The following is a 57,671-nucleotide window of genomic DNA, read 5'->3' as shown; positions in this document are numbered from 1 at the left end:
CTGATCAGCTGCGTAAAGTCAAGTTGAGTGACGTCGTCGACTCCCTCGAACCGGATGTCCATACTGCTGTCGGGGATGCCGCGTTCGACAAACCGGTGCGCGTAGCCGGCCTGCTCGAACAGCTCGAGAGTCCTGGCGTGCAACGTGAATGAGCGCGATGTCGTAGACGGACCGCTTCGTCGGTCGACCAATCGGAAGGGCACATCTCGTCTCGCGAGTTCGATCGCGAGGGTCAACCCTGTGGGACCGCCCCCAACGATGAGGATAGGACTGGGTGAATGAACTGACCGAGACATAGGAATCCTTTGCGTCGCACGGTTCCAGATTTCATTGAGAAGTCCCGACATACGCGTCCCGATGGGAGCCCTGTCGAGTCGCAGTCCCCGAAGAATCACCACCGAGATCGGCAACGATTCCCCCACGGGGACCGCCCCGCTGGCACTTCAAGCATCACGCTCGGCCCATAGGAAGCGCATCGGTGAATACCGAAATAACTACCTACCGATGACGCACGATTGTTCTACATGGCACGCATTCGCCAGATGCCAGGCGACGCAAAGCAAGCAAAAGTTCACAGGAAAAAAAGCTAGACGACTGCGATTCAACGATCAGTCAGAACATCCCGGACACCGACGCCAGACCCGCGCCGAGTCGACAGCCGAGGCCGAACGGACCGCTCCCGGCAGCGCTCCATCTCACGCCGGGACGACACGGCAGACAGCGCAAGGCGGGACCAGAAGGCGCGCACTACACAGGATTAGCGGTACTCGCGCGCAGTTCCGGCACCCTCGGATGCCGTCTTTTTGGCCTTCTCGACGGCATCTAAGAAACGGTTCGGGATGTGGTCGATGATGCCGTCACGGCCATCCACGTTCAGCTTCTTCAGGATTGAAATAATCTGGCTGTCGATCGTCCTCACCGACTTGCGTCGCATTCCGGCAATCCGCGCGTTATTCCATCCTGCAGCTGCATAGATCGCTACCTCGCGCTCGACCTCGGTGAGGGTGAAAAATGGTTCGCCGACGATAGTTCCCGGAGTGCCTGGCATCACCAGGGTTCCCACAGCTACTCGGTGCACATCAAAGGTTTCCGGCCGCAGGTCTTCACCAAGGGATCGCGCGTCCCAAAACTTCTTGCCCAAGACCTTCTTCGCTACCTCTTCCGCCTTGCGAGACTCGTCCGCGAAGGTGCCCATCGCCTCGATATCTATGCCGAGCCTGGCCCTGACCCTCTCCACCCCGCCGGCGAGGTAGGCGATATCGGTCGCCAGCGAATAATCGGAGGGATTGCGGCCGTTGATTGCCGCAGCGAGTGCCCACGTCAGCAGTTCGACAGACCATGCCGCACCCCATTGGTCGCCGACCTCACATTGACATGCCAGCGCCCGCCGCAGAACCGTCGCTGCCTCAGCGGGATCGCCGTTCTTCGTCAGCGCTACTGCCCAGCTGAGTTCTGCCCAGGAGACTGCCCATCGCGCACCGGATGCCTGCGCGTGATGAAGACATCGTGCTGCAATGGTCAGGGCTTCCGCAGGTGATCCGAGCGTCGCTGCCGCCATTCCCGCGAACATCTCCGCCATCATCTGGGATCCGCCGTTGCCGGCCTGCTCGAATTTGTCGCTGGCTCGGAGCAGGACAGCGACAGCACGGGGGTCACGGTCCGCCATGAATAGCGCTGTGCCCCAAGCCAAGTCGGCGAGGGCTGGGAATCCCGGATCATCGTCGGACTCGCGCCAGCCCAGCCTGTCGGGTTCCGCTATGCATGCTTCGACGCATTCGAGCAGGAGCCGATCGGTCTCGGCCGACTGGCCCTGTCGCACCGCGAGCCACGCCATAGCAGCTTGAGCTGAGATCGCCAGGCTGGAGTCGGAGGCGGAGGCGCTGGCATCGAGGCATTGCTGGGTCCAACGGCGAATGTCTCGCATCGAAGATTTGACGAACGGCACCCGGAGTTCGATCAGTCCGAGGCAGATTTCCACTCCGGCGGCCGCATGGCTCGGGGTGGCAATGGCTGTCTCGATGGCCGTAATGATGTTGTCCCACGCGGCTTTCGACCAGACCAGAACATCATGCTCGCTGGCGCTGAACCAGTGTCTTCTTGCGTCGGAGACCTTGTCACGGTAGTAAAGCAGATGACGCAGTGTTACGCGCTCCGCCTCCTCGGCCGACCTCTCCCGCAAGCATTTCCATGCGTAGAGCCGCAAACTCTCCAGAAGGGAGTAGCGCACCACCGACGTGGTGAAGTGGCGACTGACCAAGGACTGGTCACACAGCCGGTTGAGGAGTCCCTCGATCTCCTCTTCGGCCAGAAAAAGAGCCGAATCTTCCCGGTCGGAAGGGGCATCGCTGCAAACCGACACGATAGCGTCCAAGTCGGCGCCGACTTCCGCGGCAAGGTCCGCCTGTGAGTTGTCGTGCCCCGGCGCGAACACCGCGAGTCGATCGAAAAGCAGTCGCTCTTTGTCACTGCACAAGTCGCGCGACCACGCAATTACGTCGGTGACGGCTCGGTGCCGCTCTTCAGCTCCCGCCCTGACGTCGTTGCCCCAGTCCAAGCGTCTGTCATCAGCGCGCCCCGACAGGTCGTCTAGGATTCCTTGCAGGGCCTGCCGTACCAGGCGCGAAGCGGTCAGCTGTATGAAGAGCGGATTGTTGTGCACATGCCTGCAAATTGCGCCCGCGATCTCCACCTGTTCATCGTCGAGAAGCGGCCGCCCGACTGATTCGGCCAGTTGGCCGAACAAGGCCACCGCTTGGTCTTTCGACAATGACGAGACACCGATGATGTACTCGTCCACGCACCCGACCGCTTCCCGGCTCGTGGCGATGATCGTCAAGCCCGGCACACGGTCCAACAAGTATGTGACCATCTCACCAACGCGCCCAGAAAGGTGTTCGCAGTTGTCGAGAACGAGTAGCGTCCGACCGTTGGTTTCAGTGTGATTACTCTGATTCAGGGCGTCTACTAACGCAGTGCGAGTGGACTTGTCGGAAAAGTCAGCTTGGATCACCGCTGATGCCGTCTCACGTTCCAGCTGTACGAGATCAGCGCTTGCAGGGAGGCGCGCGAGTCGAACCCAGTAGACCCGCATTTCCGCGTCATCGGTGGTGAACTGGCGCACAGCTTCTGCGGCCAGACGGGTCTTCCCGATCCCTCCGGTCCCGACCAGTGTCAGCAGCCTGACTGCCTTGCGCTGCAGCAAGCCGCGGATCTGCTCCACCTCACCGTCGCGACCGACGAACAGGTATGTCAGCCCTGGTACCGATAGCACGTCTCCCCTCCCTCTCTGGCTGTTCACCGGGCTCGGAACCGGCGCTGGCGTCCGGCAGTCGAATACTCATGCCGCCCATGACGATCCCCAGTGCGTGCCTGCTGCCGGTGTCAACGTTACTGCAGGTTTTGCGCTGGCTCAGCGGGAACTCGACGCTCGCCCCCGCACTCAGGGTCATAGCAACGTCACCCATGGTCCTCAGAGTTTGACCGGCAGAGCCACCAGTGCCCGGTGGAAAGGTCCAGGCCTCCACTGCAGTTCGCTCGGCGCTACGCGCAGAGCTATCTGTGGGACGACATCCAGCAGTTGGTCGACCGCATCTTGCGCTACGAGGTAAGCGATGCGATTCGCAGGACATGCGTGAGGGCCTACGCTCCAAGCCAGGTGGGACCGATTGCCGGTACGGTCGCCGCCGACGACTTGAGGATCGTTGTTGCACGCCGCAAGGCTGATCACCACAGGCTGATTCGCCGGCAGCCATGTGTTGTCGATCAGAATGGGCTGCCGCGGATAGGTCACGCAGAAGTTCGCCATCGGTGGGTCGTTGAAAAGTACCCGGTCGAGTGCGTCTCGTGTCGTCATACTGCCGCTGAGCAAGCCCGCCCCAAGGTCTTGGTCGGTCATCATCAGCAGGAGAGTGTTGATGATCAGGTTGCGTTGAGCTTCGACGCCCGCGGCGTAGAGGCTCATGACCTGTGCCTTCGTTTCGCGGTCGTCGAGTTTTGCCTGATGAGCGATCAGACGTGTAGTGATGTCGTCGCCAGGGAATTCATGTTTGAGTTCGACCAGCTCCGACAACGCCGCGTCCAGCACATCCATGGCCTTACCCGCATCGGCCTCACTGTCGAACCGCGCCCGCATACCCTGTGCGATCCGAATCGCCACGTCGTCGGGGCAGCCGATCATCCGGTTGAGGACCGCGAACACGAGTGGGAACGCGTACTGCTTCACGAGTTCGGCGGTTGCGTCTCCCTCGAAAGCACTGATCAGCGGCGCAGCGATGTCTTCCACGATGCCATGCAGCGCGTGCAAATCAACCCCGTTGATGCTGTCTACAGATGCTCGGCGGTAGCGCTCGTGCTCAGAGCCAGTGCTGTTGCGGGCACAGGGCTGCCATTCCATCATCGGCAGGATCGGGCAATCGGGGGCGATCGTCTTCTGCCATGCGCGGGGATCGGCAGGGAAATGGTTTGGGTCGTGCAGGATCCGCACGGCGGTGTGGTAGCCGATCACGAGTGTCGCCGGCACGCCCCGTTCCAGCTCGATCGGGACGAGCGATCCACCCCGCCGGCGCATCTTTTCGTACATGCGATGTGGATCCGTCGAGAATTCGTGGTCGTAGATCCGGAATGGCCTGTCATCCGTGTTCGACGGAAACTGCTGAGGGACAGGACATCCCGACACCGCCGCATCGGAAGTATTCGGCATTGACAAGGTCATGGCTCCAGTCAGATTGTGGCTTCTAGGCGCCGGTCCTTCCAGAACGCGACAATGCGCCCGCGACACCCGTACGGCCGCGCAGTCCGACGAAGATCTCGTCAACGGCGGCTTCGCTGCCACCTTGGCACCGCACCTGACCTTGGTAAATAGGCACATACCGAAACGAGTACCTACCGATGACGATGCTCTCGCCCGAGCGGAACGGCCGGCGCGCGCCCGCAGGCTTTAGGTGCGCTCAAAGTCGTCGCCGAACTGCCCGCTGGTGCACATCGCCGAGCGGTGGCGCGTCGATCGGTATACCTAAATCATTACCTACCTAAGTTCTCGTTCACGTTCCGGTCCGGGTCCGGCGAGGGCTATAGTTCTGGATCGACTGACGAGAGGCGCGCGTATGAATCATTGTGTCGCTGAGGCGATTTCGGCGAAGCAATCGGGGTTGCCGCGGTCTACTTCCGACGTGGCAACCTCGCATCCGCCTCTTGTCTCAGCCGATCGACCTCGCGCCTGACTACAGGGAAAGGGCTCGCCACGGCTCTCCGCGAACGAGATTGCTGTGCCGCCTCGGCGAATGTTGCTGTATTTGTTTCTGAAATTGCGATCCACGCCCGAAAACAACTGCTGGGAGCCATGTCTTGACCTCGCAGTCGCCACCCCAGACCTCGTCTGAGGTATCCGACGTCCGGTTTTCAATGTATGAGCCTGAATTCGCCGCAGATCCGGGCAGTGCCTACGCCGAAATGCGGAGCAGATACCGCTCGCTAGTTCCGGTCGATCTGGCGCCGAACGTGCCGGCCACCCTGGTGATCAGCCACAAGACCGCAGTGCAGATTCTCAACGATCCTGAACATTTCTCGTCGGACCCGCGTCCATGGCAATCCACCGTCCCGCCGGATGAGCCTGTCCTCGCCATGATGGCGTGGTTCCCCGCGGCACGATACAACTCGGACGAGGCTCACAAACGCTACCGCTCCGCTTCTGCAGCCAGCATCAACGGGATCGACCTCTACAACGTGGGTCCTCTGGTGGAGGAAATTGCGATCCCGCTTATCAATCGATTCTGCGGCCGCGGTGCCGCCGATCTGATGGCCGATTACACGTTCCATCTTGTCTTGGGTGTCCTCAACCAGCTGTGCGGGTGCCCGGCCGAGATCGGGCAGCGAGTAGCGACCGGCATGGCAGCGCGATTCGATCAGCACGGGACGCTCACGGCACAAGATGGCATGACCCTTATCAAAGAAGCGCTCATGGAACTGATCCAGCTCAAGCGCCATACGCCGGAACCTGATAAGGACGCCACCTCGCGGCTGGTCACTCATCCCGCCGCCCTCGACGACTTCGAAATATTCGCTCAGCTGATGAGCTTCTACGGTGCGGGTTTCGAACTCGAACGAAATCTGATCACCAATACGCTCCGGCTGATGCTCACCGACGCCCGGTATGGAGCCATCGACGGAGACTACGGCCGTAGTTTGTCGAGCGCGACAGCCCTCGACGAGGTCCTGTTCAACGACCCGCCGATGGCGAACTTCTGCTTCCGGTACCCACGCCAGCCCGTGATGATCGACAACACATGGCTGCTGGCGGATCAGCCTGTCGTGATCAGCCTCGCAGCCTGCAACAACGACCCGACGATCCGTGTAACCACCGACCCCGGTGGCAGCCACATCGGAAACCGTTCGCACCTGGCGTTTGGCGGGGGTCCGCACGAGTGCCCAGCCAAACCCCTGTCCTACCACCTAGCGCAAGAGGCCATCGACCAACTCTTCGCCGCAGTGCCAGACATGAAGCTGGCCGTGCCCGCAGACCAACTCGAATGGCGCCCTGGACCATTCCATAGGGCGTTGAAAGCACTGCCTGTGTTCTTCGAAAGACTGCCAGAAATGCCGCTGCCGTAGCCACACGAAAGTGGGGGGATCGATGAATACCTAATCGCAGCATCCATCCGAATGCCAACACGCTGGACGAACACCGATCATCGAACACATTCGAAAGGAGGACGGGAATTGGCCGCCAGGCCGAACCCGGACTGCCGATGCTGAACTCCATTGTCGGGAAAACTCTACGCCTCCACTTGGCCAACGGCTGGGAATTCGAGCCTTGGTTCACCGGCCCCGATTTCATCGAATACACTTTGACTAAAGGCCCTCACACAGGACGCCATGCCATCCAGAAACCGACGTACCGTCGGGACGCACCGAATATCGAGTTTCTAGGATGGTACGAAGAAACCGGGACCCTCGTTACCCTCACCTTCGATCTCGCAAGCCAGACAGTCAGCCGGTTCGCTGGCGTCCCGCGCTGGCTTGCCAACAGCGACATGGCTGTCAGCGCTGGTGACAATCAAGACCCCGAATTCCGCGAGAGAATGGCGCAACTCGCCAAGGAAGGGCCCGACATGCCGCGGCACATTTATGCAGATCAGGGCTACTTCGAGCTTAGCGAGCTCTAGTCTCACGACGTGAGCACAAGCTGATGACAGACGGCGACGACGCTGGCATATGACCTGCATCCCCGCGTCAGCGACACTTCAAGTTCAAGGTGCCACCGGGGCCTCTTTCCCCGGTGGCATCGGGCGATCCGACAGTCCAAATGGATCTTGCTTACACTCCGAGCTGCTTGCGGCCCTTCCGCTCTCGCGTCGACGGTGATGTGTCAAAAGGGCAGCCTGCGACAGGACAGCGCCCGCTGCGGAAAGATCGGCACAATCACACCGCGTCCGTCGCGCGGAATCGACCCTGACCAGACCGGCACTCCTGAGCCCGATCGGTCAGCGCAGAAATCGAGCTGGCGCCCACGCACGAGAGCTCCAGCCTCGAACGGGATCCATACGCCCTGCCCCGGGTAATCCGTAGGCGAAGCGACGATCATCGCGAAAGTCCGCCGCGCTTGCGCGCCGTCTCTGACAGGACAAGACCGTTGCTGCAGTGTGCTGGTGCCCAAGGCTGCATTCCACGAGCAAGAAAGGACCAGCATGGATCGGGCCGTCCAAACAGACGGCGAGTAAAATTGTTTATGTACGTTTATGTAGACGCATAAACATTCGCTCACTACGATCGGACGTAGTGGCCGACTTCCGTCATCACCGCCGTCCAACAGCTACTGAACCTCACCGTCGGCTACGCAGGACCATGACAGCAATGTCAACAAGACGGCCGAAGGGGAGAGTGAACAATGGCAGGGACCACCAAGGCGAAACCACGGTTCGAGCTGATTTCCGGCTATACCAAGATAACCCTAACGCCAGACCTCACTCGAGTCAGCGTGGCTCACAGAGATAGACAGCATCGCGAACTGCTTGCCGCCGCCGCCCTGGCCATCCGCGAAGAGCTGGAAGAGCGAGGCAATATGACTCGGCGCTTAGCCGGCGAGCCCCACGTGTCGCGCGACCGAACCGTCAGCGTCGTCATGACCGACCGCTCCAATCAACGTTCGTACGAGATAACCGTGCCCCTCCACAGAATTGCGGACAACCTATGCAACTTTGCGATCAAAAAGCATATCCCCGGTCAGCCCGCTAAGCGAATTTCACGCTCGTCCTCGGTGAAACGGCGCAGCCAATGCTTCCGGAGCGATGAGCGATGAGCGGTATTCCTTCGGGCACCCCGCTACCACAACTCTACGAACCAAACGAGGTCGCAACAGCGCTGCGAATCTCTAAAAACTGGCTTGAGGAGGCGGCTCGGCATAGGCGTATTCCACACTTGAGGTGTGGCCGGAAACTGAGGTTCTCAGCCGAAAATGTTAACGAGATTATCCGGCAGATAACCGTGCCGCCAATTACGGCGACGCCGGAACGCAGCACGCTTCCGCAGGCTAGCAATGGTAGGAGTCAACGAACACCAGGCCGAGCACTACGTACCAGGCGGGAGCTCCAACCGCCACGTCCGACGGGAAGGCGTAGCCGACTGACAGACGTTGCCGAATCGCCGTCCGCAACATGCAATCCACGCTCGGATCGTTCTTCCATCTGATAGGCCTGCCCAACACTTCAACGATTGACCTGTTCCGCGCCGACATTGGGCCTCATCGAGGAACCATCTGGGGCAGACTGGTGGTCCCCGGCCAAGCACACCGGAATCTGTGGTCGAGCGGGTCGCGACATGCATGCGAGTTGCGCCCATTCCCAGACAACGAGAAGCCTTTTTTGAACGGGAGGCCTCCATCGTGAACGACGCGAAACCGGCCGGGCGAATTCAAGCCGGACTTGCCGCACCGAACTCCGGACGGAGCGCCTCGTCGACATCAATAGAGCCGAAGCTGGCCGTTGATGGCGCCATGGAGACGTGAGCCCAGTCCCTACTCGGCGCCACAACTGCCGTCCGAGCCTTCTCCCAGAGCAAAAGAGTTAGGTGAACAGAAAACAACAGCACGAGTGGCATGCCACCATGAATTACACAAGCCACTGAGCCACCGCCATTCTCGCGTGCGAACTCTACATTCCCAGCTACTGAGGTAAGCGACATGAGCAGGATGAGAGTCGACGCGTACCACCATGCGAGTGACTTCATTCTGAACTGGGTAGTCGCAATTACCGCACCAATGGTCAACCCTTCTAGGGCCAACGGTACATTCGACGCCAAGTCGGGCTCGACGTGATTTCTGACAGCCAGCCCAACGAGCGCAGAGAAGGACAGCTGAAACGACTTCCACGAGACGAACAAGGTAACTGCTACGGAGGCCTGCAACGGCGTGGGCCGGTAGCCGGCGATCCTATCGCGCAGCGAGTGTGTCGTTCTGGGCACTACGGGAGTATCATCACTCATTCCGGGAAGGTCCCTTCTTCCTGGTAATTCGCCCCTCATCGGTTGTCCAAGTCCGATGAGGGGCTTCTTATTTGCTTGTCACTCGCAAACAGACGGGCGCCTGCGGGGAACTGCACGGCAGTCAACACGCAATACACCGACACGGCAACAAGGCTATTCGCCACCATCTGGCGTTTCGCCTGGTCAGGCGAGTTGCTAGATATTCGCTAGCCGATTCGGCACAGGCTTCCCGGTGACGATCCGCAGAGTGTGATCTTTTTTTCAACGCTCCACCGCCCACTCCAAGACGTCCCACGTCGAGGGCTGAAACCCGCTAGCAGTGGGGAGATTTCGGGGAACTCGAACCGATCAAGAGCGACCCAACGCCGCCGAACGCCGCCGAACACGACCGACGCAGTGAGCGTGGCACAACTCGCCGCTGGGATTTCCGACGACCGGTCCACACTGGTCAGGCTCGTTCTAGGTGGGAAGTTGCGCCCTCGGGGACGGCCTCTGCTATCTTCTCTGCAGTGCCTCACGCACCGGCCGGTGTAGTTTAGTGGTAGAACATCAGCTTCCCAAGCTGAGAGTGCGGGTTCGATTCCCGTCACCGGCTCTCTTTCTCCCCCGCGAAATTCCCTGTCCCGCAGAAGCATTCGCCGTTGAGCAATCGGCGGCCGAAGTCCGGGTCTTGGTCGACGGGCGCATCGGTCGATGCCGAACATCACTCGATCCACCGCACCGCGGCGGTGGACGCACAGGTTGCCACCTACCGCGTGGACCGGAGACGACCGAACCCGCGTACCGGGTCGATTCCGGCGGAAAGGTTAGGCGAGCCGGATCGTGGCTACCCCTCCGTAGGTGCCGGGTGCCGTGGACGTCCGAGGGCCGGGTCGAAGGGCCGGTCCACGGCATGTGATCGCACCGACCGTGACTTTGTGACGACGGCGGAAGGAAACCGGACAGATGCTCATGCTCACGCCCACTGCCATCGAGGCCGTTCGCACCATCACCTCCGCGGACGGGATGCCCGACGATGCGGGATTGCGCATCTCCTCGAACGACGGCGCCGAGACCCTGCAGCTCGCTGTAGCCGCGGGGCCGTCGGAGCAGGATCAGGTGCTCAACGCGGAAGGCCCGCGCGTCTTCCTCGACGAGCAGGTCGTCGACTTCCTGGACGACAAGATTCTCGACACCGGGCTGGGCCCGGACGGGCAGGGCACCTTCGTGCTCGCCCAGCAGGACCCGAATACCGCGGGTCGTTAGACCGACGCCGATTCGGCCTCGTCGGAGCCGAATCGGCGCCCCCGCCGACTGCCCGGCCTAGTCCGGCCAGATCGGCGTGCGCTTGGCCAGAAAGGCATCCATACCCTCGCGTGCGCCCGGCAGCTGGGACGCGGCGGCCATCACTTCGAGCGCGATCGTGTAGGCGTCGTCCTCCGGACGGTCCAGCTGCGCGTACAGCGTGCGCTTGCCCAGCGCCTTACTCGCCCGGCTGCCCCGGGTCGCCCTGGTGAGCAGCTCGGCGACCGCCTGGTCGAGATCGGCGTCGGGGACGACCCGGTTGACCAGTCCCCAGTCGGCGGCGGTGCGGGCATCGATCGGATCGCCGGTGAGGGCGAGTTCCATCAGGCGTTTGCGGCCGATGGCCCGAGCCACGGGAACGGCCGGAGTGTGGCAGAACCAACCGCCCTTGCCACCCGGGAGAGCGAAACCGGCCGATTCGGCGGCGACCGCGAGGTCGCAGGAGGCGACCAGCTGGCATCCGGCGGCCGTGGCCAGGCCGTGAACGCGCGCGACAACGACCTGGGGCACGGATTCGATGGTCGACATGACCTCGGTGCACAGGGTCAGCAGGTCGCGCACACCGAGCAGGTCGCGGGCGGCGACATCGGCGAAATCGTGCCCGGCGGAGAAGACGGGGCCGTTCGCGGCCAGCACGATCCCGCTCGCATCGCTGCCGCCCGCCCAGCGAAATGCGGACAGTAGCTCCCGCAGATGATCGGCCGAGAGCGCATTGCGCCGGTCCGGCCGATCCATGGTGATGCGAACGGTTTCACCGTTGCGCTCGACGAGCAGGTGCTGGTACTCCGCTGTAGCCATACCCCCACGGTAGAACGGTCCGGGCGCGGTAGCCGCGGCGAACTCGTCGAGCGCTCGGTGATCGTGCCGAGGACCTACTGCGGCGACGCGACGCAGGTGGTGGCGATCTTCTGGGTCGCCGCACGCGCCTTGTCGGAGTCCTCCTTGCTCAGGCCGCCCATCGAACCGTCGGCCACCTGGGCATTGCTGCCGGGCTTGGTCATCTTACGCAGGCCGTCCTGCGAAATGCCTTCGTCCACATAGAGTTTGGCGGCGCAATCGGCGAGTTTCGCATCCTTGAGGCCGCTGGACTGCAGGGATTTCGACAGGTCGGCCTGGGTGATGGTCGGCTCCGAACCCTTGTCGGAACCGCACGCACCCAGAAGCGGCAGGGCGATGCAGACGGCGGCGATCAGCGAAATCCTCAACTGTTCCTCAATTCTCAGGCGTATCAGCTATGGCGCGTTCCGGCGCAACCGGACACGAACCGCGGAGGTGATACTGCCGCATCACGCGGCCGGACAACAGTCCGAGTGGTGCGAACACGGAGCGTTCACAAAGGCGCCGCTCGCAGATCCCTCGGCCGCGATTGCGGCGACATCTGTTGGCGTAACGCCAATGATTGCTAGGGTGTCTGCGTTCCTGGTCGCGTCCGAGTCTCGGTGCGGGAGTTTCGTCATGATGTTGAACCATCACCGGGTCGGCACCGGTGAACCGCTGGTCCTGATCCACGGCGTCGGCAGTCGCTGGCAGGTGTGGGAACCGGTCATCGACACGCTGGCGGCCCACTTCGACGTGATCGCGGTCGACCTTCCCGGATTCGGCGGGTCGGACCCGCTCCCGCACACCACGGTGGACACCCTCACCGACGCGCTGCACGCGTTCCTCACCGAACAGGGCCTGGACCGACCGCACCTCGCCGGCAACTCCATGGGCGGTCTGATCGCGCTGAACCTCGGCGCACGCGGAGCGGCGAGTTCGGTGACCGCGTATTCACCGATCGGCTTCTGGTCCGATGCCGGGCGCATCTGGTGTCAGCAGGCGCTGGGCCGTGCGGCCACCCTGGGCCGGCGACTGCGCGCGCAGCTGCCCGCCATCCTCGGCACACCGGCCGGGCGGACCGCCTTCCTGAGCATCGTGTTCGGCCGGCCGTGGGCGCTGGACGGCCGAACCGCGGTCGAGACCGTGGACGGCGTCCTCCATGCCCCTGGATTCCGTTCGGCTCTGGCCTCTTTCGATCAGGCGCGGCTGCGCGACGGTGGCCGCCTGGCCCGCATCCCGGTCACGATCGCCTGGGGCAACCGCGACATTCTGCTCACCTATCGGACCCAGAGCCGGCGGGCCCGGCAATGGCTCCCCCAGGCCCGGCACATCACCCTGCCGGGCAGCGGCCACACCCCGTTCTACGACGACCCGGCCGGATGCGCGAAGATAATCCTCGAGCAAGTGCCTACCGGCGGGTAACCGGGCGGGCCGACCCGATCAGCACGGAGTGAGCGATGAGCGACGTATCCCTGACCTTCGACGGTGATCGTGCCTACGTCGAACTCGACCGGCCCGACAAACACAACGGGCTCACCATCGAGATGTTGAACGATCTCGTCCGTGTGGCGCGGGTGATCGGAAAGCGCGACGAGATTCGCGCCGTGATCCTCGCCGGCAACGGGCCCAGTTTCTCCAGCGGTCTCGATATCGCGAAGGCAACCGGCGACCCGCTGAGTATCGTGCGCAATTTCCTGCCCTTACCGTGGCTGGGCACCAACGCTTTTCAGGAAGCCTGCTGGGCGTGGCGGCGGCTGCCGCAACCGGTGATCGCGGCGGTGCACGGCCATTGTTTCGGCGGCGGATTGCAATTGGCTCTGGCCGCCGATTTCCGTTTCGCCACACCGGATTCCGATTTCGCCGTGATGGAAGTCGCGCACGGCCTCGTTCCGGATATGTCGGGCGCGGTCACGCTGTCGCGCCTGATCGGCGCGGACAAGGCCCTCCTGCTGACCCTGACCGCCGATCCCGTCGACGCCGCCTATGCCGCCCGAATCGGACTGATCACCGAGGTGAGCGAGGATCCGCGCGCCGATGCCGAGAAATTGGCCGATCGCATCGCGGCCCGCCCGGCACCCGCCGTCGCCGCCGCCAAACAATTGTTCGAGCGCACCTGGCACGCGGGGACTCGCCGCACCCTCGGAATCGAACGGGCGACGCAGATACCACTTCTGGTACGGCAAGCGCTCGGCCGTCGGTAGATTCGACAAAGCAGACACGGCCGACCCGGGACTTACCCGAAAGCGCGAGCGGGAAACCCATTCACCGGTGATTCGCTGTTAGCATTTTCACACTTTGCCAGCGAAGCCGGTGAATGGGGGCGCATCGGCGAGAACGGGAAGGGCTGCATTTGTCCAAGACCGTATCCGTCCTGCTGTCCGCGATAGCGGGCGCCTCGGCCGTGCTTCTGGCCATGACCGCGCCGGCGGCCGCCAACCCGAATGCCATCAATCCGATTCCGGTTCTCAACGGCACCACCGGATTACCGAATCTGGCCGGGCGTTCCCGAGCGATATTCCAGGTCACCGGAATGGCCAGCCCGAACGCCACCGAGAACTACAACGTCCTCGGCACCGACCTGGGAATCATGTGGGACAACGGCCGCGGCGAGATGCTCACCGCCTTCGGCGATACCGCCGGGCTGGGGCTGCCGAATCTGCTGGCCGGCAGCTTCTGGGCGTGGCGCAGCAATATCCTGGTGCGCAGTCACACCCAGGATCCCTCGGGCGGCATCTATTTCGACAGCGCCGTGCGCGACGTGTTCGGCCAGGCGCGGGACCTGATTCCGAGCCCCAAGATTCCGTTCATCGAGATCAGCCGCATCCCGACCGCGGGAATCTCGGTGAACGGCGTGCAGTACATGAGCCTGATGTCGGTGAAGAGCTGGGACGACGTCGGCCAGTGGACCACCAACTACTCCGGTCTGGCCGCCTCGGCCGACAACGGGGAAACCTGGGCCGACCTCGATTTCACCCGCCGGCCCAACGAGGGCGGCAATGCCAACTTCCAGATGAACGCCTTCGTGAAGAGCGGCGGCTGGGTATACGAATACGGCACGCCGTCGGGCCGCAATCACTTCGCCTACGTCGCGCGCGTGCGGGAGAACGACATCCAGAATCTCGGTGAATACGAGTACTGGGACGGCGGGGCCTGGCGCAAGAACGATGTGAACGCCGCACGCCCGATCACCGGCGGCGTCGGCGAGATGTCGGTGATGTGGAACGACTACCTCGGGCAGTTCGTCATGCTGACCACCGATCCGTGGAATTCGGTTGTGATGCGCCGGGCGTCCTCCCCGGAGGGGCCGTGGAGTGAGCCGGAGGTGCTGATCGATACGCGTGAGTTGCCCACCGCGTACGCCCCGTCGATCTTCCCGTACCAGACCGGCCGCGAGTTGTATTTCCTCACCACGGTGCACAGCCAGTACAACGTCATTCTCATGCGAACGACGCTGTAATTCGTAGTCGACGACGGCACCGGGAGCCGGAGCGGCAGCGCCCCGCCTGTCAGCGGGGCACTCCGGCCCTTACGCTACAGTCCCGCGCTGCCGGTGGACGGCGCCGGCGCGTTTCCCGTTCCGGCCTGGTCGTCGTCGAAACGGTCGTGCCCGAATCGATCCTTTCCGAAACGGTCGTAACCGAACAGATCGTAGCCGTCGCGATCGTATCCGAAACGGTCCTCTCCGAAACGATTGAAACCGTCACTGTCGTATCCGTCGGAACCGAAATCGCCGACGCTACAGGGCGTCAGGGCGACATTCGGCCCGGCCGCACCTGCCGTGCCCGCGGCCGCGAGGCCGATCCCGGCCGTCGCGGCCAGCGCGGCGACGACGACCACTGCACGCCTGCGCTCGACGAGCCGTGGGCGAAACACTGTAACCACGGAAATGTTCTCCTCTCGAAAGCCCGACCGGTCCACACGGTAGGTACGTGCCCGGCGTCGCACATCAGGGTCCTCCCGGAAAGACACCCCGAAAATTGTTGGTGCCGTGGCCTTTTGGACACCTGAGCGCAGCACCGGTGCGGCGGTGCCGCGGGCGGCGACCCGCTACCCGATAAACTCGCCCCATGGACGCCGCCGAGTGGGACGAGCGCTATGCGCAGAGCGAACTGGTCTGGGGCGCGCCGCCGAATGCGACGGTGGTGGAACACATCTTCGGATTGGAGCGCCGCGTCCGGCTGGCGCCCGATGCGCCCGGTGAAGCTCCCCCCGAATTGCCGCGTGCCCTGGATCTGGCGTGTGGCGAGGGGCGGCACGCGCTGTGGCTGGCCACGCACGGCTGGCAGGTGCGAGCGGTCGACTTCTCCCAGGTCGGCATCGACAAGGGACGCACGGTCGCCTCGCGACTGTCGCGTTCGGTGCGCAGCAGGATCGACTGGGAATGCGCGGACGTCACCGATCTGGCCGGTGCGGGAATCGACGGCCCGTTCGAATTGATTCTCGCCGTCTACATTCATCTGCCGGCCGGACAGCGGCGCAGCATGCTGCTCGCGGCGGCCGAGCGGCTGAGCCCGGGTGGCACCCTCCTCGTCCTCGGCCACGACACCACCAACATCGCCGACGGTTACGGTGGACCGCAGGATCCGGCGATCCTGTTCACTCCAGACGACGTGGTGGCGGATCTGACTGCGGCAGAACATATCCGGATCGACACCGCGCAGCGGGTACTGCGCGAGACCGAGGGATGCGACGCCATCGACGCCCTCGTGGTCGCCACCGCGACCGTGCCCGATCTGGAGGAACAAGCGACGGCCACCCCGGACGCGTGATCCGGGGTGGCGACGCCTCACAGTCCGGCGCTGCCGGTGGGTAGCGGCGCCGGTCCGTGGGACTGTGCGGGCGGATCCGCCCGGGGGTGATCGAATCGGTCATGGCCGAATCGGTCACGGCCGAATCGGTCGTATCCGAACCGGTCGTAACCGAGCGAGTCGTATCCCGACCGATCGAAGCCCGAGCGGTCGCGGCCGAACCGGTCGACACCCTGGGCGTTGAACCCGTCGGAGCCGAAGCCGTCGGCGCTGCACGGCGGGGCCGCGCCACACGGAACGCTCGCCTCGGCCGCCCCCGCACCGGCGACCGCGATACCGGTCGCGGCGAGGACAGCCAAGGCGACACCGGCCACGGGACGGCGAGCGGTGCGAATCGGACCTGCGATCATGGATCACTCTCCTCTCGAAATCCCGACCGCGGTCGAAATTACCCCCCGCGGCGGCGCGACGACATCGGGGTATTCCCGGAGATGGATGCTGAGATTCGATGGTTCGCAGGTGTTTTCGCACCACCGCGTTCGCCCGGCCGGCAGCTCGGTAGCAATCCGGCGCGGGACTACTCGCCGATCACTCGTCGTCCGCCCATCGGCGCAGCCACGGCTCCACCGTCTGCGCGATCAGATCGAAACCGGCGCGGAAGGAATGCGGCTGGCGGGGAACGACTTTCACCTCAGCGGCGTCGGAGGCATCCGGAATGCCGAACGGGTCGCGCTCACCGTTGATCACCACCACGTCGACGTGCGCGGACGCTGCCACCAGTTCGTCACGCCGCGTCTTCTCCGGCTTGCCGGGCGGATGCAGGGGGAAGGACAGTGCCAGCACACCTTTCGCGTCCGCTTCCACGGCCGTCCGGCAGGCGACCCGGGCGCCGTTGCTGCGACCGCCCTGAATCAGCGGTACGCCGGGTACCCGCGCCCGCAGGGCGGCGACGATCTCGAGCCAGGCCGCATCCTGCACCGCCGCCGATCCCGGCGCGCGCCGACCGGCCACGCGATACGGCTGGATCACCCGCGCGACGACCCCGCCCAGCGCTACCGCGCGATCGCGCACCGCCAGCAGATCCCCGGCCTCCACCCCGCCGCCGGAGCCGTGGGTGAGCAAGAGCAGAAAACGATCGCCGGTACCCCGCTCGATCTCCACCTCGGCATCCCCCGCAGTCGTCTCGATGCGCACGCGGTCCACGGTAATCGCCGTTCAACTCACCGCGGCCACGCACCGGAAGCCGATATGGCTCATTCCGGTGTCGATCATCTGCGGGCGTCGTGCCGCGGGCCGGTACCGGCGGCAGTAGCTGTCGGCGCAGAGGAACGAACCGCCCTTGATCACCTTGCGCGGCACTCGGAACTGCGGCTGGCGTGGATCGAAACTCCGCTGCCGATCCCCACCGCGCGGGTTGCGCGGGACGCAGCATCCGCCGCCGCCCGGATGACGTTCGGCATACCAGTCGTCGGTCCATTCCCACACGTTGCCGGCCATGTCGAACAGGCCGTAGTCGTTGGGCGGATAGGAACCGACGGCAGCGGTGTGACCGTAACCGGGATCGGGGCGCCACGGGAATCGGCCGTGCCAGTAGTTGGCCAGGCGCTCCTCGCCCGTTTCGCCCTCCTCGCCCCAGGTGTATTCGGCTCCCTCCACGCCGCCGCGGGCCGCGGCTTCCCACTGCGCCTCGGTCGGCAGCGCCCGGCCCTGCCATGCCGCGTAGGCGGCGGCGTCCTCGTGCGCGATATGCACCACCGGATGGTCGGCCCGGTCGGTGATCGACGACCCCGGCCCCTCCGGATGCCGCCACGAGGCGCCGGGCGTCCAGCGCCACCACAGGTTCAGATGCCGCAGGTCCACCGGGCCGGCGGTCCGGCGGAACACCATCGAGCCGGGTTGCAGGTTCTCGACCGGCGCTCCCGGGAAGTCGGCGGGATCGAGTGGGCGTTCGGCGACGGTGCGGTATCCGGTTTCCGCGACGAAGTGCTCGTATTGGGCGTTGGTGACCTGCCGGGTTTCGATGGCGAAGGCGTCGACGGCGACCCGGTGGGCGGGACGCTCCTCCGGATAGTGGCGGTCCGAACCCATCGTGAAGGTCTGCGCGGGTATCTGCCGCACGTCGGTGGCGATCGATGTATTCACGGGCCGTTCCTACGAATCGGGTGTGAAGATCTGCGCCCAGTCATTTTTCATGCTGACCACCGTCCAGTCGTTGCGACGCGCGTGCTCGAGCGCATTCTCGGCACCGGCGACGTAGTCGAATTCCCGCTCCGCGTCGTCGTGCAGGATGAGCATGCGCAGCGACGGCGCGCCCGCGAGTTCGGAGAACGACAGCATGGGCAGATCACCGTTGGAATTGCCGACCGACAGGATGGGACGGCGGCCGATCCGGCTCCAGATCCGGATCGGTTTCTCCGGCCCGTCGTCGAAGAAATCCATCGCGGATTTGTAGAGCAGGTCGCTGCGGCCCTCTCGTTCCCGGTAGGTCAGCCCGAGCGCACTACCGATCACCCGTTCCGGCGGCACCCCGTAGAGATCACCGGCGACCGGGCGCATGAAATCCCGATCGCCACCGGAGGCGATGTAGGTGGTGAATTCGTTGTCGCGCAGATACCACAGCAATTCGACCATCGGCACGAAACCACAGCCGTGATACGGGCGCCCGAGGGTCGGGTGGGCGGCCCGGGAGAAGAATGCCGACACTCGAGCGTCGTAGTCCTCGACGGTGATCTCACCGAACGCACGAGTTACCGCGCCCATCAACAACTTCAGATCGTCGTCGTCACCGTGGTAGTGCTTGACCATCGCCGCGCCGAGCCACTGCAGATCCTGCTCGTACGCCGCGCGCCAGGGCTGTTGCGTGCGCAATTCCGGCTCCTGCTCGGCCATTTCGGCCAATCGCCGGATGGTGAAATCGAGCTGGATCGGCATCGGCTTCTCACACCACAGGGTGCCGTCGTTGTCGAATACCGCGATCCGCGCGGACGGTTCGACATATCCGGGCCCGTCACGATCGGTGACGCGAGCGACGAAATCGACGATGGCCGAGGTGGTTTCACCGTCGTTCCACGATTCCAGCGACACCGCCATCGTCAGTCCCGGGCTAGGAAGTCGTGCAGTTTGGCGACGGCGTGATCGATGGTGAACGACGCCGGTTCCTGACGCGGCGGAAATTCCTTGAACGTCTCCAGGAATGCCGTCGCGATGGCCGTCCCGTAGAAGGCGATGTAGTCGTGGTCGAGGAACCAGTCCCAATAGGTGTTGGAGGTGACGTCGGCCCGTTCGAAAGGGTCGGTGCGCAGATTGAACAGTTTCGGTACCCGCAGCGGGGTGAAGGGTTCTGCCCAGATTCCCAGCGTGCCCTGCTTGCGCTGCTCCATGAACACGATCTTCCAGTTCTCGAACCGTATTCCGAGCACATCGCAGTCGTCGGAGAAATAGACCATGCCGCGCCGCGGGCTGTGTTCGGCCGCCCCGGTGAGGTAGGGCAACAGGTTGTAGCCGTCGATGTGGACCTTGAACGTCTTGTCCCCCACCGGATGTCCCTGTTTCAGCTTGTCGACGATATCGGGTTCGCCGGCCGCGGCGAGCAGGGTGGGGAGCCAATCGTGGTGCTGCACAATGTCGTTGGATACGGAACGGGCGGCGATGTGGCCCGGCCAGCGGATCACCTGCGGCACCCGGAACGCACCCTCCCAGTTGGTGTCCTTCTCACTGCGGAACGGGGTGGTCGCGCCGTCGGGCCAGGTGTTGGCGTGCGGGCCGTTGTCGGTGCTGTAGATGACGATCGTGTTGTCGGCCAGCCCGAGCTCGTCGAGGGCGTCGAGCACGCGGCCCACATTGCGGTCGTGGTCGATCATCGTGTCGTGGTACGGCGACTGCCAGACTCCCGCCTGCCCGACACTTTCCGGCTTGGTATGCGTGCGCAGATGCATGTGGGTGAAGTTCAGCCAGACGAAGAACGGCGTGCCCGCGCGCTGCTGGCGGGTGATGAAATCGACGCAGGCCTCGGCCACGTCCTCGTCGATCGTCTCCATCCGCTTCTTGGTCAGCGGGCCGGTGTCCTCGATGCGTTGTCTGCCGACGCGCCCGAAGCGCGGGTCCTCGGTGGGGTCGTCCTCGTCGGTCGCCCACGAGTGCAGCACCCCGCGCGGGCGTTGCAGGTCGTAGAGCCGCGGATAGGTGTCCTTGTGCGGATAGTCCGGTAGTTCGGGTTCCTCCTCCGCGTTCAGGTGGTAGAGGTTGCCGAAGAACTCGTCGAACCCGCGCACCGTCGGCAGGAATTTGTTGAGGTCGCCGAGGTGATTCTTGCCGAATTGCCCGGTCGCGTAGCCGAGCGGTTTCAGCAGTTCGGCGATGGTCGGATCCTCCGGCGACAGACCGATGCCCGCGCCGGGCACCCCGACCTTGCTCATCCCGGTGCGATAGACACTCTGCCCGGTGATGAAGGAGGCCCGCCCGGCCGTACAACTCTGTTCGCCGTAGGAGTCGGTGAACCGCATGCCTTCCTCGGCGAGCCGGTCGATGTTGGGCGTGCGATAGCCCATCAGACCGTCGCTGTAGCAGCTGAGATTGGTGATCCCGATGTCGTCGCCCCAGATCACCAGAATGTTCGGCTTCGAATCCGGCACAGCGGCCTCCTTCGGCGCAGGTGAACTACCCTGCCGAAACCTTGTCCGCGCCCGCCCGCCGGCACCTCACCCGCCGCGGGTGATTGCGGTGAGGCGGCCACCGGGTGTTCATCGCGTCACATCGCCCGGTCAGCGCTTTCCAAGCCCATTACTCATCGGTAATATACGGTGTAAGTTACCCGCGAGTAGAAGGCGGATATTCCGTTCGACTACCCGGTGTGGAGACACATGGGCGGGAACGGCACACACCGACCCGCACCGACTCAACGGAGAGTGAGTAACAGAGATGGGCCATTACAAGAGCAACGTCCGCGACCTGGAGTTCAACCTCTTCGAGGTGCTGGGCATCGGCTCGGTGCTGGATTCCGGCGCCTACGGTGACCTGGACACCGACACGGTCAAGAACATCATCGACGAGGTACGCCGCCTGGCGGAGGGGCCGGTCGCCGAGTCCTTCGCCGACTCCGACCGCAACCCGCCGGTGTTCGACCCCACCACCCACAGCGTCTCCATCCCGGAGTCGTTCAAGAAGTCCTTCAAGGCCTACCAAGAGGCCGGCTGGAACAAGGTCGGTCTGAACGAGGAGCTGGGCGGCCTGCCCGCACCGCGTTCGGTGGTCTGGGCCCTCAACGAGATGATCCTGGGCGCGAACCCGGCCGTCGCGATGTACGCCGCCGGTGGCCCGTTCGGCCAGATCTTCTGGAACAACGCCACCGACGAGCAGAAGAAGTGGGCCGAGATCGCCGTCGAGCGCAACTGGGGCGCCACCATGGTGCTGACCGAGCCCGACGCCGGTTCCGACGTGGGCGCCGGCCGTACCAAGGCCATCCAGCAGGAGGACGGCTCCTGGCACATCGAGGGTGTCAAGCGGTTCATCACCTCCGGTGACTCCGACGACATGTTCGAGAACATCTTCCACCTGGTGCTGGCCCGCCCCGAGGGCGCCGGACCGGGCACCAAGGGCCTGTCGCTGTTCTTCGTGCCGAAGTTCCACTTCGACTTCGAGACCCAGACCCTGGGCGAGCGCAACGGCGTGTTCGTCACCAACGTCGAGCACAAGATGGGCCTGAAGGTCTCGGCCACCTGTGAGGTCACCTTCGGCGGCCACGGCGTCCCGGCCAAGGGCTGGCTGGTCGGCGAGGTCCACAACGGCATCGCGCAGATGTTCGACGTGATCGAGAACGCCCGAATGATGGTGGGCACCAAGGCCATCGCGACTCTGTCGACCGGTTACCTGAACGCGCTGGACTACGCCAAGCAGCGGGTGCAGGGCGCGGATCTGACCCAGATGACCGACAAGACCGCTCCGCGCGTCACCATCACCCACCACCCGGACGTGCGCCGCTCGCTGATGATGCAGAAGGCCTACGCCGAGGGCCTGCGCGCGATCTACCTCTACACCGCCGCGCACCAGAACGAGGACATCGCTCAGCTGGTCTCCGGCGCCGACAAGGACCTCGCGTTCCGTGTCAACGACCTGCTGCTGCCGATCGTCAAGGGTGTCGGTTCGGAGCGGGCCTACCAGTACCTGACCGATTCGCTGCAGACCTTCGGTGGCTCCGGCTTCCTGCAGGACTACCCGATCGAGCAGTACATCCGCGACGCGAAGATCGACTCGCTGTACGAGGGCACCACCGCCATCCAGGCGCAGGACTTCTTCTTCCGCAAGATCGCCCGCGACCGCGGCGTGGCGCTGGCCCACGTGGCCGGCCAGCTGCAGAAGTTCATCGAGTCCGAGGCCGGCAACGGCCGCCTGAAGGGCGAGCGCAAGCTGCTGGCGACCGCGCTCGAGGATGTGCAGGCCATGGCCGCCACCCTGACCGGTCACCTGATGGGCGCGCAGCAGGACGCCAAGGAGCTGTACAAGGTCGGCCTGGGTTCGGTCCGCTTCCTGATGGCGGTGGGCGACCTGCTGATCGGCTGGCAGCTGCTGCGTCAGGCCGAGGTCGCCATCAAGGCGCTCGACAACGGCGCCACCGGCTCCGACGAGGCCTTCTACAACGGCAAGGTCGGCGTGGCTCAGTTCTTCGCCCGCAACGTGCTGCCGGAGCTGACCGCCACCCGCACCATCCTGTCCAACCTGGACAACGACGTGATGGAGCTCGACGAAGCGGCCTTCTGATCGCCTTCTCGATCACCATGTGAACACAGCGGCCCCGCCTCTCGCATCCGGGAGGCGGGGCCGCTGTCGTTCCGGGATGCGAATACGTAAGGCCGGACCACGATCCGGACGGCGCGCCCGGACCGCCGGTCCTGCACCGGAATCGAGGCCGGGTAATAATGACGGCACTGGAGTGCCCCGGGGTCTGGTGCGCCATACATAAACCGAGACAACCGAACAGCGCCGTGCCATGCCGATGTGACGAGCGTTTCGTCGGCATACCGCACGCCGTCCGCCGAGGGCAGGCACAATACCCACGGCGCGACTCATGGAAGGAATTCGGAATATGAGACGACTGTCCGCCCTGGCCGGAGCGTGCGCGGCGGTCGCGCTGCTGGGCCTGACGGCATCGCCGGCCGGAGCCGACCCGAACAACATCAATCCGATTCCCGGGCTGAACGGCATCAACGGATTGCCGCAGCTTCCCGGCCCGACGCAGGCGGTCTATCAGGCCACCGGCATGGCCTCGCCGAACCGGACCCAGAACCAGAACGTGCTGGGCACCGACCTCGGCATCATGTGGGACGACGGGCGCGGGCAGATGATCACCGCCTACGGCGACACCGCCGGCCTCGGCGTGCCGAACGTGCTGGCCGGCAGCATCTGGGCGTGGCGCTCGAACGTGCTGTTCCGCAGCCCGGCCGGTGCCGACCCGTCGGCGGGCGTGAACTACACGAGCTTCGTGGACAATCCGCTGCCCAGCCCGAAGATTCCGGGCATCGAGATCAGTTTCATTCCGACCGCGGGCATCTCGGTCGACGGCGTGCAGTACATGTCGATGATGTCGGTGCGGGAATGGGGACCGGACGGGCACTGGGACACCAACTTCTCCACCCTGGCCGTCTCCGGTGACGACGGTCAGACCTGGGCACAGCTGCCGACCACCCGCCGCGGCAACGAGAACGGCTTCCAGAGCTTCCAGCAGAACGCCTTCCTGAAGGCCGGCGGCTACGTCTACAAGTACGGCACCCCCGCGGGCCGCAACCAGCCCGGATTCATCTCGCGGGTCAAGGAAGCCGATATCGCCAATATCGACGCCTACGAGTACTGGGACGGCGGCGCGTGGAAGCCGAAGGACGCCAATGCCGCCAAGCCGATCGTCGGCGGCGTGGGCGAGCTGTCGGTGCAGTGGAACGCGCATCTGGGTCAGTACGTGATGCTGACCACCGATCCCTTCGACTCCGTCGTCATGCGGACCGCTCCGAATCCGGAGGGCCCGTGGAGTGCGCCGCGCGTGCTGATCGACGTGCGCGATCTGCCGACCATGTACGCGCCGATGATCTACCCGTACCAGACCGGCAGCGACCTGTACTTCCTGCTGACCATGCACAACCAGTACAACGTCGTGCTCATGCGGACGCCGCTGTAGACGTGCGGGATCCGGGGCCCGGGAGGATATGAAGACGGCTCCGTGCGGTTGCCGGGTCGGGGGTCTGGCAACTGCACGGAGCCGATCTGATTATCGGGACGGGGCTCGGGGCGTTACACGTTTCGTTTCGACACCGGAGAAATTCTCGATCGAGGCAGCGGGGGGACAATCGAGGGCGAGGGCGGTGCAGGGCGCTGGTCTCCCGCCGCGGCACAGCAGCAAGCAGAGCTCGGACCTGCCGAAGCTCGGACGACTCGAGGAGAAGAGTATGCAGCTGGGAATGATCGGGCTCGGCCGAATGGGTGCCAACATCGTGCGGCGCATCGTCAAGGACGGGCACACCGCGGTCGGCTACTCCCGGCACGAGGACCAGATCAAGGAATTCACCGACGAACTGGGCGACAGCTTCCGGGGCGCGACCGACTACCCGGCCTTCATCGCGCTGCTGGAGAAGCCGCGCGTGGTCTGGGTGATGATTCCGGCCGGCGCGACCGGCGCGGTCATCGACCAGGTCGCCGAACTGCTGGAGCCGGGCGACATCATCATCGACGGCGGTAACAGCCGCTACCACGAGGACATCGCGCGGGCCAAGGCACTGGCGCCCAAGGGCATTCACTACCTCGACATCGGCACCTCCGGCGGCGTGTGGGGGCTGGACCGCGGCTACTGCCTGATGATCGGCGGCGAGGCCGAGCAGGTCGCCCACCTCGAGCCGCTGCTCGAGTCGATCGCGCCGGGTGTCGACGCCGCCGAGCGCACCCCCGGTCGCACCGGTGAGCCCTCCCCCGCCGAACGGGGCTACCTGCACTGCGGTCCCGCCGGTGCCGGGCATTTCGTGAAGATGGTGCACAACGGCATCGAATACGGGGCGATGGCCGCCTACGCCGAGGGCCTGAACATCCTGCACAAGGCCAATATCGGCAAGGAACTCGACGACGCGCATTCGGCCGAGGTCTCCCCGCTGGAAAATCCCGAGTACTACCAGTTCGACATCGACGTGCCCGAGGTCACCGAGGTGTGGCGGCGCGGTTCGGTGGTCGCGTCGTGGCTGCTGGATCTGACCGCGGCCGCGCTGCACGCCGATCCCGACCTGACCAGCTTCGGTGGGCGAGTGTCGGATTCGGGCGAGGGCCGCTGGACCATCCACGCCGCGATCGACGAGGGCGTGCCCACCCCGGTGCTCTCGACCGCGCTGTACGAGCGGTTCTCCTCGCGCGGTGAGGCGCTCTACGCGGACAAGGTGCTCTCGGCCATGCGCAAGGCCTTCGGCGGGCACAACGAGCTGCCGGGCACGTAGACGGGTAGGTCTCGGGTAGGTTCCGGCGCCTCGAACGGCTACGGTCGGTCCATGCGCAACGTTGCCGGGATCGTTCTCGCAGTCGCCGCAGTCGCCCTCGCGGGGTGCTCCGGTGGTGGCGGCTCCAGCTCCACCACCACGACCAGCCCCAGCGCCGCACCGGGCACCACGAGCGCGACGGGTGGCACCGCCGCGACCACCACCGGTAACCAACAGGACTGCGCCGCAGGCTTTCTCGCGCAGTTCACCACCCGGCAGAAGCTGGCGCAGCTGCTCACCGTGGGCGTCAAGAACGCCGCCGACGCCGAACAGGTGGTGCGCGGGGAACAGGTGGGCGGCATCTTCGTCGGCAGCTGGACCGATCAGTCGATGCTGTCCGGCCAGGGCCTCGACCAGGTGAAGGCCGCCGCGCGCACACCGCTGATGGTGACCATCGACGAAGAAGGCGGCCGGGTGTCGCGGTTGCAGAACCTCATCGGGCAGGCGCCGTCGGCCCGGGTCGCCGCCCAGACCATGTCCACCGACGAGTACTACCAGCAGAGCCTGGCCCGCGGTCAGGCCATGAAGAAGCTCGGCATCACCGTCGACTTCGCGCCCGACGTGGATGTCAGCGACGAGCCCGACGACGCGGTGATCGGCGACCGGTCCTATTCACAGGACCCGCAGGTCGTCACCGAATACGCCGGCACCTACATCCGGGCCATGCACGATGCCGGTGTCGGCGCGGTGATGAAGCACTTCCCCGGCCACGGACACGGATCGGGCGATTCCCACACCGGCGCGGTCCGCACGCCCCCGCTGGACCAGATGCAGCAGGTGGATCTGGTGCCGTTCCGGAACCTGATCGACTCCGGTGCCGCGGTCATGGTCGGCCATCTGGATGTTCCCGGTCTGACCTCGCCCAACGTCCCGGCGAGTATCAGCCCGGAGGCGATGGCACTGCTGCGCCAGGGCACCGGTTACAACGCCAAGCCCTACGACGGCCCGATCTTCACCGACGACCTGAGCGGCATGGCGGCCATCACGGCCCGGATGGGCATCGAGGACGCGGTCGCCGCCGCCCTGGAGGCCGGCGCGGACGATGCGCTGTGGATCAGCACGAACGCCGTCAGCTCGGTGCTCGACCGGCTCGAGCAGGAAGTTCGCGACGGAAAACTGACCATGAAGCAGGTCGACGACTCGGTCCTGCGGGTGGCCAAGTACAAAGGCATCCAGCTCCTCTGCTGAGCCCGGCTTCAGCGAATCGGTGGCAATTCGTTGTTCTCCGAAACTTACCTTGGAGTAAGATAGGGGTTTCGATATGGGCTAGGAGTGTGGATGGCAGGCGGAACGAAGCGGCTTCCCAGGGCGGTTCGTGAGCAGCAGATGCTGGACGCCGCCGTCGAGGTCTTCTCCCGAAAGGGATATCACGACACGTCGATGGATGCCATCGCGGCCGAGGCCAAGATCTCCAAGCCGATGCTGTATTTGTACTACGGCTCCAAGGACGAACTGTTCCGGGCCTGCATCCAGCGCGAGAGCGCACGGTTCATCGAGGCCGTCGCGGTGGCCGGCAACCCCAAGCTGACCCCGCACGAACAGCTGCGGGCCGGGCTCGAGGCATTCCTGTCGTATGTCGACAACAACCGGCTCTCGTGGTCGGTGCTGTACCGGCAGGCCCTCGGCCAGCAGCCGTTCGCCTCCGAGATCGCGAACAGTCGCGAGCGCATCATCGAGCTGACCGCGAAACTACTCGAGTCGAGCGCCAAATATGCCGAGCCCGGAACGGATTTCGACATCGTCGCGGTGGCGGTGATCGGCGCGGGCGAGGCGATCGCAGACCGGATCGCCAGCGGCGAAGTGGATGTCGCCAGCGCGGTCGACCTGCTGGACAATCTGGCCTGGCGCGGTCTGGCCGGTAAGAAGAAGGCCGAGTAGACACCGGCGAATCGCGCGGTCGGACTTGCGCGGCGCTGTCGGCACCTGCCAGAGTGCGGATTGCACAGACGGCCGGATTGCCGATGCGGCCGCCGATTCTACGGGGCGGAATTGTTCGGACTTCTCACGCCGTGCGCGCACAGCGCGGCGAAATACGGCCTGGATGTGGCAGATTGGCGCACGCACATGTGCGGCCTGTGCCTGGGTCTGCGCGACGGGCACGGCCACCTGGCCCGCACCGCGACCAATACCGACGCGATCGTGCTGAATGTGCTGACGGAAGCACAGGCCGGCGAGTCCGCGCGAACCACGGCCGGACCGTGCGCGTTGCGCGGCATGCGGCGGGCCCCGGTCGCCGCGGCCGAATCCCCCGGCGTGCGGCTGGCGACCACCGCGTCACTCTTACTGGGAGCGGCCAAGATTCGCGACCATGCCGACGACGGTGACGCCGGTCCACTCGCCCGGCGGCCGATGCGGAAGGTGGCCGATCGCTGGTTCGGCTCGGCGCGTGCGAATGCCGCCGACATCGGGCTGGATATCGAACCGCTGATCGCCGCGATCGGCCGCCAGGCGGAACTCGAACGGGCAGTGCAGATTCACACGGCGGGCGGCGGGCAACCGCGTTCGCATGCGGCACACGGGCGCGGGGCCGTCGCGCTCGACTCCCGGGGCTCCAACGTCGAAAGCGTTACGTGGACAGTCGGTTCCACACCGGCCGCGCTCCTCGCCACACTCACCGAGCCGACACAGATGTGCGCCGCGGAACTGTTCGCTCACAGCGCGGTGCTGGCGGGCCGACCGGAGAATACTCCGGCCCTCCGAGATGCAGGCCGGCATTTCGGCCGCATCGCTCACCTGGCCGACGCCATCGAAGATCTGGACGACGATCGCCGCCGGAATCGCTTCAACCCGCTGCTCGCCAGCGGGGTGAGCGCCGAAGAGGCGCACGGCCTGCTGCGTGAATCCGACGCCGAAATCCGCCGTGCGTTACACCAGGCGAAGCTCGCCCACGTTCCCGCCGTCCGCTGGCTGCTGCTCGATCCGTTGCGCGGCGTCGTCCGGAAACTGGGCCGATCCGCGGCCGTAACATGCGGCGACGCGAAATCTGCCTGCGGCTGCGGAAAACGCGGCGGCCGAACATTTTCCGACGACGCCGATGCCGACGCCGCAGTACAGCTGCTGGGCTACCCCGTGTCAGCCGGGCACATTCGCCCCTCGGCAGCCGCAGCGACACCGGGTCGGCCGCATCGCTCCGGCATCGGCGAAGTCCGCTCCCGCACCGGCGAGGCGATTACGGCGCAGCAGCCCTACGACATCCCGCCGCCGTTCGGTGACCGGCCGCCGAGTGATCCACAACCGCCCTCGGACGAACCGCCGCACGAGCCCCCACGACGCCCCACCTTCTGGCAGGGGGTCGGGATCATCTGCGGGGCGTACTGCACCGGATACGCCTGCTGTGCCGGACATCGGCGGCCGTGCAGCGGTGAACACCGGAATGCCTGGATACAGCGCTGCGACTGCGATTGTGACGACTGCTGCGACTGCGAGGGCTGTGGCGATTGCTGCGGCTGTTGCGGCAGTTGCGGCGACTGTGACTGTGATTGCTGCGACTGCGACTGCAGTTGCTGATCGGGCCGCAGCATCGTCGGCCGCACCGGCGACAGCCGCCCACCTTTTCGCCTTCGCCACATATCGAATCCCCCATGCGATCCGATATGCGGCGGCCGAGAAGGTGGGCGGCTGTCCGGGTGCCGTTCGCTGCTCAGCGCAGCGTCGCGGTCAGATGAGGGTAGCCCTTCTTCGGATGTTTCAGCGACAGATCCCAGCCCTCGGCGGTCTGGTCGGCGTAGACGTTGACCGTGGACGGCAGCAGGATCGGCTTGCCGAATTTCACCGCGTAGGACGTCTTCGCGGGCACCCGGCCCTCGATCACGCCGAGGATCGCGGCGGCCGACCACATGCCGTGGGCGATGGACCGCGGGAAGCCGAAGGCCTTCGCCCCGAGCGCCGACATGTGGATCGGGTTGCGGTCGCCGGAGGCGGCCGCGTAGCGATGGATCATCGCCTGGTCGACCTTCAGCGTGCGCAGCGGCGGCGGAGGCACCTCGTCCGGCTTCGGGGCCGCCTTCGGGCCACCGGACAGTGAGGTGCGCTGCTGGTGCAGGAAGGTGGTGACCTGCCGCCACACCAGTTCCCGGCCCACGCTGATCTCGCTGATCGCATCGACCAGCAGACCCTTGGGATGTTCCCGCAGATTTTCCACGTGGGCGCGGATGTCGAGCGGTTCGCTGACCGAGATCTCGCGGGTGCGCTCGATCAGATTCTCCGCGTGCACCGCCCCGACCGCGACGAACGGGAAGTCGCGGGCCACCACCAGCTGCATCACCACGGGAAAGGTGAGCACGAACGGATAGGTCAGCGGCAGGGAGTCGCCGAAGCGCAATCCGGTCGCGTGGCAGTAGGCCGCGAGGTGGTCGGGATCGACGCGGACGCCGTTCCATTCGACCGCGCGGTCCGGGATCTCGGACTTGCGCGCCGACACCAGCGGCAGCGGAACGGCACCCAGGGCGGCCCTGAGGTACAGGCTGCCGGTCTTGGGCGGCTCGTTCAGCGAGATGGTCCGGGTTGCCACGTCAGGCTCCGATCATGGCCTGGCCGCAGACGCGAACGATGTTGCCGTTCACCGCGTTCGAGGCCGGGCTGGCGAAGTAGGCGATGGTCTCGGCGACGTCCACGGTCTGCCCGCCCTGCAGCAGCGAGCTGAGCAGCCGGCCTGCCTCGCGGGTGCCGACCGGAATGGCGGCGGTCATCGCGGTCTCGATGAAACCGGGGGCGACGGCGTTGATGGTGATGCCCTTCTCGGCCAGCTTGGGCGCCTCGGCGTTCACCATGCCGATGACACCCGCCTTGGAGGCGCCGTAGTTGGTCTGGCCGCGGTTACCGGCGATACCGGCGATCGAGGACACGTCGATCACCCGGCCGCCCTCCTTCAGCGCACCCTTGGCCACCAGGCCCTCGGTAATGCGGTGCGGCGCCGCGAGATTGACGTTGAGCACGGCGTCCCAGCGCGCGGCGTCCATGTTCGCGAGCAGCTTGTCGCGGGTGATGCCGGCGTTGTGGACGATGATGTCGATGCCGCCGAAGCGCTCGGTCGCGAATTCGGCGATCTTGTCCGCAGCGTCGGGAGCGGTGACGTCGACCGCGAGCGCCGTGCCGCCGACCTTGTTGGCGGTCTGCGACAGCGCCTCGCCGGCGGCGGGGATGTCGGCGACGATCACGGTGGCGCCGTCGCGGGCGAAGACCTCGGCGATGGTGGCGCCGATACCGCGGGCGGCCCCGGTCACCACCGCGACCTTGCCGTCGAGCGGCTTGGTCCAGTCGATGCCGGCGGCGGCGTTGTCGTCCTTGCCGACCCGGAAGACCTGGCCGTCGACGAAGGCCGACTTGGCCGAGAGGATGAAGCGCAGGGTCGACTCCAGACCCGTGGCGGCCGCGGCGGCCTCCGGGTGCAGGTAGACCAGGTTGGCGGTGGCGCCGCGCAGGAGTTCCTTACCCACGCTGCGGGAGAAGCCCTCCAGCGCGCGCTGCGCGATCTGCGCGTCGACGCTGCCCGCGAGTTCCGGCGTGGTGCCGACGACCAGCACGCGGCCGGAGGGAGCGATCGACCGCATGGCCGGCTGGAAGAACTCGAACAGCTGCGACAGTTCCTCCACGGTGCCGATGCCGGTGGCGTCGAAGACCAGCGCGCCGACCTTCACGCCCTGCGTGGGGGCGTCGACGAAGGTGTAGTCCGACAGCAGGGTGCGCGCGGCGTCGGCGACGCGGCCCTTCCCGCCGAGCAGGACCGGGCCGGGCAGCGCCGGCTCGCCCGGGGTGTAGCGGCGGAGCTTCTCCGGCTTCGGCAGGCCCAATTTGCCGGCCAGGAAGGCGCCGGGGGCGGAATTGACGAACGAACCGTAAAGGTTGGGAGCGCCCTTGCTCTTGCTGGCTGCCACTGTTCCTACCTTCTCCTTGTGTCGTATGTGGACGATCTGAACGTCTGCCGTAACCGTATTTCCCCACTACCCCGCGCGTTGTAGCCCACATCTCCGGGGTACGGTGTCGACAATTAACTTACTCCAGAGTAAGTTTAATGTAAACCGACGGAACCGCCAGCAGTACAGTCGGCCGGGTACCGACTTCGTCCCCAACATGCGGCATTCCCGGCTCCGGACCCAGAAAACCCGACGAGACAGTGGAGACTCGAGTGACAACCAAAGCCCGTTCGGCGAAGACCGCACCATCGAGCAGCCGGGCCGAGAAGGCCAAGCAGGCCAAGCCTGTCGCCGTTCTCGGCGGTAATCGGATTCCGTTCGCTCGCTCCGACGGCCGTTACGCCCACGCCTCGAACCAGGATATGTTCACTTCCGCGCTCAACGGCCTGGTCAGCCGATTCGGATTGCAGGGCGAGCGGCTGGGCATGGTCGTCGGCGGCGCGGTGCTCAAGCGCGTCGGCGAACACGGCATGGTCCGCGAGAGCGTGCTGGGCAGCGAGCTGTCGCCCTACACCCCCGCCCACGATCTGCAGCTCGCCTGCGGCACCGGCCTGCAGTCGATCGTCACCGTCGGCGACGCGATCGCGCTGGGCCGGATCGAGGCCGGTATCGGCGGCGGCACCGACACCACCTCCGACGCGCCGATCGGCGTGAGCGAATCCATGCGCGAATGGATGCTCGACGCCAACCGGGCGCGCAACAACAAGGACTACGTCAAGCTCGTCGGCCGGCTGCGCCCGAGCATGGTCGGCATCGAAATCCCGCGCAACGCCGAGCCGCGCACCGGGCTGTCGATGGGTGACCACGCGGCGATCACCGCGAAGGAATTCGGCATCGCCCGCGAGGCGCAGGACGAACTGGCCTACCTCTCGCACAAGAACATGGCCGCCGCCTACGACCGCGGCTTCTTCGACGACCTGGTCACCCCGTTCCTGGGCCTGACCCGCGACGACAACCTGCGCCCGAACTCCTCGCTGGAGAAGCTGGCCACTCTGAAGCCGGTGTTCGGCAACAAGCTCGGCGACGCCACCATGACCGCCGGCAACTCCACCCCGCTCACCGACGGCGCCTCCGCGGTGCTGCTGGGCAGCGAGGAATGGGCCGCCGAGCGCAACCTGAAGCCGCTGGCCTACCTGGTCGACAGCGAAGTCGCCGCGGTCGACTACGTCTGGGGTCCGGACGGCCTGCTGATGGCGCCGACCTACGCGGTGCCGCGCCTGCTCGCCCGCAACGGCCTCACTCTGCAGGATTTCGACTACTACGAGATCCACGAGGCGTTCGCCTCGGTCGTGCTGGCCACCCTGCAGGCGTGGGAATCCGACCAGTACTGCAAGGAGCGCCTGGGCCTGGACGGCGCCCTCGGTGCGATCGACCGCGCCAAGCTCAATGTCAACGGCTCCTCGCTGGCCGCCGGGCACCCGTTCGCCGCGACCGGTGGACGCATCGTCGCCCAGACCGCGAAGCAGTTGGCGGAGAAGGGTTCCGGTCGCGCGCTGATCTCCATCTGCGCCGCCGGCGGCCAGGGTGTGGTCGCGATCCTGGAGCGTTGATTCGCGCCGACGCTCGGCGAGTACGACGAAACGACGCCGGCCCGTATCGAACGGGCCGGCGTCGTTTCATTTCCGACCATCGGCCGGATTTCGAGATCAGGGCAGAATCTGCGGCACCGCGTCCGGTGCGAGGACGCCCACCAGCAAACCGACGAGGGCGCCCTGGAAAGCGGGACCCAGAGCGCACAGCGGAATAAGCGGAATTCCCACAATGGTGACCGCGCAGACGACGGCCCCGAATACCGCACCGACAGCGGCACCCGCGGCCGCGCCATTGGCGAGCGGATCGTGATTGGCCGCATTCGGATTGGTGGCGATGTCCTGCGCGGCGGCGGTCGCCACCGGCTGTGCGACCTCCGCGGCGGCAGCCGCCTCACCCGCCGGAGCGGCGGCCGACTGCGCCACCGGCGCCGCGGCGAAGCGGGCGATCGGGGCCGCTTGCGGAGCCGTGGCCAGCTGAGCGACGGGCGCCGGCTGGGCAGCGGCAGCCGGGGTTTCGGCGGTTGCCGCCCCCGCACCCGCGAAGGTCACCGCGACGGCCAGCGGCAATGCCGCGACGAGAGCCCTACGCCCGAAAATGCCGATTGTGCGACGCATGATTGTTTTTCCTGTCCTCCCGACCCCGCGCCATACTGAATACGCTGGCATGCAGGGCGTTTCACGTTGCGAATTGCAACGGATCAGTTCTATCCGAAAGCAGTCTTTGAAGCAAGCCCGGTTCACATGATTCGTGACGGCGAAAAGCATTCGGTGACATCGAATTCGGCTACCGATCGGTAATCCGGGAAGTCAGCGCGCGGGCGACAGGACCGCGATAGTCAGCGCGTCCAGTCGGACCGGGTCGGCGACGACCTCGTAGGCGGCCACCCGGTCCTCGCGCACGGTGAGCAGAAGGACCGCCGCCAGTGTCCCGCGCGGTGCCACGACGAGGCCCGGCCGACCGTCGACCAGCGCGAGGCCCGCGACCCGGGAACGGCTGCGCAGCAACACGGTTTCCTCGGCCACCGCCGCCGCACCACGCACGACCGACGCGATGCCGGGCGGCAGGGCGGCCGGGTCCGCGGTGCGCACGACATCGGGTGCGAGGACCGCGAGCAGGGCGCCGAGGTCGCCGGCCCGTGCCGCCGACAGGAACGCGCCGACCACCTCGCGATGACGGTCGAGTTCGGCCGTGGGCGTCGAGGTGTCGCCGCGCATCCGCTGCCGGGCGCGGCTGGCCAGCTTCTTCGTCGTCGCCGCGGTACGGCCCACGATCGGGGCGATATCGTCGAACGGGACGGCGAACATGTCGTGCAACACGAAGGCGACGCGCTCGTCCGGGCTCAGCGTCCGCAACACCACCAGCATCGCGCGGCCGACCGAGTCGGCCAGTACCGCTTCGGCTTCCGGTTCGGCGAAGAGGGGCCGAGGGCCCGCACCGGTGGAGTCGAGCGCGACGGAACTGTTCGCGAGATCGATGAACTCTTCCCGCCGCGCGGCCCGGGAACGCAGCTGGTCCAGGCAGATTCGCGAGACGACGGTGGTGAGCCACGCCGCGAGATTGCCGATCTCGAGCCCGTCCGCCGCATCGTCATCCGACGCCCCTTTGCCCGCCGCGCCCCCTCCCGTCGTGTCTCGCCCATCATGCTTCGTCTCGGTCGCGCTCGTGGCCCGATCGAGGCGCAGCCAGGCTTCCTGCACGACGTCGTCGGCTTCGTTCAGCGAGCCCAGCATGCGATAGGCGATATCGCGCAGCAGGTCACGGTGTCGTTCGAAGCGCCGCGCCAGCTCGTCCCGATCGCGCACCGGTCACCTTTCTCGGTCGCCGCACGTCGAACCCGATGTGGGACGGATTCGCCCTGTTCGCCCGCGCCGTGGGCTCGGCCCACACCTTCACCATCGCAGATCAGGGCGCCGAACGAGCAGGAGGGTGTCATGCACACCGCATACGTGACCGTCACGATCCTCGCCGCTGTGGTCGTCTTCGGGGCGGCCGTCGTCGACATCGTGAACCCGGACTGGGTGCGCGGCAATATGCGCAGTTACGGGGTACCGGACCGGGCGCTGATGCCGTTGGCGGCGATCAAGGCCGCGGGCGCACTCGGGTTACTGGCCGGCCTGGCGATCCCGGCGATCGGCCTGGCCGCCGCCATCGGCCTCGTGCTGTATTTCGTCGGCGCGGTGATCACCATCGTGCGGGCGCGCTGGTACGCGCATCTGCCGTATCCGATGCCGTGCCTGGCGCTCGCCGTGGCGACGGCCTGCCTGTTCCCCCTCGCCTGACCCGGCGGCGCGGGCGGCGGCGCGCACGGCTCACCCGGCGGTGCGCTCCACCGCTGCCACGACCTCCGACAACAGCGGCAGCGATTCGTCGCGCTGGGGTGCGCGCGCCCACCACCGGCCCTCATGGGTGTGCCGCCCGAATCCGGTGGGCAGAATGACATTGCTGCGATGGGATCCGATATCGACGCCGAGGCGTTCCAATCGCAGTGTCCGGTCCACATCCGGATATCCGTCGAATACCGCGATAAACGTTCGCCGCGGCGGGTGTTCACGCACCAGCACCGGCCCCGGAATCCCGCGCACGGTCAATTCGCCGAGTACCAGCGCACCGAGCGGCTCCGGCGTATTCACCGCGGCGACCGAGTCGCCGAGGGGTAAGACCACATATCCGGGCGAGGTGACGCGCACATAGGGTAATCCGAACAGCTCCCGGTAGGTGTCCGCCCAATCCTGTGGCGTAGCAATCTCTTTCAATCGCACGATGCACCTCACTCACTGTCCATCTCCCGGCGCCGTGCCCCGGCTCCGTTCGTCGGTTGTTCCAGTGAATACCGGAAATCGCAGCAGTTACACGTGATTCGGTGAATCACACGCGAATTGTCAGCCACGAGTGAGGTTCAGGACACAGTCCGCCCGGTCCGGACCGAATGGTCGCATCCGGTCCGGGCCGAATCCGGCGACGAAACGGAACGGTTTCGAATCGAATCGGCGAATACCGATCGACATCCCGCATTCATGCTGATCGCGCGGGTACTCTCGGGGCCGCGGGTAGTTTCGGAACGACCCGCATGCGCACGGCACGGATGTCCGGGAGGTCGGCATGACTTGCGACTTGATGCTCATCGCATACGACGGTTCCGAGAATGCGAAGCGGGCCGTGGAATATGCGGGGCGATTTTTGTCCGCACCCAAGGCGGTCGTGCTCACCGCCTGGGAGCCGATGGTGCGCCAGGCCGCGCGGCTGTCCGGACTTTCCGGTGTGATGCAGCCGGAATGGCTCCCGGACGAGGAGATCGAGGATATCGCCTACGTCGACGCGAAACAGATCAATGCCGAGGGCGTACGGCTGGCCAAATTGGCGGGATTGAATGCGGAGCCGCGTACCGCCGAATGCACCTCGACCATCTGGAACGCGATCGTCGACGTGGCCGACGAGCTGAATGTCGACATCATCGTCGCCGGTACGCGCGGTTCCACCGGCATCCGCGCCCTGCTGCATTCGAGCGTGGCGGAGGCGGTGCTCAAACACTGCCATCGGCCGATTCTGCTGGTGCCGCCGGGAAAGGAACCGATACCGGTCAGCGATCTCGCCGGTCAGCTGTGAGGGCGCCCCCTCTGCACATGAGTCTGCCCACATGAGATCTGCGTCGCTACCCGGGCGCCGCCGGTTCCGCACACGACTATGGTCGGGAAACTATGGACGGCTTTCTGCTCGCACAACCGGGGGGCGTGGTCCGTACGACCGGCATCCGGCGCGCATTCGACGATGCGCGGCGGGCAGCGACGGCCCTGCGCGACGGCGCGGCGGAACTGATCGTCGGCGCGATCCCGTTCGATCCGGGCGATGCGGCCGCCCTGTGTGAGCCGCAGCAGGCGCAACACAGTGCGGGCCCGTGGCGTCCGGCCGCCGTGCCACCCCTGCCCGAGGTCCGGGTCGTCGCGGAAATTCCCAGTCCGGCAGAGCATGTGGCCCGGGTGACGAAACTGGTGGAGCAGCTGTCGGATCCGGGGCAGCCGTTACGCAAGGTCGTCGCCGCGCGCTCGCTGATCGCCGAGGCGGAGCAGCCGCTCGAACCCGAGGTGGTCGCCGCGCACCTGCTCGTTCGCCATCCTCAGGCCAACGTCTTCGCCGTCGATCTGACACCCGCCGGCCGGACCGGGGCGCACCTGGTCGGCGCCACACCGGAGGTGCTGGTCGCCCGGCACGGGGACACCGTCACGCTGCGTCCCCTGGCCGGGACGCTACCCCGGCACCCCGACCCCGCCCTCGATGCCGAGCGGTCGCGGGAGTTGTTGTCCAGTACCAAGAATCGCGACGAACACGCCTTCGTCATCGAGTGGATCCGGGAACAACTCGGCCCGGTCTGCGCCGAACTCGCGATCCCCGACGGCCCGGAGCTGATCAACACCACCGAGGTCTGGCATCTGGCGACGCCGATCACCGGCCGCCTGCGCGATCCCGCCACCAGCGCGCTCGACCTGGCCCTGCTGTTGCATCCCACGCCCGCGGTCTGCGGCACCCCCACCGCCCTCGCCCTGCGGACCATCACCGAGTACGAGGAGCCGCGCGGGTTCTACGGCGGCGCGGTCGGCTGGTGCGACGCGCGCGGCGACGGTGAATGGGTCGTCGCCATCCGCTGCGCCGAATTGTCCGCGGACGGCCGCACCGCGCAGGCCTACGGGGGCGGCGGCATCGTGGCGGCCTCGGATCCGCGCACCGAACTCGACGAGACGACGGCGAAACTGCGCACCCTGTTGAACGGGCTGGCCTGCCCGGTACCGGACCAGCCGAGCTGATCGCGGCTGCTCGAAGGGCCGCTCGGCAGCCGTTCACCCGGCGGGTTGCCGTGCTGCCTGTCTCCGGCGGCGCGGCGATGTTGTAGGTTGGCTCGCAAGACGCCTGTGTCGATGTTGGGAGTACGCGATGAAGTTTGCCGTCCCGGGGGTTGCGAGCGCCGTCGCCGGAGCGCTGCTCGGTGTGATCGCGGTGTTCATTGTCGTGACGGCGACAGCGCAGAATTCGCGACCCGAGGTGGATCGCAGTGGCGACGCGTCGTCGTCCCTGCTGAACAACGTTGAGTACGGCGCGCGCTGACGCTGCGCCCGCCGCTGCCCCTTCCGCCGACTCTCTTTCCTCGGCCACCGCACCCCTGGGCCGGCGTTGGTTCGCCGGTACCGTTCTCGTCGCCTTCCTGCTGACCTTTCTGCAGGCACCCGGCAACACCGTCGCCGACACCAAATACGACCTCGCCCAGAATCCGGTCGGATTCCTGCAGCGTGCCGCCCATTTGTGGAGCAGCCAGGCGCCGATGGGCCAGGTGCAGAACCAGGCGTACGGATATTTCTTCCCGCACGGCGCCTTCTTCTCGCTGGGCCATGTGCTGGGCCTTCCGGCGTGGGTGACGCAGCGGATCTGGTGGGCGCTGCTGATTCTCGCCGGCTTCTGGGGCATCGTCCGGCTGTGCGAGGTGCTGGGCATCGGCACCCGTGGTTCCCGGGTGGTCGCGGCGGTCGCGTTCGCGCTGTCGCCGCGAGTGCTCACCACGCTCGGATCCATCTCCTCGGAAACCCTGCCGATGATGCTGGCTCCCTGGGTGCTGCTCGCCCCGGCGGCCCTGGGTGTCGTCGGGATGCCGCGGATTCATGCCGCCCCGTCCGGGGGGCGGCGACTGCTACCGCACCGGCCGACCGCCGAATCGGTATCGATGCGCGGTGCGACCTCCCCGGCGGCGAGCGCCCTCGCGCTGGCGCTGATGGGGTCGGTCAACGCGGTCGCGACCGTGGCCGCCTTTCTGCCCGCGGCACTGTGGTGGGCGTCGTATCGCCCGAATCGCACCTGGTGGCGGTTCACCCGGACCTGGATTCCGCTGCTGATCCTGGGCACCTTCTGGTGGGTGGTGCCGCTGCTGGTGCTCGGCAAGGTGAGCCCGCCGTTCCTGGACTACATCGAATCCTCCGGCGTGACCACCCAGTGGGCGTCGCTGGGTGAGGTGCTACGCGGCACCGACAGCTGGACGCCCTACGTCTCGCCGGAGCGGATCGCGGGTGCGGTGCTGGTCACCCAGCCCGCGGCGGTGCTGGCCACGGGTGTGCTCGCGGCGGCCGGAATGGCCGGGCTGGCGCTGCGTTCCATGCCGGCGCGCGGACGGTTCACGCTCGTCCTGCTCGCCGGCCTGGTCGGCATCTGCGCCGGATACGCCGGGCAGCTCGGCGGGCCGTTCGCCGAATCGGTGCGGATCTTCCTGGATTCCGGCGGCGCCCCGCTGCGCAACGTGCACAAGCTGGAACCACTGATCCGCATCCCGCTGGTGGTCGGGCTCGCCCATCTGCTGCGGCGGGTGCCGCTGCCCGCCTCGGTGCCGATGCCGGTGTGGCGCAATGCCTTCGCGCATCCGGAACGCAACCGGATGGTCGCGGTGGCGGCGCTGCTGCTGGCGGCGCTGGCGCTGTCGACCTCGTTGGCATGGACCGGCAAGCTCGCCCCGCGCGGCGCCTACGACAAGGTGCCGGCGTACTGGCAGCAGACCGCCGACTGGCTGACGCGCAATGCCTCGGACACCCGGGCGCTGGTGGTGCCGGGTGCGCCGTTCGGCAGTCAGATCTGGGGACTGACCCGCGACGAACCACTGCAGGCTCTGGCCCGCACGCCGTGGGCGGTGCGAGATGCCGTGCCGCTCACGCCGCCTGGCGCGATCCGGGCGATGGATTCGGTGCAGCGCCTGATCGCCGACGGGCGGCCCTCGACCGGGCTCGCACCGACCCTGATCGATCAGGGCATCGGAATTCTGGTGCTGCGCAACGATCTCGACCCCGATACCTCCCGCTCCACCCGGCCCATGCTGGCGCACGCGGCGATCGAGGGTTCGCCCGGCATCACCAAGGTCGCCGAATTCGGCAACCCCATCGAAGTGGGCCACGGTGACGGCCTGGTCGCCGACGGTGATCTGCGCCCGACGTATCCGGCGATCGAGATCTACCGGGTGGACGCCGGCGACCGCGGTGACCCGGCCGACATCCGCAGTGGCCCCGGCGCGCCCGCGAGTTTCCCGGGGGCGCGGACCGTGCCGCTGCGTGCGGTTCCGGTCGTCCAGGGCGGGCCGGAAGTGCTGGAACGGCTGCGGCGCAACGACTCCGACGCGAACGGTCCGGCCCTGCTGGCCGCCGATGCCGCCCGCGCCGGACTCACTCCCACCGCGACGACGATCACCGATACCCCGATGGATCGGGAGGCCGATTTCGGGCGGGTCGACAACCACAACTCGGCGCTGCGCGCGCCCACCGACGCCCGCCGCACCCACAACCTGGTCCCCGACTACCCCGTGCCCGGCGCGCAGCCGGTGGAGGGGCAGTGGTCCGGCGCCACCGTCACGGCGTCCAGTTCCGCGGCCGATGCCACCCAGCTCGGCGGGGCGGCGCCCGGCAGTTCGACCGCCGCCGCCTTCGACGGGGATCCGAGTACCGCGTGGTTGAGCACCAGCGCCGAACACGCTGTCGGACAATGGCTTCGGCTCGACCTCGACCATCCGATCGAGGCCGGCGCACTCCAGGTGATCACGAGTCCGGCCGCGATCGGCGATCCGGTGAAATGGATCGAGGTGCGCACCGCCAACGGCACGGTGGCCGCGCGGATATCGGAACCCGGTGCGCCGGTGTCGGTTTCGTTGCCCCCGGGGCGTACCGACTGGCTCACCATCACCGCGACCCGCACCGAGAACGGCACCGGTGGTGGGCAATTCGGTATCAGCGAAGTTCAGCTGTTCGACTATTCGAACCGTGACGCGCCGACGCCGGTGACGATTCGCCACCGCACGGTGTTACCGCCCGTTCCGGCCGGCACGCCGGTGCGCGGCTGGAATCTGGGTCAGGAATTCCCCGGTCGCAGTGGATGTTTCGATGCGCCGGATCGGGTGCGCTGCAGTAAGGGGCTCGCGCTGCCCGCCGAGGAGCCGGGCGCCTTCGAACGCACTCTCGGTGTCCCGGATCCGGTGACGGTCGCGCCGCGACTGACCCTGCGCACCCGGCAGGGCCCGGCACTGGAAAGCCTGCTGACCGACCCCGAACGGCCCATCGCCCGGGGCAAAGCCGATGTGGGCGATCTGCGTGGTTCGGCCTTCGCGGCGACCGACGGCGATCCGCGCACCAGCTGGATCGCGCCCGAGGACACCGTCCGCAATCGCACCGGCGCCAAACCGACACTGACGATTCAGCTTCCGCGACCGGAACTGGTGACCGGCCTCGAGGTCACCCCGCCGATGGGCGCGCTGCCCGCGCGTCCGACCTCGATCGCGGTGAATCTCGGGGACGGGCCGCAGGTCCGCGAGGTTCCGCGCGCACCGAAGGGACGCGATCCGGAAGCGACGGCCGATTCGCCGGGCCGCACGTCGCCGACCGCCACACCGCCGCCGGACGCGCCCGCCCCGCAGCCGAAGTCGACCGACACCCCCGCGCCGATGTCGGCGCCGCCGACGCCGGTGCGGCTGGAGTTGCATCCGCACGTCACCGACCACATCGAGATCAGCATCGATACCTGGAAGCCGGTGCTGGACCGTACCGCACTCGGGCTCACCCAGGAGCAGCCGCCGGGCCTGGCGGAGGTGTCCGTCCTCGGGCCGGACTACCCGCCGCCCGCCCCGGGCGATCGGCCCGTGACCGTGGACTGCGACCACGGCCCGACCATCGCGGTCGCCGGTCGGGTGCTGCACACGAGCGTGACCGCGACGGCCGATGATTTGCGCACGGGGCAGCCGGTGACCGCGACGGTGTGCGCGCCCGGCGATACGGGGGCGGGCGGTGCGACAGTCGATCTTCCGGCCGGTTCCGTCGATGTCACGGTCGCCCCGACCGAACTGTTCTCGGTCGACGAACTGCGCTTGGACAATACGGCTTTCGCGACCGGCAGCGCCGCTCCCGCGACACCGGCCGCGGACGGCGGCGACGCGACGCGGCCGTCCCACGACGGTGACGAAGCACCCGGCGCGGGCGGGCCCGCCGACGACCTCCCCACGCCGGAGCCGACCGGAGGCGCCGCTCGCCGCCCGGCGGGTATCGATGCGCGGGCCGGCGATCGCCTGCTGGTACTGCCGGTCAGCACCAATGTCGGCTGGACCGCACACACCGGGGACGGCCACACGTTGCGACCCGTGGTGGTCGACGGATGGAAGCAGGGGTGGGTGCTCCCCGCCGACGCGCACGGCCCGGTGACCGTGGCATTCCCGCTCGACCGCTGGTATCGCCCGGCCATCTTCGGCGGATTGCTACTGCTGATCCCGCTGGCGCTGCTGGCCCTTCCGGTTCCGGGACGACTGCGTAAACGGTTGCGGCACAGCGGCAATGGCGACCGCGCGGCCGAACCGGCAACGGACGACGCGACACCGCTTCCCGGAGAAGGCGAGGCGGCCGGCGCCACAGCCCTGTCGGCGGCCGACTCACCCGCCCCGGCGAACGGTGCACCGGCGACGGGAGACGGTGCGCTCGCGGAAGGAATCGGCGCCGGCACGGCACTCCGGCCGCACGATTCCGGGGCCGCCATCCCGGCACCGGCCTCTTCCGCGGTTTCCTACGACCCCGCGCCTCGGACGTGGAACAGCTGGTGGCTGGGCGCCGCCGGGGTATTGGTCGCCGCATTCGTCATCGCCGGCCCGATCGGGACGCTGTGCGCCGCAATCGGTGTCGTCGCGGTGCGGGTGCTGCCGCAGGCGCCGCTCGCCCTCGCGGTGCTGGCCGGGGCCGGAACCATCCTGGGCGAAGCAGCGCTGTCCACCGGTCCGTGGCGGTCGGGAGAGGTCTATATGGGTGGCTCGCTGTGGGCGCAGTTCCCGGCGCTGGTGGCGGTGGTCGCCGTGGGCGTCGCCGCACTGCCCGCGCGCGCACCGGTGTGGCGGGCGGGTTCCGCTAACCGAACCGGCGTTTGACCCACTGCCGCACCGGTTCTTCGACCAGCGCGTAACTCGCGGCGGCCAGCGGCATCGTGAAGGCGACCGTCAACGCCAGCACATGCAGGAACCCGCCGTTGAACGGAATGAAACCGAAGATCGGGAACATCATCGCCAGCACCACCAGATGCCAGATGAAGATGCCGTAGGACCAGCGCCCGATCGTCAGCGCCAGGCGGCTCTCGAGAAAGCGGTGCCGCGCGCCACCGACCACGAGCGGGGCGAGCAGGCCGAAACCGATCAAGGCCCCTAGACCCATTTTCATCGCGTACTGCCACGCCGCGGCGCGGGCCAGTCCGGCGGGACCGGCCAGATCGGTGGCCGCCAGCGCGAAGGCGACCGCGGCGACCGACCACATCAGCCGGCGGTCGCCGAGCCGGCGCTGCCAGCGTGGGGACGCGTCGCCGTTCCGGGACCGCGCGGCCAGGACCTCGGCCAGTTCGGCCAGCACCATGCCCGCCGCGAACCACGGCAGATATCCGGGCAGCCAGTTGTCGGCGTGGATGGCGTCCGGGGTCGGCACCGGCAGGAAATTCCAGCCCAGGCACAGCACTCCGAGCGCGGTCACCGCGAACACCCGCTGCCGTGCCGCCGAGCCGCGCAACCGGAGCAGCGCCCAGGCCAGCAGCGGCAGCACCAGATAGAACGCCACCTCCACCGACAGACTCCACATCTGGGTGAGACCGTCGGTCAGGGTCAGCGGGACGAACACCTGCACCAATGCCAGATTCGCTCCCCACACCCGCAGCCCGGCCGAATGCGCCGCCGAGGGCAGCAGCGTGAGCGCCACGCAGACCACGACCCAGTAGGCGGGCAGGATGCGAGCGGCCCGGTGCAGCAGATAGCGCCCGGCCCGGGGAGCGGCGCCCAGGCCGCGGGCCGCTGCGGCGTGCGGGCGCCACAGCAGGAAGCCGGACAGACCGAAGAAGACGGCGACGGCCATATCGAATCGCTCCCACACCCGCCCGATCACCGGCGTCGCGGTGGCGCCGGTCTGGAAGGCCACGTGTGTCAGCACCACGCCGAGGGCGGCCAGCCCGCGCAGCCCCTCCAGCGCCGGAACGAATCTCCGGGTTCCAGGAACCGCCGGAGCCGGACGCGACACCGTGGTAGCCGGCACGTCGGTGCTGGATGTGGCGATTCCTGGGGTTGCGGTCATCGCGATCCAGTGTGCCCTGCCGGGTTCGCCGGCGCCTCGTGTGGCTCCCCGCGCCGCGACCCCGAGCCGCGGCACGCCGGACGCTCGTACTTTTTCGGAGCGTTTTCCGCACTCAGCTCGCCGGGTTAAGGTGCCGGACTGTTAGTGTCGGGGCTCACGAGTGCTTGTGTTATGACCGCACCCGGTTATGAGCGCACCCGGACGAGGCTTGTTCGACGACGAGGAGAGTTTGCATGGCACTCAGTGCCGGTACCAAGAGGACGGTGGCCTGCCTGCTCGTGGGACTCGGTGCGCTGTTGATCGTCGCAGCGATACTGGTCCCGACCTACGGGGTGAGCCAGTTGGCGAAAACTCCCCTGGACCTCGAGATCACCACGATCGCGTCCAACAAGCCCGACGCTCCGAGCGAGGTGCTGGATTCGAAAACGCTCCTCACGGGCGAGGGGCCGGCGGTGGTCGATAAGAACGTCGGGCTCATCTCGCAGCGCTTCCTCACCGTCGAGGATCCGTCGGGCAAGACCAATATGACGATCCAGGCTGGTCAGACGCTGCGCCGCAAGGACAAGACCGGTGACACCGGCCTGCTGTCGGCGATCATCGACCGCGTCACCATCAACCGTAAGACCGGCCAGCCGATCGACGACGACCCCAACGGCTCGATCGCCACCACCGTCGACAGCAAGGGCAACAGCGTCGCGGATCCGGTGCAGCACACCGGCCTCCAGTACCGCTTCCCGATCGGTACCGAGAAGACCACCTACCCGTACTTCGACATCAACGCGCGTAAGTCGTTCGATATGAAGTTCGTGGAGGAGACCGAGATCAACGATCTGACGGTCTACCACTTCCGCCAGCAGGTGCCGGCCACCGATCTGTCGAAGGTCACGTCCTCGCCGACCAACCGGCTCACCTTCCCGGCGGCCAAGTGGGGCGTCCCGGGCGAGGGTGACATCACGATGAACCGCTACTACACCAACACCCGCGACGTGTGGGTGGAGCCGAAGACCGGCACCGTGGTGAACGGCTCCGAGCAGCTGCACCAGTACTACGCGCGCAGCGCGGACAAGCCCGAGGTCACCGCGATCAACACCACGCTGACCTTCGACCCCGGCACCGTCCGCTCGCAGACCGACGAGGCCCGCAAGTACATGGATCAGCTGTCGCTCTACGGCCGCACGCTGCCGATCGTCTTCGGTGTGCTGGGCGCGATCTCGCTGATCGCCGGTCTGTTCCTGGGCCTGCGCGGCGGCGACGGCTCCTCGAAGCCGGGCCGCCTGGTCAAGAAGCCGCAGACGGCCCCGCCGGGCGACAAGCCGGGGCAGGCGTTCTCGGAGGCGCCGACGCAGCAGATCGACATCAGTAAGAACCGCTAGGTTCTCGGCTCGCGCAGTGGCTCCCCGGTTGTCGAACCGGGGAGCCACTGTCGTGTTCGGGCACTGTCATGTTCGGGCACTGTCGTATTCGGGCACTGTCGTATCCCGCGCGCGCTACCGTGCGGCCGGTCGAGCGGCGGGCTGCATGCGGAAGGTGAGGGCCTCCATCAGGGTTTTGCGCTGGGTTTTCTGGACCGCCGCGATCCGCCACCGGCCGTCGGATTCGCGAACCACGGTGTAGGTGGCGAGTTTGCCCAGCTTCTTCGGCTTCCCCTTGGCCGATTCGCCGCGAGTGACGACCACGGCGGTATCGCTGCCGTAGCAGCGGATCTCGATGATGTCGACGGCGAGCCGGGTGCCCTTCAGGAAGCTGTCGAACAGCGCCTGATGCGCGCTGCCGATCTCGGCCCCGCCGTGGTAGACGGTGCCCAGGTAGGTGACGTCGGTGGCGTCGGCGGTGAAGCACGCGCCGTAGGCAGCGCCGTCGCCGCGATTCCAGGCGTCCCGGCTGCGCTCGATGAGGGCGCGGATGGCAGTGGTGTCGGTGGTGGCGGGCATGAGTGATCCCTCTCGTGATATTCTCTGCTTAGAAGATTTTACTTCTTTAACGAAGTTTCTTCGTAGGAGAAGAAATTACGAGAAGGGTGTGCCACGTGTCAACAACGAGCCATGACGGCGATCCCAGCCAGGTCTTTCGCCGCTATCTGAGTTCGGTTGTGCTCCATGCCCAAGCGGGCGCGAAGGCGGTCGGGCTCGGCGCCACCGACCTCTACGCGCTCAACATCCTGGAGTTGAGCGGCGCGATGACGCCCGGCGAACTCGGTGCCCGCACCGGGCTCACCACCGGACCCACCACCCGCCTGATCGATCGCCTGGAACAGGGTGGTTACGTGCGCCGGGCGCCGGATCCGGCCGACCGGCGCAAGGTCATCGTCGAACCGGTGGACCGGCCCGCCGGCCTGGACAGCGCCCTGGCCCCCGCGCGCCGCCGGATCGGCGAGATCGTGCGCGGCTACACCCCCGAACAGCGGGAATTACTGTTCGACTATTTCGCGCGCGCGGCCGACGCGTACCAACGCGCGGCCGAAGACATCACCGCCGAGCACGTCACGGAAGCGGACGGGTGAGCCGCCCCCAGTCGTCACTCGGCTGATAGCGTCGAAAGTCGTTCGCCCACAGTGGCATCGGTGTCAGCGCCCGGGTCACGGTGTACGGCCCGGATCACGACGGCGACCACCACCGCGGTAACGGTCGCGGCGACTCCGGTGGCCAGCGCGATCAACACCGGAAGGCTGCGCACGAACGGCACGGCGACACCCACTTCGACCGCCAATCCGACCCAGATCACGACGGCCGGCGCCGTGCGGTCGGCGGCGATGGCCGACAGCAACGCCCCCTGCAGCACCGCCAGCAGCGCGCCGGCCAGCGCGAACAGCCACAGCAGATCCTCGATCGGCGCGTAGTCACGGCCGGCGAACAGTGGGGCCAGTGGCGCAAGCACGGCCGCACCCGCCACGGCGACCAGGCCGACCAGCGCCAGCACGCCGAGCGCGGAACGCAGCGCGCGCACGGAATGCTGTGGTTGCGCCATCCGCGGATACAGCACGACGCCGACGGCCTGCGGCAACCAGAACGCGATCTTGGTGGCGATCGCGCCGAGGGCATAGCGGCTGGCGTCCGCCTCGTCCAGCACGATGCGGGCGACGATCAGATCCGCCGACGACAGCGCCATCAAGGCGGCTTGGACCTGGGCCGCGCGCAGGACCGCGGTCACGCCGGCTGCCCGCACCGCACCGGTTCCGCGGACCTCCACGGCGATCGGGGCCCGCGCGACGTCGGCCGTGTTCGGCAGTGGATTCGAGCCGGCATCCGGCGCCGAGCGGGCGATCAGCGCGATCCGGTTCGCCGCGACGGTAGCCACCAGGAGGCCGAGGGCAGCGCCCCAGAGCGCGGCAGCGGCGCCCGCCCCGACGGCCAGCGCGATCAGCGCCGGAACTACCCGGGCGATCGCCGAACCACCGAGAACGGTTGCGAGCGAACGAAATCGGTTCGTCCCCTGCAGAATGCCCTGCTCTCCGGAGAGCAACACGAGCACCGGTGCCGCGATCAGCGCCCCGCCCGCGGCCGGCGCGCGCACGTGCAGCAGGACCGCGACGAGGGGTATGAGCGCGAGTGCGGCGACCGCCACGATCATCGCGCAGCGCCGGGTCAAACCGCGGACCGTCGCCACCGCGGCGCCGCGCACCAGCTCTCGTGCGACCACATTCTGCAGCGCCAACGCCGGCACCGCGGCCAGCAACTGCACGGCCAGCAGGCTCGCGAAGGCGCTGTAGCCGGCCACGCCCAGCCACCGCCCGGCCAGCAGTTGCAGCAGGTAGCCGGCGATATTCGCGGTCATGGCCCCAGCGGTCACCAGGGTCATATCCGCGACCACGGGTAGACGGCGCAGGGCAGGCATCCCGCCATGCTCCCACCTCGTCGCCGCCCGGCACAGCCGAGGCCCGCCGGCGGGACCGTCGAGCGGGGGTTTTCAGTCGTCGTCCACGAGCTGCCGCCGCACGTCGAGCAGGTGGTGGCGGACCTCGTGAAGGGTGTGGACCGCCACCCAGCGCAGTTCGCGCTCCCCGCGATCGGGGTAGTTGTACAGGACGCGACGCTCCCAGTCGTCCGCGGTGAGGCGGTCGAGCACATTCGCGAGCAGGCGCGCCGACACGAGCAGTTCCTGCGCCACGTCCGCGGGGTCCTGGTCGGCGTAGCCGTCGTGATCGGCGCGTTCGTCGCGGCCCATGGTGATCAGGGCCGGGCGATCGGTGCGGCGCGCCAGCAGGATGCGCTCTCGCTGCACGAGCAGCACGTCGCGGACATGGCAGCCGTACTCCAGCGGCGACCACAGCCGAGGTCGGCGCCGACGCGCCGCGTCGGGACAGTCGTTCAGCGTCGCCGCCAGCTCGGTGATGCCCGCGAGGATGGCGGCCGCGGCCTGTGGGGATTCGGCCAGCCGGTACTCGAAGCCGCATTCGTCGCATCGATCCATGGACAACTCATTTCGCCGCGTTGACACCGTCTCACTGAGACCATATCTTTAGTATCGCAGATACGGTCTCAATGTGAGGGTTTGATATGTCGATCGAAGCGAACAAGGACGTCATCCGCCGATTCATGACCGCCGGTGACGCCGCGACCAGGGATTTGGCGGCGATCTGGGACAGCTTCACGCCCGACTGCACCTTTCCGACCCTCGCCGCCCGCACCGGGCGTGCCTCGTTCACCGTGACGGACTACCGGACCTTCCTGCTCGACTATTTCCGCGCACTTCCCGACGCCACCTTCACCGTGGACGAGCTGATCGCCGAGGACGACCGGGTCTGGGCCCACATCACCATCCGCGGCACCCACTCCGCCGAACTGCGCGGCGTCCCCGCGACCCACCGGCCGGTGGAGTACACCCAGCTCGGCCTGTACACGCTTCGCGAGGGCAAGATCGCCCGGGCACGGGCGGTCTTCGACGACGTGACGTTGCTGCGCCAGATCGGCGTGCAGGTGTAGGAGCGTGGCGGGCCACCGTCGCCGCCGGTGCGGCCGACGTAGGGTGACTCAGCGTGACCGGGGCTCGAGAACATGGCGACGACACCAGAAGCTCGCAGCTGCGTTCGTTCGGCGCCGCGCCGATGTGGGCCCGGATCGTTCCCGTGGCCTACAGCCTGGCGCTCGCCCTGCTCGTGGTCGGGCCGCTGTTGGGCCCGGGGTATCTGCTGCTGCGCGATGGCGTGAGCACCCCCCGGTCCTACCCGACCGATGCCGCGCTGGGCCTGGGTGACGCGGCGCCGCGCGCCGTACCGCAGGACGGATTGCTCGCCGCACTGTCGGTGGTGGTGGACGGCGGAATCGTCGTCAAGGCGATTCTGGTGCTGGCACTGACGGCCACCGGTTGGGGTGCGGCCCGGCTCGCGCACACCCTACTGGGCGTCTCCCTGGCACCCCGGCTCGTCGCCGCGACGGTCGCGATCTGGAATCCCTATGTCGCCGAACGGCTGCTGCAGGGCCATTGGAGCCTGCTCGCCGGCTACGCGGCACTGCCCTGGACCGTCGTCCTCGGGCAGCGGATAAGGGCCGGGGCCGGACGTGCTCACCCGGCGACGCGGGATCCCGGCACCACCACGGCGCGGGCCGATGTCGTCCGCGCGCCACGGGGAGACACCTCCGAGCAGGCGCCCGGCAACCGGACGAGGCCGGGGTGGGTGCACGCCGCCGGTTCGTGGGCGATGCTGGGCGGCGTACTCGCCGCGGCGGGTGTGACCCCGACCGGATCGCTGCTGGCAGGCCTGATGGCGGTGCTCACGGTGGGGCGGCGGAACCTTGTGGCCACGGTGGCGCTGTGGCTGGTGAGCGCCGGTCCGTGGCTGGTGGCCACGGCACTGTCCGGCAGCGGGGCCGAACCGTCCGATCCGGCGGGCGTGGCGGCCTTCGCCGCGCGGGCCGAACCGGGGCTCGGCACTCTGGGAAGCCTGGCCGGACTGGGCGGGATCTGGAACGGCGATGCCGTATCCGGCTCTCGGACAACGCTTTTCGCGGTGGTGTCGACCCTGGTTCTGCTGGCCGTGGTCGGGTCGGGCGTGCGCGCGGTGGCGGCGGCGGGTGACCCGTCCACGCGTTATCCACGGCGGATGACGCTGGTGCTGGCGGCGGTCTGCATCCTGCTACCCGCCCTGGGTGCGACGGGGTGGGGACTGTCTCTCGGCGAATCCCTGATCGCGCGCATCCCGGGCGCCGGACTGCTGCGCGACACCCAGAAGTATGTCGCGCTCGCCATGCCGGCCTACACCCTCTGCGCGGCCGCGGGCTGCCACGCCCTCGCGTCCTTCCGCCGTCGCGCATCGGAATTCGCGCGGCAACCCGCCCCGGAGACCGACACGGTTCACGCGGATGCGCCTGCCGAATCGGCGGCGGCCCCGAATACCTCTGCCGCGCAACCACTCCTCGCTGCGCTCTTCATCGCAGCGCTGATCCTGACCCTTCCCGACCTGGCCTGGGGAGTGGGTGGAGCGCTGCGACCGGTGCACTACCCGCCGGCCTGGCAGCGGGTGGCCGCGATGGTCGAGGGCCCCGGCGACGTCGCGGTACTGCCCGCCGGGATGTTCCGCGTATTCCCTTACAGCGGAAGGGTTCCCGTACTGGATCCGGCGCCTCGCATGCTGCGCTCGGACGTCTTGCAGACGGGGGTGCTGCCCGTCCGGGGCCGAGTGGTGGCGGGTGAGGGGGCACGGGCCCAGCGGGTGGAGAACCTCCTGCTCCGGGGAGCGGACCCCGCCGACCTCGCCGCTCAGGGCGTCGGCTGGATTCTCGTCGAACACCGCACGCCGGGAACGGTCGGCGAGGCGAAGACGACGCTGAGCCGGCTACAGCCGGTGTACTCCGACGCCGATCTGACGCTCTACCGCGTTCCGGGCGCGCGAGACGTAGCCAGGGCCACCGCCGCCGACCGCACCGTCGCCATCGCCGCGCACGCTCTGTGGGCAACTCTGCTCCTGGCCGGCCTCGCCGCGGCCCTGGCCGACCGGCGACGGGAGAGATGATTCGCACGGATCGGCAGTCGCGCCGCCGGACGGCGAGTATCGCCCGCCGATCAGCGGAGAGTCGGGGTGACGCAGTCGTCTCGCAGCGGCACCGACGTCGCCGTTACCGTCGCGCGTCCCGTCACCAGCCCCGACACATATTGTCCCCGGGCGGCGGCGGCCAGGACTTCACCGACTCCGTTGCCCGTCTGCTCCCAGGAGAACTCGCGAGCTCGCGTACGCGCCTTCTCTCCCATGACGATTCGCCCCTCGGCGTCGGCGAGCAGGTCACCCACGGTATCGGTGAGCTGGGTGGAGTCGTCCACCAGCACGCCGGTCACGCCGTCGACGATGGAGTCGGTGAGCCCGCGTGAACTGCGGTAGCCGATGGTCGGGACGCCGTGCTGCGCGGCCTCGATCACCGCGAGGCCCCACCCTTCCTTGCGCGACGGCAGCACCTGAACCCACGCGCGAGAGAGCAATTCGTGCTTGCGCGCTTCGTCGACGAAGCCGTGGAAGTCGACCGCGTCGGCGATACCCGAGCGGTGCGCGCGGTCTTTCAGGTTGTCGGCCCACCACCCGTCACCGATCACGTCCAGGCGCAGCCCGGGCAGGCGGTCACGCAGACCCGCGACCACGTCGAGCGCGTCCTCGATCTGCTTGTGCGGGACCAGCCTCGACAGCACGACGATGCTCGGATACGGGGTGCGGGTCGATTCGGCACCGGTCGGCGATTGCGCGGGCACGGGTTCGGCGCCGTTGCGCACCACCGCGATTCGCGTCGCATCCACCCCGAGCGAGGCGAGTTCCTCCGCGGAGGGCAGCGATACCGTCAGATATTGATTGCGCCGATGAACCCGCGGCGACAGCCGCGATTCGATCCACCAGCCGATCCGGCCGACCACACGCCCCGCTACCGGCCACTGCTCACGATGACCGTGATGCACCAGAACCACCGAGGGCGCCCCGGAGACCGTCCGGGCGAAGAACGGAATGCCGTTCTGGGTGTCGATCACCGCGTCCGGTCGTAATCCGCGCAGCGGGCCGAAGCCCAGCCGCCCGGCGGCGATGGCCGCCAGCGCTCGCGGATAGACGGTGAAGCGCCCGCCGGCCCGGCTGATCTCGATGCCATCGATACGTTCCCGGCGCGCCGCGCCCGGATAGTGCGCGGTCCGCAGCGTCACTTTCACTCCGCGGGCCGCCAACTGCGCACCCACCCGCTCGAGATACCGCTCGCTCCCGCCACCCTGCGGATGTCCGGTATCGCGCCAGCACAGCAGCAGGACTTCGCGCACGTCGGCACTCGGCCGGATCTCGTTCTCACCGCCGCCGGGCCCACAAAGCTGCGCCATGGCAGCGCGCTCACGAGGGCCGATTTCGGGCACAGCGGTTCTCCAGATCGTTCACGTCGGGCGACAGTGGGGTCCACGATAGCGGCCGACGGCCGTTCCCGGTCGCTGCGGTGGCCGCATAGACTGGCGCGGCCATGCTCCGATCCGACGCAACCGGCCCGCGTCCTCGCTTCGCGCGCCGGGCCACCCTTCGCCGTTCACTGCGCCTGTTGGGCAGTTTCCGCTTCGAACAAACCGATCCGGCGCGGTTCTACGGCGGGATCGCCGCCGATACCGCCGATCTGATAGCCGATTTCTATCGAGATCTGACCGGGCGGGACCTCAGCGGCACCGTGATAGTCGACGTGGGCGGAGGACCCGGATACTTCGCGGACGAATTCGCGGCGGCGGGCGCGCGCTACCTCCCGATCGAGCCCGATCCGGCCGAAATGCACGCCGCCGGGCTCACCGTCGCCGGCGCGGTCCGCGGTTCCGGAATGGCGCTGCCCATCCGCGACGACGCCGTCGACATCTGCCTTTCCTCGAATGTCGCCGAACATGTGCCGCAGCCGTGGGTGATGGCCGACGAGATGCTGCGTATCACCAAACCGGGCGGTCTGATGGTGCTGTCCTACACGGTGTGGCTCGGACCGTTCGGCGGGCACGAGACGGGTCCGTGGCATTACCTCGGCGGCGAATTCGCGGCCCGGCGCTATACCCGCCGCACCGGAAAGCAGCCCAAGAACCGCTTCGGCCGCTCACTGTTCGCCGTCACCGCCGCCGACGGGCTGCGATGGGCGCGCGACAACGGAGGACGGGCCCGCATCCTCGCCACCTTCCCCCGCTACCACCCCCGCTGGGCGTGGTGGGTGACGCGCATTCCGGGCGTGCGGGAATTCCTGGTCAGCAATCTGGTCGTCGTCGCGGCCAAGCCCCTCCGCTGAGCCGCCTCCGGGATCTACTCCAGCCATCCCCGCCGGCGGGTGCGCCGCGCCGGTTCGCTCCACGGCGGCTCCTGCATGGCCAGGCCGACGGTTTCCAGCGGGGTCAGGCCGACGCGGTTGGCGAGCGAGCGGACCGCCGCCACCGCCTCGGCCGCCTGCAGCGCCGCCGTCGCCTGTTCGAGCGTCAAGGTCCGGCCGGGCAGAAAGGACACCACCCAGCCCCCGGTACCGACGGACCTCGCCTGATGTGGGGTCTGATCACTGGTCATCAGCGATCGGCCGACCACTTGCACCGCCATGATTCGGACTCCCCTGCGATTGCATTTGTAAAATCGTCCGACAATGTTTGCTCTAAGCATGCTCTGCAATCTCAGGAAACGCAATAGTGCGTTTTGCGAAAAGTGAACCACGAGGTAGGATTTCGCGCCTTTCGGCTGGGCGATCGGTCCGGGATGTCCGCTGCGCGCAGTATGTGACGCAGGGGAATGCGCGTCGAATCAGTTCTCGGACAAGCGAACTCGCAGCACCGGCTGCGGTCTGCCCTGCGGACGCGGTGCGGCGAGGTCGATCTCGACCTGCCATCCGGGCGGCAGCACAGCCTGCAACCGCGCCGCAGCACGCTGTAGCGGCGTACTTGCCGCCGTCGGCGCGAACTCCACTCCAGGATCGGCCCACCGCGGATCGGCTAATCCCGAGACAGCATCGAATCCGAGTTCGGTCATGCCCACACCCACCTCCCACTTACCCCGACCGGTCGGCCAGACAACGGAATCCACGAGCACCTGCACGTAGTCAGTTCAGCCGAGTAGTTAATTCCCCGCAACCGCGGGGAGCATTCGTGAGATGCAGAACACATCCAGAATAGGACAAGCGCGCCATTCCGCACGCGGAACCGCGGAAATGACGAACCGCCCGCCCCGTCGCAAAGACGGTGCGGGCGGCTCGCTTTCGTCGTTCGGGTGGGCCGGCGTCTCCCGACCGGCCCTCCGACTAGCCCAGACGCTGCTTGAGCGCCTCGAATTCGTCACGCACGCCGGAGGGCAGCTTGTCGCCGACGAATTCGAACCACTCCTCGATCAGCGGGATCTCCCTGCGCCACTCGTCGAGGTCGACCTTCAGCGAGGCGTCGACGTCGGCGGGGTCCACATCCAGACCCTCGAGGTCCAAGTGTCCGGCGGTGGGCACATTGCCGATCGCGGTGGCCTCGGCCTCGGCCTTGCCCTCGATCCGGTTGACGATCCACTCCAGCACGCGGGAGTTCTCGCCGAAGCCCGGCCACAGGAAGCGGCCGTCCTCGCCGCGGCGGAACCAGTTGACGTAGAAGATCTTCGGCAACTTGGTGGCGTCGGCGTTCTTGCCCAGGTTGATCCAGTGGTTCATGTAGTCACCGACGTGGTAGCCCATGAACGGCAGCATGGCCATCGGATCGCGGCGCACATTGCCGACCTTGCCCTCGGCCGCGGCGGTCTGCTCGGAAGACATTGTGGCGCCCATGAATACGCCGTGCTGCCAGTCGAAGGACTCGGTCACCAGCGGGATCGTGGTCTTGCGGCGGCCGCCGAACAGAATCGCCGAGATCGGCACGCCCTGCGGGTCGTCCCACTCCGGGGCGAGGGTCGGGCACTGCGACATCGGCGTGCAGTAGCGCGAGTTCGGATGCGCGGCAAGGGTTTCGGTCTCGCGCAGGTACCAGTCGTTACCCTTCCAGTCGATCAGGTGGTCGGGCTCGCCCTCGAGGCCCTCCCACCAGACGTCGCGGTCGTCGGTCAGCGCGACGTTGGTGTAGACGGTGTTGCCGGCCTCGAGCGTGGCCATCGCGTTCGGATTCGACTTGTGGTTGGTGCCCGGGGCGACGCCGAAGAAGCCGAACTCCGGGTTCACCGCGTACAGGCGGCCGTCCTCGCCGAAGCGCATCCACGCGATGTCGTCACCCAGCGTCTCGGCGCGCCAGCCCGGGACGGTCGGCTGCAGCATCGCCAGGTTCGTCTTACCGCAGGCGCTCGGGAACGCGGCGGCGACGTAGTAGTTCTTGTTCTCAGGGGAGATCAGCTTGAGGATCAGCATGTGCTCGGCCAGCCAGCCCTCGTCGTGCGCCATCGCCGAGGCGATGCGCAGCGAGTAGCACTTCTTGCCCAGCAGCGCGTTACCGCCGTAGCCCGAACCGTAGGACCAGATCTCGCGGTCCTCGGGGAAGTGGGTGATGTACTTGGTGTCGTTGCACGGCCAGGGGACATCGGCCTCGCCCTCGGCCAGCGGCGCGCCGACCGAATGCAGCGCCTTCACGAACGGGCGATCGGTGCCCAGCTTCTCCAGCGCCGCCTTGCCCATGCGGGTCATCACGCGCATCGACACCACGACGTATTCGGAGTCGGTGAGTTCGACGCCCAGCTTGGGGTCCGCGGCGCCCAGCGGGCCCATGCAGAACGGCACCACGTACATGGTGCGGCCCTTCATGCTGCCGCGGTACAGCTCGGTCATGGTGGCGCGCATCTCGTTCGGGTCGACCCAGTTGTTGGTCGGGCCGGCGTCGGCCTCGGTGCGCGAACAGATGAAGGTGCGCGACTCGACGCGGGCGACGTCGGAGGGGTCCGACAGCGCGAGGAAGGAATTCGGCTTCTTGGACTCGTTGAGCTTCTGGAAGGTGCCGGCCTCGACCAGTTGTGTGGTCAGCCGGTCCCATTCCTCATCGGAACCGTCGGCCCAGACGACCCGCTCCGGCTGGGTGAGCTCTGCGACCTCCTGCACCCAGGCGAGCAGTCCGGCATGCTTGGTCGGCGCGGTGCCATCGGATCCGTGAAGACCAGGAATGGTCGCTGAGGTCATGAAAACTCTCCTGAGATGAGCGGCGGGCCGGAAAACTGCCGAAAACAGCTTTCAACACCAGGAAGGCCGCCGTTGGCTGTGGACATCCGCCCGGCTCGCCGAACAGCGCGCCCCGGCTGGGCGGCGTACGAGAACGAGACGGACACCCGGATTCCTTAAGTAAAGAGGTTAACGCGATGTGACGGTCGGTACGGAATGGGGTTGCTCACTCGGGACCCGCTCGAAACCTTCGCCCCTCACCAGGACCGCAGCTGTGCGGAACCGGCAAACCGCGACCGGCTCGGGTCAACCGGCGACCGCGGCCGCCAGAATCGCCAGATCGCGTTCACAGGCGGCCACCCGAGCGGGCTGTTCGGCGGCGGTGCGGCGCAGTTGCGCCTCCAGCTCCGCGACCCGGCGGTCGGCCTCGACCATGCGGGCGGTGCTCGCGCGCACCACCTGGTCGGTCAGCTCGGACTCGGCCTCCACCAGGGCCGTCGCCACCCGCTGCTCCAGCTGGGCCTTCACGTTCACCAGCACATCGGTCACCCATTGCCGCAGATGTGCCCGATCGGCCAGATGCCCCCGGGCCTGCACCACCCACCACGCCACGCCCGCGCCGAGCGCCAAGGTGACCGGCACGGTCGCGTAATCCAAGGCCGGCACCAGCGACAACGGCGCAACGATCAACCGGCCGAGGCCGAAACCCGCCGATGCGCCCAGGGCGATCATCAGCCGATCCTCGACACCGCGGTGGCGGCGCTCCGGATCGGGGCCGATTCGGGGTGCGGGATCGGTCGGGGGAGCCGGCGGTGCGGCGAGCGCGGGCTGCGCCGGCGAACCGGCCACCGCATCGATCTGGCGGGCGAGTTCGGCCAGGCGGTAGCGGACCACGCCGTCGAGTTCGGCGGTGGCCTGATTCACCGCCCCCTGCAACAGATCGGGATAGCCGCGCACCGAGCGGCGGTCGAGCCGGTCCAGATCGGCACGGGCGGTGGCGTTCAGGGTGCGGACGCGGGTACCGGCCTCGTGCGTCAGATCGACCCGGGCCAACTGCAGCCGATTGCGCAGGGCGGCCAGGGCCTGGGCACGCCCACCGTCGCGCCCGGCCAGCGCGGCGGTCCGTTCGGCGCGCAGGGCGGCGACCGCACTGCCCGAGCGCAGCGCCTCGATCTGCCCCAGCACCCGGGCGCGGGTGTCGGCGAGCACCCGGGCGGTGACTCCGGCCAGTTGCTCGGGGCCGACCCGGGCTCCGACGGCGGCGCTGAGCTGGGCGTGCAGGGCGGCCAGGCCGGAGCGGTCCAGCAGCGCG

Annotated in this window: 52 protein-coding genes and 1 tRNA gene (2 of these 53 only partly in view); 27 read left to right on the top strand and 26 right to left on the bottom strand. The window is 67.2% G+C overall.

The window, feature by feature from the left end:
* From NA3_RS27720 to NA3_RS27710, 3 genes are all read right to left on the bottom strand, one after another.
* Positions 1–296, bottom strand: partial view of an FAD-dependent monooxygenase gene (locus tag NA3_RS27720; protein WP_227995634.1) — the beginning only. The gene continues 1,423 nt to the left of window position 1, outside the view; 296 of the gene's 1,719 nt are visible here — the first part of the coding sequence; the start codon lies at positions 294–296; its stop codon lies beyond the left edge, outside the window.
* A 461-nt stretch (positions 297–757) separates the two neighbouring features.
* Positions 758–3,271, bottom strand: a complete 2,514-nt coding sequence (locus NA3_RS27715) for an AAA family ATPase (RefSeq protein ID WP_167355046.1) — start codon at positions 3,269–3,271, stop codon at positions 758–760.
* Between the two features lie 198 nt (positions 3,272–3,469).
* Positions 3,470–4,711, bottom strand: a complete 1,242-nt coding sequence (locus tag NA3_RS27710; protein WP_062966558.1) for a cytochrome P450 family protein — start codon at positions 4,709–4,711, stop codon at positions 3,470–3,472.
* A gap of 689 nt (positions 4,712–5,400) precedes the next feature.
* Between NA3_RS27710 and NA3_RS27705 the strand changes: the two genes are divergently transcribed.
* From NA3_RS27705 to NA3_RS39340, 4 genes are all read left to right on the top strand, one after another.
* Positions 5,401–6,606, top strand: a complete 1,206-nt coding sequence (locus tag NA3_RS27705) for a cytochrome P450 family protein (RefSeq protein ID WP_084491910.1) — start codon at positions 5,401–5,403, stop codon at positions 6,604–6,606.
* Between the two features lie 137 nt (positions 6,607–6,743).
* Positions 6,744–7,160, top strand: a complete 417-nt coding sequence (locus tag NA3_RS27700) for a phenolic acid decarboxylase (protein ID WP_062966556.1) — start codon at positions 6,744–6,746, stop codon at positions 7,158–7,160.
* Between the two features lie 722 nt (positions 7,161–7,882).
* Positions 7,883–8,293, top strand: a complete 411-nt coding sequence (locus tag NA3_RS37155; RefSeq protein WP_128145000.1) for a hypothetical protein — start codon at positions 7,883–7,885, stop codon at positions 8,291–8,293.
* A complete protein-coding gene (locus tag NA3_RS39340; RefSeq protein WP_218021905.1) occupies positions 8,290–8,682 on the top strand; it encodes a helix-turn-helix domain-containing protein in 393 nt (130 codons plus the stop codon). Before NA3_RS37155 ends, NA3_RS39340 begins: the two co-directional genes overlap by 4 nt.
* 222 nt (positions 8,683–8,904) lie before the next feature.
* Here NA3_RS39340 and NA3_RS39335 read toward each other — a convergent pair whose 3' ends face one another.
* The gene (locus tag NA3_RS39335; protein ID WP_167355045.1) at positions 8,905–9,474 is read right to left on the bottom strand and encodes a DUF2637 domain-containing protein; all 570 of its coding nucleotides are present in this window, start codon (positions 9,472–9,474) and stop codon (positions 8,905–8,907) included.
* Positions 9,475–9,998: 524 nt separating this feature from the next.
* Here NA3_RS39335 and NA3_RS27695 point away from each other — a divergent pair.
* Together NA3_RS27695 and NA3_RS27690 are read left to right on the top strand one after the other, a co-directional pair.
* Positions 9,999–10,069 (top strand) — tRNA-Gly (locus NA3_RS27695).
* Between the two features lie 350 nt (positions 10,070–10,419).
* Entirely contained in the window at positions 10,420–10,719 is a 300-nt protein-coding gene (locus tag NA3_RS27690; protein WP_030514272.1) for a hypothetical protein, read from the top strand.
* A 57-nt stretch (positions 10,720–10,776) separates the two neighbouring features.
* Here NA3_RS27690 and NA3_RS27685 read toward each other — a convergent pair whose 3' ends face one another.
* Both NA3_RS27685 and NA3_RS27680 read right to left on the bottom strand, forming a co-directional pair.
* Positions 10,777–11,556 carry an enoyl-CoA hydratase-related protein gene (locus tag NA3_RS27685; RefSeq protein ID WP_062966555.1) on the bottom strand — a complete coding sequence of 260 codons (780 nt, stop codon included), beginning with the start codon at positions 11,554–11,556 and terminating at the stop codon, positions 10,777–10,779.
* Between the two features lie 74 nt (positions 11,557–11,630).
* On the bottom strand, positions 11,631–11,963 hold the full coding sequence (locus NA3_RS27680; protein WP_062966554.1) for a hypothetical protein: 333 nt from the start codon (positions 11,961–11,963) through the stop codon (positions 11,631–11,633).
* A 250-nt stretch (positions 11,964–12,213) separates the two neighbouring features.
* Here NA3_RS27680 and NA3_RS27675 point away from each other — a divergent pair, with 250 nt between their 5' ends.
* From NA3_RS27675 to NA3_RS27665, 3 genes are all read left to right on the top strand, one after another.
* A complete protein-coding gene (locus tag NA3_RS27675; protein WP_062966553.1) occupies positions 12,214–12,999 on the top strand; it encodes an alpha/beta fold hydrolase in 786 nt (261 codons plus the stop codon).
* A gap of 35 nt (positions 13,000–13,034) precedes the next feature.
* Positions 13,035–13,778 (top strand): crotonase/enoyl-CoA hydratase family protein, encoded by a 744-nt coding sequence (locus tag NA3_RS27670; protein ID WP_062966552.1) that lies wholly within the window; start codon positions 13,035–13,037, stop codon positions 13,776–13,778.
* A 113-nt stretch (positions 13,779–13,891) separates the two neighbouring features.
* The gene (locus NA3_RS27665) at positions 13,892–15,034 is read left to right on the top strand and encodes a glycoside hydrolase family 183 protein (protein ID WP_372464296.1); all 1,143 of its coding nucleotides are present in this window, start codon (positions 13,892–13,894) and stop codon (positions 15,032–15,034) included.
* Between the two features lie 74 nt (positions 15,035–15,108).
* On the opposite strand, the gene NA3_RS27660 is transcribed toward NA3_RS27665, so the two are convergent.
* Complete coding sequence (locus NA3_RS27660; RefSeq protein WP_128145002.1) at positions 15,109–15,459, bottom strand: hypothetical protein; 351 nt, start codon at positions 15,457–15,459, stop codon at positions 15,109–15,111.
* A gap of 185 nt (positions 15,460–15,644) precedes the next feature.
* Between NA3_RS27660 and NA3_RS27655 the strand changes: the two genes are divergently transcribed.
* Complete coding sequence (locus tag NA3_RS27655; protein WP_062966549.1) at positions 15,645–16,346, top strand: class I SAM-dependent methyltransferase; 702 nt, start codon at positions 15,645–15,647, stop codon at positions 16,344–16,346.
* Between the two features lie 17 nt (positions 16,347–16,363).
* On the opposite strand, the gene NA3_RS27650 is transcribed toward NA3_RS27655, so the two are convergent.
* The 5 genes from NA3_RS27650 to NA3_RS27630 form a co-directional block, all read right to left on the bottom strand.
* Complete coding sequence (locus NA3_RS27650; RefSeq protein WP_062966548.1) at positions 16,364–16,735, bottom strand: hypothetical protein; 372 nt, start codon at positions 16,733–16,735, stop codon at positions 16,364–16,366.
* A gap of 178 nt (positions 16,736–16,913) precedes the next feature.
* Positions 16,914–17,519, bottom strand: a complete 606-nt coding sequence (locus NA3_RS27645; RefSeq protein ID WP_062966643.1) for an alpha/beta hydrolase family protein — start codon at positions 17,517–17,519, stop codon at positions 16,914–16,916.
* Positions 17,520–17,540: 21 nt separating this feature from the next.
* Positions 17,541–18,413, bottom strand: a complete 873-nt coding sequence (locus tag NA3_RS27640) for an SUMF1/EgtB/PvdO family nonheme iron enzyme (RefSeq protein WP_062966642.1) — start codon at positions 18,411–18,413, stop codon at positions 17,541–17,543.
* Positions 18,414–18,476: 63 nt separating this feature from the next.
* Positions 18,477–19,415, bottom strand: a complete 939-nt coding sequence (locus NA3_RS27635; RefSeq protein WP_062966547.1) for an HAD family hydrolase — start codon at positions 19,413–19,415, stop codon at positions 18,477–18,479.
* A 2-nt stretch (positions 19,416–19,417) separates the two neighbouring features.
* Entirely contained in the window at positions 19,418–20,956 is a 1,539-nt protein-coding gene (locus tag NA3_RS27630) for an arylsulfatase (protein ID WP_062966546.1), read from the bottom strand.
* Between the two features lie 286 nt (positions 20,957–21,242).
* On the opposite strand from NA3_RS27630, the gene NA3_RS27625 reads away from it, so the two are divergent.
* From NA3_RS27625 to NA3_RS38060, 6 genes are all read left to right on the top strand, one after another.
* The gene (locus NA3_RS27625) at positions 21,243–23,078 is read left to right on the top strand and encodes an acyl-CoA dehydrogenase (protein WP_062966545.1); all 1,836 of its coding nucleotides are present in this window, start codon (positions 21,243–21,245) and stop codon (positions 23,076–23,078) included.
* 325 nt (positions 23,079–23,403) lie between these two features.
* A complete protein-coding gene (locus tag NA3_RS27620; protein WP_062966544.1) occupies positions 23,404–24,486 on the top strand; it encodes a glycoside hydrolase family 183 protein in 1,083 nt (360 codons plus the stop codon).
* A gap of 268 nt (positions 24,487–24,754) precedes the next feature.
* A complete protein-coding gene (gene gnd, locus NA3_RS27615; protein ID WP_062966641.1) occupies positions 24,755–25,783 on the top strand; it encodes a phosphogluconate dehydrogenase (NAD(+)-dependent, decarboxylating) in 1,029 nt (342 codons plus the stop codon).
* A 51-nt stretch (positions 25,784–25,834) separates the two neighbouring features.
* Entirely contained in the window at positions 25,835–27,010 is a 1,176-nt protein-coding gene (locus NA3_RS27610; RefSeq protein ID WP_062966543.1) for a glycoside hydrolase family 3 N-terminal domain-containing protein, read from the top strand.
* Positions 27,011–27,100: 90 nt separating this feature from the next.
* Positions 27,101–27,700, top strand: coding sequence for a TetR/AcrR family transcriptional regulator (locus NA3_RS27605; RefSeq protein ID WP_030514254.1), 600 nt, complete (start codon positions 27,101–27,103; stop codon positions 27,698–27,700).
* A 111-nt stretch (positions 27,701–27,811) separates the two neighbouring features.
* On the top strand, positions 27,812–29,329 hold the full coding sequence (locus NA3_RS38060; protein WP_062966542.1) for a DUF5685 family protein: 1,518 nt from the start codon (positions 27,812–27,814) through the stop codon (positions 29,327–29,329).
* Positions 29,330–29,462: 133 nt separating this feature from the next.
* Here NA3_RS38060 and NA3_RS27595 read toward each other — a convergent pair whose 3' ends face one another.
* Complete coding sequence (locus NA3_RS27595; protein WP_062966541.1) at positions 29,463–30,332, bottom strand: MaoC family dehydratase; 870 nt, start codon at positions 30,330–30,332, stop codon at positions 29,463–29,465.
* 1 nt (position 30,333) lies between these two features.
* Positions 30,334–31,695 carry a 3-oxoacyl-ACP reductase gene (locus tag NA3_RS27590; protein WP_084491907.1) on the bottom strand — a complete coding sequence of 454 codons (1,362 nt, stop codon included), beginning with the start codon at positions 31,693–31,695 and terminating at the stop codon, positions 30,334–30,336.
* 251 nt (positions 31,696–31,946) lie between these two features.
* On the opposite strand from NA3_RS27590, the gene NA3_RS27585 reads away from it, so the two are divergent.
* Positions 31,947–33,284, top strand: coding sequence for an acetyl-CoA C-acetyltransferase (locus NA3_RS27585; RefSeq protein ID WP_062966539.1), 1,338 nt, complete (start codon positions 31,947–31,949; stop codon positions 33,282–33,284).
* Positions 33,285–33,380: 96 nt separating this feature from the next.
* On the opposite strand, the gene NA3_RS38055 is transcribed toward NA3_RS27585, so the two are convergent.
* On the bottom strand, positions 33,381–33,881 hold the full coding sequence (locus NA3_RS38055; protein ID WP_174561113.1) for a hypothetical protein: 501 nt from the start codon (positions 33,879–33,881) through the stop codon (positions 33,381–33,383).
* Positions 33,882–34,073: 192 nt separating this feature from the next.
* Positions 34,074–35,069, bottom strand: a complete 996-nt coding sequence (locus NA3_RS27575; protein ID WP_062966538.1) for a sigma factor — start codon at positions 35,067–35,069, stop codon at positions 34,074–34,076.
* A 129-nt stretch (positions 35,070–35,198) separates the two neighbouring features.
* Here NA3_RS27575 and NA3_RS27570 point away from each other — a divergent pair, with 129 nt between their 5' ends.
* Positions 35,199–35,546, top strand: a complete 348-nt coding sequence (locus NA3_RS27570; protein WP_062966537.1) for a DoxX family protein — start codon at positions 35,199–35,201, stop codon at positions 35,544–35,546.
* 30 nt (positions 35,547–35,576) lie between these two features.
* Here NA3_RS27570 and NA3_RS27565 read toward each other — a convergent pair whose 3' ends face one another.
* Positions 35,577–36,026 (bottom strand): VOC family protein, encoded by a 450-nt coding sequence (locus NA3_RS27565; RefSeq protein ID WP_128145003.1) that lies wholly within the window; start codon positions 36,024–36,026, stop codon positions 35,577–35,579.
* A gap of 340 nt (positions 36,027–36,366) precedes the next feature.
* Here NA3_RS27565 and NA3_RS27560 point away from each other — a divergent pair, with 340 nt between their 5' ends.
* From NA3_RS27560 to NA3_RS35575, 4 genes are all read left to right on the top strand, one after another.
* Entirely contained in the window at positions 36,367–36,870 is a 504-nt protein-coding gene (locus NA3_RS27560; protein ID WP_030514240.1) for a universal stress protein, read from the top strand.
* 92 nt (positions 36,871–36,962) lie between these two features.
* On the top strand, positions 36,963–38,063 hold the full coding sequence (locus NA3_RS27555) for an isochorismate synthase (protein WP_062966535.1): 1,101 nt from the start codon (positions 36,963–36,965) through the stop codon (positions 38,061–38,063).
* A 127-nt stretch (positions 38,064–38,190) separates the two neighbouring features.
* Positions 38,191–38,361 carry a DUF2613 domain-containing protein gene (locus NA3_RS36315; protein WP_083893268.1) on the top strand — a complete coding sequence of 57 codons (171 nt, stop codon included), beginning with the start codon at positions 38,191–38,193 and terminating at the stop codon, positions 38,359–38,361.
* Positions 38,342–43,177 carry an alpha-(1->3)-arabinofuranosyltransferase gene (locus NA3_RS35575; protein WP_174561112.1) on the top strand — a complete coding sequence of 1,612 codons (4,836 nt, stop codon included), beginning with the start codon at positions 38,342–38,344 and terminating at the stop codon, positions 43,175–43,177. Before NA3_RS36315 ends, NA3_RS35575 begins: the two co-directional genes overlap by 20 nt.
* On the opposite strand, the gene NA3_RS27545 is transcribed toward NA3_RS35575, so the two are convergent.
* Complete coding sequence (locus NA3_RS27545; protein WP_062966640.1) at positions 43,158–44,357, bottom strand: acyltransferase family protein; 1,200 nt, start codon at positions 44,355–44,357, stop codon at positions 43,158–43,160. The genes NA3_RS35575 and NA3_RS27545 overlap by 20 nt on opposite strands.
* A 233-nt stretch (positions 44,358–44,590) precedes the next feature.
* Between NA3_RS27545 and pgfA the strand changes: the two genes are divergently transcribed.
* The gene (gene pgfA / locus NA3_RS27540; protein ID WP_062966534.1) at positions 44,591–45,730 is read left to right on the top strand and encodes a cell envelope lipid trafficking protein PgfA; all 1,140 of its coding nucleotides are present in this window, start codon (positions 44,591–44,593) and stop codon (positions 45,728–45,730) included.
* 114 nt (positions 45,731–45,844) lie between these two features.
* Here pgfA and NA3_RS27535 read toward each other — a convergent pair whose 3' ends face one another.
* Positions 45,845–46,288 (bottom strand): SgcJ/EcaC family oxidoreductase, encoded by a 444-nt coding sequence (locus tag NA3_RS27535; RefSeq protein WP_062966533.1) that lies wholly within the window; start codon positions 46,286–46,288, stop codon positions 45,845–45,847.
* 95 nt (positions 46,289–46,383) lie between these two features.
* Between NA3_RS27535 and NA3_RS27530 the strand changes: the two genes are divergently transcribed.
* Positions 46,384–46,857, top strand: a complete 474-nt coding sequence (locus NA3_RS27530; protein WP_062966532.1) for a MarR family winged helix-turn-helix transcriptional regulator — start codon at positions 46,384–46,386, stop codon at positions 46,855–46,857.
* 14 nt (positions 46,858–46,871) lie between these two features.
* Here the strand turns inward: NA3_RS27530 and NA3_RS27525 are convergent, their stop codons facing one another.
* On the bottom strand, positions 46,872–48,188 hold the full coding sequence (locus tag NA3_RS27525) for a hypothetical protein (protein ID WP_062966531.1): 1,317 nt from the start codon (positions 48,186–48,188) through the stop codon (positions 46,872–46,874).
* A 72-nt stretch (positions 48,189–48,260) separates the two neighbouring features.
* A complete protein-coding gene (locus NA3_RS27520; RefSeq protein WP_062966530.1) occupies positions 48,261–48,764 on the bottom strand; it encodes a DinB family protein in 504 nt (167 codons plus the stop codon).
* Between the two features lie 86 nt (positions 48,765–48,850).
* Between NA3_RS27520 and NA3_RS27515 the strand changes: the two genes are divergently transcribed.
* Positions 48,851–49,276 (top strand): ester cyclase, encoded by a 426-nt coding sequence (locus tag NA3_RS27515; RefSeq protein WP_062966529.1) that lies wholly within the window; start codon positions 48,851–48,853, stop codon positions 49,274–49,276.
* A gap of 122 nt (positions 49,277–49,398) precedes the next feature.
* Positions 49,399–51,303, top strand: coding sequence for an MmpA family trehalose lipid delivery protein (locus NA3_RS27510; protein ID WP_062966639.1), 1,905 nt, complete (start codon positions 49,399–49,401; stop codon positions 51,301–51,303).
* 50 nt (positions 51,304–51,353) lie between these two features.
* Here the strand turns inward: NA3_RS27510 and NA3_RS27505 are convergent, their stop codons facing one another.
* Positions 51,354–52,577 carry a glycosyltransferase family 4 protein gene (locus tag NA3_RS27505; RefSeq protein ID WP_062966638.1) on the bottom strand — a complete coding sequence of 408 codons (1,224 nt, stop codon included), beginning with the start codon at positions 52,575–52,577 and terminating at the stop codon, positions 51,354–51,356.
* A gap of 191 nt (positions 52,578–52,768) precedes the next feature.
* Here NA3_RS27505 and NA3_RS27500 point away from each other — a divergent pair, with 191 nt between their 5' ends.
* Complete coding sequence (locus tag NA3_RS27500; RefSeq protein ID WP_062966528.1) at positions 52,769–53,557, top strand: class I SAM-dependent methyltransferase; 789 nt, start codon at positions 52,769–52,771, stop codon at positions 53,555–53,557.
* 14 nt (positions 53,558–53,571) lie between these two features.
* Here the strand turns inward: NA3_RS27500 and NA3_RS27495 are convergent, their stop codons facing one another.
* The 4 genes from NA3_RS27495 to NA3_RS27480 all read right to left on the bottom strand — a co-directional run.
* Entirely contained in the window at positions 53,572–53,856 is a 285-nt protein-coding gene (locus tag NA3_RS27495) for a hypothetical protein (RefSeq protein WP_062966527.1), read from the bottom strand.
* Between the two features lie 198 nt (positions 53,857–54,054).
* Positions 54,055–54,279 (bottom strand): hypothetical protein, encoded by a 225-nt coding sequence (locus tag NA3_RS27490; protein WP_128145004.1) that lies wholly within the window; start codon positions 54,277–54,279, stop codon positions 54,055–54,057.
* Between the two features lie 268 nt (positions 54,280–54,547).
* Positions 54,548–56,380 (bottom strand): phosphoenolpyruvate carboxykinase (GTP), encoded by a 1,833-nt coding sequence (locus tag NA3_RS27485; RefSeq protein ID WP_062966525.1) that lies wholly within the window; start codon positions 56,378–56,380, stop codon positions 54,548–54,550.
* A 285-nt stretch (positions 56,381–56,665) separates the two neighbouring features.
* Positions 56,666–57,671 carry the 3' portion of a hypothetical protein gene (locus NA3_RS27480; protein WP_227995604.1) on the bottom strand. It continues 614 nt past the right edge of the window, so 1,006 of the gene's 1,620 nt are visible here — the last part of the coding sequence; its start codon lies off the right edge, out of view — the gene reads right to left on this strand; it ends in the stop codon at positions 56,666–56,668.

It is taken from the genome of Nocardia africana NBRC 100379 (genome assembly GCF_001612635.1).
Classification (GTDB): domain Bacteria; phylum Actinomycetota; class Actinomycetes; order Mycobacteriales; family Mycobacteriaceae; genus Nocardia; species Nocardia africana.
The sequence above is the reverse complement of the archived record's forward strand: the minus strand, read 5'-3'. Positions and strand labels throughout refer to the sequence as shown.

What these genes read in the sequence shown, in the direction of transcription:
- NA3_RS27560 (WP_030514240.1), top strand. Translation starts at nt 36,367, where the DNA reads ATGACTTGCGACTTGATGCTCATCGCATACGACGGTTCCGAGAATGCG.
- NA3_RS38055 (WP_174561113.1), bottom strand. Translation starts at nt 33,881, where the DNA reads ATGCGTCGCACAATCGGCATTTTCGGGCGTAGGGCTCTCGTCGCGGCA.
- gnd (WP_062966641.1), top strand. Translation starts at nt 24,755, where the DNA reads ATGCAGCTGGGAATGATCGGGCTCGGCCGAATGGGTGCCAACATCGTG.
- NA3_RS27520 (WP_062966530.1), bottom strand. Translation starts at nt 48,764, where the DNA reads ATGGATCGATGCGACGAATGCGGCTTCGAGTACCGGCTGGCCGAATCC.
- NA3_RS39340 (WP_218021905.1), top strand. Translation starts at nt 8,290, where the DNA reads ATGAGCGGTATTCCTTCGGGCACCCCGCTACCACAACTCTACGAACCA.
- NA3_RS36315 (WP_083893268.1), top strand. Translation starts at nt 38,191, where the DNA reads ATGAAGTTTGCCGTCCCGGGGGTTGCGAGCGCCGTCGCCGGAGCGCTG.
- NA3_RS27620 (WP_062966544.1), top strand. Translation starts at nt 23,404, where the DNA reads ATGAGACGACTGTCCGCCCTGGCCGGAGCGTGCGCGGCGGTCGCGCTG.
- NA3_RS27485 (WP_062966525.1), bottom strand. Translation starts at nt 56,380, where the DNA reads ATGACCTCAGCGACCATTCCTGGTCTTCACGGATCCGATGGCACCGCG.
- NA3_RS27490 (WP_128145004.1), bottom strand. Translation starts at nt 54,279, where the DNA reads ATGACCGAACTCGGATTCGATGCTGTCTCGGGATTAGCCGATCCGCGG.
- NA3_RS27495 (WP_062966527.1), bottom strand. Translation starts at nt 53,856, where the DNA reads ATGGCGGTGCAAGTGGTCGGCCGATCGCTGATGACCAGTGATCAGACC.
- NA3_RS27625 (WP_062966545.1), top strand. Translation starts at nt 21,243, where the DNA reads ATGGGCCATTACAAGAGCAACGTCCGCGACCTGGAGTTCAACCTCTTC.
- NA3_RS27570 (WP_062966537.1), top strand. Translation starts at nt 35,199, where the DNA reads ATGCACACCGCATACGTGACCGTCACGATCCTCGCCGCTGTGGTCGTC.
- NA3_RS27510 (WP_062966639.1), top strand. Translation starts at nt 49,399, where the DNA reads ATGTGGGCCCGGATCGTTCCCGTGGCCTACAGCCTGGCGCTCGCCCTG.
- NA3_RS27500 (WP_062966528.1), top strand. Translation starts at nt 52,769, where the DNA reads ATGCTCCGATCCGACGCAACCGGCCCGCGTCCTCGCTTCGCGCGCCGG.
- NA3_RS27670 (WP_062966552.1), top strand. Translation starts at nt 13,035, where the DNA reads ATGAGCGACGTATCCCTGACCTTCGACGGTGATCGTGCCTACGTCGAA.
- NA3_RS27545 (WP_062966640.1), bottom strand. Translation starts at nt 44,357, where the DNA reads ATGACCGCAACCCCAGGAATCGCCACATCCAGCACCGACGTGCCGGCT.
- NA3_RS27605 (WP_030514254.1), top strand. Translation starts at nt 27,101, where the DNA reads ATGGCAGGCGGAACGAAGCGGCTTCCCAGGGCGGTTCGTGAGCAGCAG.
- NA3_RS27710 (WP_062966558.1), bottom strand. Translation starts at nt 4,711, where the DNA reads ATGACCTTGTCAATGCCGAATACTTCCGATGCGGCGGTGTCGGGATGT.
- pgfA (WP_062966534.1), top strand. Translation starts at nt 44,591, where the DNA reads ATGGCACTCAGTGCCGGTACCAAGAGGACGGTGGCCTGCCTGCTCGTG.
- NA3_RS37155 (WP_128145000.1), top strand. Translation starts at nt 7,883, where the DNA reads ATGGCAGGGACCACCAAGGCGAAACCACGGTTCGAGCTGATTTCCGGC.
- NA3_RS27635 (WP_062966547.1), bottom strand. Translation starts at nt 19,415, where the DNA reads ATGGCGGTGTCGCTGGAATCGTGGAACGACGGTGAAACCACCTCGGCC.
- NA3_RS27665 (WP_372464296.1), top strand. Translation starts at nt 13,892, where the DNA reads ATGGGGGCGCATCGGCGAGAACGGGAAGGGCTGCATTTGTCCAAGACC.
- NA3_RS27525 (WP_062966531.1), bottom strand. Translation starts at nt 48,188, where the DNA reads ATGCCTGCCCTGCGCCGTCTACCCGTGGTCGCGGATATGACCCTGGTG.
- NA3_RS27655 (WP_062966549.1), top strand. Translation starts at nt 15,645, where the DNA reads ATGGACGCCGCCGAGTGGGACGAGCGCTATGCGCAGAGCGAACTGGTC.
- NA3_RS27555 (WP_062966535.1), top strand. Translation starts at nt 36,963, where the DNA reads ATGGACGGCTTTCTGCTCGCACAACCGGGGGGCGTGGTCCGTACGACC.
- NA3_RS27650 (WP_062966548.1), bottom strand. Translation starts at nt 16,735, where the DNA reads ATGATCGCAGGTCCGATTCGCACCGCTCGCCGTCCCGTGGCCGGTGTC.
- NA3_RS27535 (WP_062966533.1), bottom strand. Translation starts at nt 46,288, where the DNA reads ATGCCCGCCACCACCGACACCACTGCCATCCGCGCCCTCATCGAGCGC.
- NA3_RS27515 (WP_062966529.1), top strand. Translation starts at nt 48,851, where the DNA reads ATGTCGATCGAAGCGAACAAGGACGTCATCCGCCGATTCATGACCGCC.
- NA3_RS27610 (WP_062966543.1), top strand. Translation starts at nt 25,835, where the DNA reads ATGCGCAACGTTGCCGGGATCGTTCTCGCAGTCGCCGCAGTCGCCCTC.
- NA3_RS27690 (WP_030514272.1), top strand. Translation starts at nt 10,420, where the DNA reads ATGCTCATGCTCACGCCCACTGCCATCGAGGCCGTTCGCACCATCACC.
- NA3_RS27640 (WP_062966642.1), bottom strand. Translation starts at nt 18,413, where the DNA reads ATGGGTTCGGACCGCCACTATCCGGAGGAGCGTCCCGCCCACCGGGTC.
- NA3_RS27685 (WP_062966555.1), bottom strand. Translation starts at nt 11,556, where the DNA reads ATGGCTACAGCGGAGTACCAGCACCTGCTCGTCGAGCGCAACGGTGAA.
- NA3_RS39335 (WP_167355045.1), bottom strand. Translation starts at nt 9,474, where the DNA reads ATGAGTGATGATACTCCCGTAGTGCCCAGAACGACACACTCGCTGCGC.
- NA3_RS27705 (WP_084491910.1), top strand. Translation starts at nt 5,401, where the DNA reads ATGTATGAGCCTGAATTCGCCGCAGATCCGGGCAGTGCCTACGCCGAA.
- NA3_RS27700 (WP_062966556.1), top strand. Translation starts at nt 6,744, where the DNA reads ATGCTGAACTCCATTGTCGGGAAAACTCTACGCCTCCACTTGGCCAAC.
- NA3_RS27675 (WP_062966553.1), top strand. Translation starts at nt 12,214, where the DNA reads ATGATGTTGAACCATCACCGGGTCGGCACCGGTGAACCGCTGGTCCTG.